The following is a 57,671-nucleotide window of genomic DNA, read 5'->3' as shown; positions in this document are numbered from 1 at the left end:
TTGGTTGTCGGTAACCTGGTTTGCATCCGCAATATTATCTGTCTGATCAATTAAAGGATAAAGTTTCAATTCACCATTGCCCGTATTCATTTGGATGGTGCCATAAAATCTGTAAGTTCCGTTTTGCTGTTGTACATACCAGGAAAGGATGCGGAATGCCTGATCGGGCGATTTAATTACAGAAACATTTTTAAGTGAATCGAAAGGGTAGTTAAAAGAATTTGGCGTTTTTAGGGCTTCAACCAATCTCTTAACAAAAAGACTGTTTAACGTCGATTTCTGCTCATCACTTTCAGTGTTGTTTACAGCGTTTGAAAGTTTGATCAAACTGTCCTGGTAAACGTTAAGCTGGTTTAATTGGCTTTGCGCGCTGGCGCGAAATGCAAATAGCAACACTGGAAATAATAAATAGAACCTATATATTTTCATCAATATAAATTTGTTTTCACTGGGGTAAAGTGGTCATGGTTTATTTTTCAATATACAACCGCTTTTTTATGCCCTTTGATAAAAACGGGTCGCCAAGACGACCCGTATATATTAAATAATCGGGAATTTGGATGTTCCCAATCTGTATCTTATAATTTCTCGATCACCAATGCACTTGCACCGCCACCGCCGTTACAAATTCCGGCAACACCGATTTTACCATTGTTTTGGTTTAAAACCGATAATAAGGTAACCACAATCCTGGCACCCGATGCGCCCAGCGGATGACCCAATGCAACGGCACCGCCATTAACATTAACCTGGTTTTCTTTTAAATCTAATTTTTGATTATTTGCAATTGATACTACAGAGAAAGCTTCGTTAATTTCGAAGAAATCTACATTCTTAATATCTACTTTAGCCTTGTGCAAAGCTAAAGGTATTGCTTTAGATGGGGCAGTGGTAAACCATTCTGGTGCCAGTTGCGCATCTGCAAAGCCCAAGATTTTAGCCAGTGGTTTAATTCCTAATGCCGCTGCCTGGTCTGCGCTCATTAAAACCAAAGCTGCAGCACCGTCATTTAAGGTTGATGCATTTGCAGCAGTAACGGTTCCATCTTTTTTAAATACAGGTTTTAAAGTTGGTATTTTCTCAAATTTTACGGCTGTTGGCTCATCATCCGTATTTAAAAGAGTGATATCACCTTTACGGTCTTTAATTTCAATAGCAATAATCTCTTCCGAAAATTTACCGGCGGTTTGTGCCGCCTGTGCTCTTTTGTAGGATTCTATTGCAAAATTATCCTGGTCTTCACGGGAAATATTGCATTTTGAAGCACATAATTCTGCTGCAGAGCCCATGTGGTAATCGTTATATACGTCCCAAAGACCATCCTTTACTAAACCATCTGTTATTTGTCCATGTCCGAGGCGATACCCGTTTCTGGCTTTATCTAAATAGTAAGGAACATTACTCATGCTCTCCATTCCACCAGCAACAACAATATCCTGGTCGCCATTGGCAATGCTTTGTGCAGCAAGCATAATGGCTTTGATGCCCGAAGCACATACTTTATTAATCGTTGTAGCGGGTAAATCCGGTAATCCTGCAAATTTAGCCGCCTGTGTTGCTGGTGCCTGACCTAAATTGGCCGAAAGCACATTACCCATATAAACTTCCTGAATTTGTTCTGGTTTTAAACCGGCTTTTTCTACAGCAGCTTTAATGGCAAAACCACCCAATTGAGTGGCAGAAAATGAAGATAATGAACCTCCAAAGCTACCAATTGGCGTTCTCACAGCCGATACAATTACAACTTCTTTCATGTACTATTCTATTTTTATGAATTTTTGGTTAGACCGCTAAGTTATGCATTTTTTAATATTGCATTAACGACTGAAAGTGAATTTTAGCATTAGCAGGGATATGAATTAAAAAATAGCCCTTTAAATACAAAACACAGAAGATTTAAGCTTCTGTGTTTATATTCTGTAGTATTGTAAATTAATCTTCTTTGGACTTTAATTTTTTACGCGATTTAAGTGCCTGGTGAAGCAGGAATTCAATTTGTCCGTTGGTACTCCTAAATTCATCGGTAGCCCATATTTCTACTTCTTTTAATAAAGCAGGACTAATTCTTAATACAAAAGCTTTTTTATCTTTCTCAGCCATCCTTAATGTATTGCTTGTATATTACATTTTGTTTTTAATTAATCAGGAATAATTCCAGATCATTACCTCAAATGGAAATGACAATATTTTTGACATTATTAAATTGATTTTGCAGGCTACTTGTTCTTAATAATTGTAGCCTGCCAATAAAATTAAGGCACTATTTGAGGTAACTTTAAATGCTGTTTCTTCGAATTCAATTAATTTTAATTATAAAGTGTTCCGGTATTTACAACAGGTTGAACGTGCCTATCACCACAAAGTACTACCAACAAATTACTCACCATAGCTGCCTTGCGTTCTTCATCCAGCTCTACAATTCCTTTTTGAGATAATTTTTCAAGGGCCATTTCTACCATTCCAACTGCGCCTTCAACAATTAGTTTACGGGCCGCAATAACAGCAGTAGCCTGCTGGCGTTGCAACATGGCGCTTGCAATTTCGGGCGCATAAGCCAAATGTGAAATTCTGGCTTCTAAAACTTCAATGCCTGCTCTTGATAAACGTTCGTTTAGTTCGCTTTCTAAAAGTTCGCTTACTTTCTCAGCACCATCTTTAAGCGTAATACTCGTTTCCTCACCTTCGCCATGGTCATAAGGGAAAATGTTTGCCAAATGTCTAACGGCAGCTTCGCTTTGAATGTTTACATACTGCATGTAATTTTCAACAGAAAAAATAGCTTTAGCCGTTTCGTTTACTTTCCACACCACTACAGCGGCAATTTCGATCGGGTTTCCAAGTTTGTCGTTTACCTTTAGTTGTTGTCCATTAAGGTTGTTGGCTCTTAAAGAAACCTTTCTTTTAGAGGTTAATGGGTTAACCCAGAAAAATCCGTCGGTTTTTACTGTTCCTACATACTTGCCAAAAAGCGTTAAAACTTTAGATTCGTTGGGGTTGTTGATAATTAATCCCGGTAAAACCAGAAAAAAGTTAAAGGCTAAAATACAGCCACCCCAAATAAAGCTTTCAGTAACAAAACAAAAGATAGCCGTTCCCAGTAACGCCAGGAATAAAGCGAATGTTAAATACCCGGATGGCGGGCTAATGATTTTTTCTTGATACATAGTGATATTAATTTGATATCATAAAGTAAAATATAAAAATCGGTAATTGCAAACAAAACGAGTAAAATGTATATTAGATAAAAATGTTATTTTTGACATTATCATAAATGTATCGTTTTGGCTAAAATCAAGAAAAATTCCCATAAGATCCTGTACCGTAAGTATTCATCCAATTTAAAATATGTGATGATGATTTTTACGGTTTTTATAATTACGCTGTTTTTACCAAAACAACCCCGTTTCAGATATGAATTTGAAAAAGGGAAGGTGTGGATGAATAAAGATTTGATTTCGCCTTTCAGTTTTGCCATTTTAAAAACCAATCCGCAGGTAAGCACCGATAAAAAGAATGCGCTGAAGGATATTCTACCAGTCTATCAGTTTGATAAAGACCTTACAAATAATGCTTTGGAAGGTTTCCTGAATGAGTTTGATATTAAATGGCGCTCGAAACAGCTCGATGAAAAGGAAAAGATTCTGTATAAAGGCGAAGCTTATAAAATTTTGCAAACCATTTACACTAAAGGTATTATTGGTTTAAATGTAAAACACCAAACAGCGGGGAAGAATTATGATTTTTCCTTATTGGAAAATAATGTTTCAAGGCAGCGCAATACACAGGATGTTTTTACGGCAGAAACTGCACTCAAGTTCTTCAGAGATAATTTTAAAGCAACCAACCAGGTAATGAACGATTTGATCAGCAACCTGGCCGAAGACCACATTACGCCAAACATTGTATTTAACGAACGGTTAACACAGGTTATACAGGAAAATACAGTAAGCAACGTATCTACAACGAAAGGTATGGTGCAAAAAGGGGAACTTATTGTAGCTAAAAACGATGTGATTGACGATGAGATTTACCAGAAACTCGATTCTTATAAAGCAACTTATGACGCCCAAACTAAAACCATTGGCAGCTTATCATTGGTTTATTTAGGACAGGTTGTACTTGTTGGTTTTGTTTTAACCATTTTAATGTCCTTTCTCTTTTTATTTAGGAAAGATATTTTTGCCGATAACCGTCAGCTCTCGTTAATTCTGATTGTAACTACAGGTATGTTGCTTGCGCTTACCTGGGCGCTCAAAATGAATATTGTTAGTTTATACTATATCCCATTCTGTGTAGTGCCCATTATTATCCGGATTCTTTTTGATACCCGACTGGCACTTTACCTGCATATGCTGGTTATTTTAATCGCCGGATTTTTCGTTGCCAACAGCTTTGAATTTGTTTTTTACCAGGTTACCGCTGGGATGGTGGCCATATTTAGCATTAAAAACTTTGTAAAACGAGAAAGATTCCTTGTATCTGCCCTATATATATTGTTGGCTTACTTTGTTTCCTTTGTAGGGATTGCGTTGTTAAGAGAAGGATCGTTCAGGGAAATTGAATGGATAAACTTTTTACCCTTTGTTTTTAGTGTTTTATTATCTCTTTTGGCTTATCCGTTAATATATGTATTTGAAAGGGTGTTTGGCATCACATCAGATGTTGCACTGATTGAATTAACCAATACCAACAATAGGCTGCTCAGAGAGCTTGCTTTTAAAGCACCAGGAACATTTCAACACTCTTTACAGGTTGCTAACCTGGCAGAGGCCGCTATTTTTAAAATTGGCGGCAATTCGGTATTGGTTAGGGCAGGGGCTTTATACCATGATATTGGTAAGGTAGATAACCCGCAGTATTTTATTGAGAACCAGAATACAGCTGTTAGCCCGCATGATAAACTGCCGTATGAGCAAAGTGCGCAGATTATTATTCAGCACGTTCATAAAGGAATTGAGATCTTAAGAAAGAATCAAATTCCTGAAGCCATTATAGATTTTATAAGAACACACCATGGAAATACCAGGGTAGATTATTTTTATCAGTCATTTTTAAAAAATTCTCCGGAAAAATTTGTCGACGAAAATATTTTCCGTTACCCCGGACCAATACCATTTAGTAAGGAAACAGGAGTGTTAATGCTCGCCGATTCTGTAGAAGCAGCCTCAAGAAGTCTTAAAAATCCCGATGCCCAAAACATAAATGACCTGGTCGAAAGGATAATTAATTACAAATTGGAGCAAAATCAATTAGATAATTGCGATTTAACGTTAAAAGATATTGAAACTATCAAATTGATTTTCAAGACGATGCTGATGAGCATCTATCATGTGCGGATAGATTATCAACATTTATCATAATTTTTTTTTGAAAAATAGGTTGTTTTACTATATTTGCACACCCAAAAGCAAGTCGGTAGGACAAGTTTGAAGGAAACGGAGAGGTGCCTGAGAGGCCGAAAGGAACAGTTTGCTAAACTGTCGTACTGGCAACGGTACCGCGGGTTCGAATCCCGCCCTCTCCGCAAATTAAATTGTAAAATAAATTGGTTTTAGTCATTTTAAAATCGTTACTTTGCAATCCCTTCGAAAAAGGGAAAAGAAGATACCAGTTCGGGGTGTAGCGTAGCCCGGTATCGCGCCTGCTTTGGGAGCAGGAGGTCGTAGGTTCGAATCCTGCCACCCCGACAAAAGTTAAATCCACTTTTAAAAAGGATTAAAAGGTGATACCAAAGTTCGGGATGTAGCGTAGCCCGGTATCGCGCCTGCTTTGGGAGCAGGAGGTCGTAGGTTCGAATCCTGCCATCCCGACTAAAAAGCCAAATGGCGCCACTTAAAGACAAGTGGTGCCATTTTTTGTTTAAGTGCCTTTTTATTACTATAGGAAGGGTTCCTGTTGAGATTTTCTTTAGTTGCAAAAGTGTGTTTTAACTGTTTTTGAATTAAAAGTTGAGAATATTGAAATATGTTGACAGGATTCGAACCGCGTCAACTCTTTTACATATTTTCTTTTTTCAACCGACCTTCATTTTGATGGAAATACAAATTTCTGCAAGTTTTAACAAGAAGGATAAAACCTTGAAGGCGTCTTGAGTTGATATTTTATTCCCTTTGTTCAATTCAATTCTTATAATATTCGAGATTAACTCTTGTTGTTCTTTGCTAACATTTTTAATGATTTCTGCTTCTTCAAAATTCTCTTTCGTATTTGAATACTGAGATCCATAAACGATCCGAACTTCATCTTTCAAGTGACTTGTAATGTCGGTATCGCTATATACAAAATCTTTATTTAAGAACAGCGAAGCTACTTTTAATTCTATGAAATTGTCAGTGCCCCGAAAAATAAGAGTGGGCTTTAAGAAACATTTCGTAAGCTTTTTTAAACTCTGCTTCTGCTGTACATCAAGTTTATAGGCATCATTGAGTTGTGTGCCTAAGATGCCAATTCTATTTTCGCAGTCTGATTTTATTGAATGGTAATCTTCTTCGTCAATTGTACCTTTTACTAAAAGCTCCCTTGCATTAGCAACTCGTTCTATCATTTTATGTAATGATCTGTTGATATTGGTTTTGTCAATAGATTTTTGTTCGTACAATTTGCCGTAAATCTTTCTGATAAGATCTTCAAAAATTGGAGTATATTCCAAATTTGGTTTTAGCAAACAAATCCCTGATAATAAGTTTTCATTTACTTGATCTGCCCTTACTCGATAACCACAAGAAGAAGAACAATGATAATAAAAGTACTTTTTAGACCTTCCTTTTGAACCACTTCCAGACATTTTTTTTGAACAAAGAGGACAACTGAGTATACCTCTAAACATAAGCTCACTATTCGCACTTTGTTTAATGTATTTTTTGTCGCGTCGTTTAATTCTTGATTGTACTTCATCAAAAAGTTCTATCGAAATTAAAGGATTATGGATACCATGAACTTCTACTATAGTTTTTCCATCTAAAGAAGGAACTCTTATTTTACCGCAGTAAACAGGATTTTTAAGTATATTGAAGAAAGCATTTAAACTACATTTTAACCCTGTATTGAGAACTGTTTTATAGTAAGAGCGAACGGACACATTTTCATCGAATCCTTCAAATACTTTTTTGATTAATGTTGCCTCTGGCTCACGGGGAATGATTGTTTTTGTTCCGTCTGGTAACGATATATTGAGATAACCTATAGGTGCTCGCCCCATATATCGTCCTTCCTTTTTGGCTTTGTGTATACCTTGCTTAATATTTAAAGATCTTCGGTCATTCTCTACTTCTGCTGTGACGATGTACATCGCCAGTAATACTTTGTTTTCAGGTATCGACATGTCCAAAGGTTGGTCTGTAGCCTGAGGTTCAATACCGAGTTTTTGGAGCTGAGAAATCATATAATAAGCATTCGCCGTATTCCTACTGAATCGATCCCAACGAGTAAATAGAATAAGTTGCGGTCTACTAGATTTATTGATATTTAATTGTTTCATCATGGTAGTCCATGCCGGCCGTTCGAAGTTTTTTGCTGAATGGTCTTCAAATACGGTCTGGACAATTTCAATATGATTGTCTTTACAATATTTATTTAATTTTTCTTCCTGGCTACGCTGAGAATATCCTTTCTGTGCCTGTTCATCTGTACTTACTCTGATGTAGATGATTGCTGATGTCATGTCTTTCTCATGATAACGTTAAAGTCCTCAAAGAGAATCAGCCCAGCGTTAAATAAGACACTCTTATTTACAACTCGAATACGGTTTTCCGTAATTGAGAGAGCTTTTATTTGGTTATATTTGTATGAATTGTAATTTGTTACTTAATAAATTGCAATTCAATCACCTTTAATAATCACCTTGATAATGAATTTGATGTAACATATGAAAATAACTCTACTCTCTCTTGAATCAATACTGTATCAAGTAGAATATGAAATTTTGATTATCTAACAAGATCCCTCAAAGGCAAACGTTTAATGATGTTTTAACATTATTAGGTACATAACGAGTGCATAGCCAATTTAGAGTAATACATAAAGCCAATATATTATTAATCAAAGAATATTAAATGAAACCACATTGGGCTAAACAAGAAGTGTACGATTACTTTGACTCATTTTTAGAGCAAAGTATTTTAAATAATGATAGCTTTATAACGGAGAATAAAGATATTTTTTCAATTGAAGGTTTAAATAATTGCGTATCTGCCTTTGTTGACAATCCCGATACAGGTAACAGAAATTTTGACGAAAAATCAAAAGACCAGTTTGCAAAAACTTCTAAAGAAACAAAAGAAGTTTTTGCTCATTTTATTTGGTTATGGGGCTTACCTACTTCAGACATGAGAGTTTGGGGTAAAAAAAATGCTGTTATACGCTTTTTAGGAGATGAATATAATGATTTATTATCCGATATATTTGTCGATGAAGGAATTGGTTCAGCAGGACAACGGCATAAACTGAATAAGCCTTTTGAGATTTCTTATCTACTTTTATTATTTAGAGATGTAAAAATAAATTTAGTATCTAAAGGGATAAATGATATTCAATCTTTAAAGAAATATATTGAATTTCTTTGTAAAGAACTATATTATAACAATGATGAAACAGGATTAACAACAGATGAAAAACTAAAAAAGGTAAGTAAAGAATTTCTTGCTTTGCATCATATAATATTGCATTTGTGTAATCCAGATAAATACGAAGCCATTGCAGCTCAAAAACATAAAGATGCTATCATTAATACTTTTTTCAGTTTACTTGACAAAGAAAATACAGATGGTTTATGGGACGATATTGATGAAAGTATCTTGGCAATTAGAAAAAAGCTAGATGATGTTTTTGGGTATGAGATTAGTTTTTATGATGATGAAATACAAGATGCGTGGAACTTTGGAGAAAGTAAAAATGATATTTCCGAAGTTACCCTATTCGAATATAAAAAAGCAATGATTTTTTATGGACCTCCGGGGACGTCAAAAACTCATTCAGCTACTCGCTTAGCAGAATTACTAATTACAAAACAGTACTTCAGAAACAAACAAAATATCAAGGAATATTTTGAAAATTCAGATGAGATTTTTGAAAAACACATACATCGCTTACAGTTACACAGTAATTACAATTACGAAGATTTTATTGTAGGGTTGCATATTGAAGATAGCAAGAGTATAGCAAAACCTGGTTATTTGCTGAATCTGATTGATAAAGTCCGAGAAGATAAATTACCCCATATTTTGATATTAGATGAAATAAACAGAATGGATATATCCAGACTCTTTGGAGAATTATTCTCTGCGTTAGAGTATCGAGATAAAAAAATTAAACTATCAGTAGGAGACTTTGAAATCGCTCTACCCGAAAATCTATATTTCATTGGAACAATGAATGAAATTGATTTTTCATTAGAAAGAGTAGATTTTGCTTTACGAAGAAGGTTCTTATGGCAGTTTAAGGGATTTGACAGAAATATATTATGGCAGATAATCAATGAGAAAAGACACTCATTAAAAATCAGTATTAACGACATAGAAATAGAAACATTCATAAATAAATGTGAGCAGTTAAACAATGAAATCTCTCAAATTCCTGAATTGGGAGAAAATTATCAGATAGGGCACACGTTTTTTGCGGAGATAGTCGATATATTCAATTCATTTAGAAATATTCATTCAGGAAGACGTTATTTCCTAAATCAACCTGTAAATATTTTATGGGAAGTGAGTATTAAGCCAATATTACAAGCATTTTTAGGAAATATGGATAGTGATTCAAAGAGCCAAAAAATAAACCAATTGCAAAGAATATTCATCAATGCTGAATGATTACATCTATATTGAAGCTTTTGATTGCTTACCTTTTCCAAAGGAAAGGGTATCTGCTGATGTTTTACAAGCATTTATTAGTTCCCAAAGTGAAAGTGTATTTTGGTTTTCAAAGGAGTATCGTATTGATGAAGATTCAAAATTAGCTGAATACGACTATAAAAATCATTGCTGGATAGCTGGAAGATTCGTGGGGGAAGCTATTTTCTCTTTTCAAAATCAGGACTATAAAATCACGATCAAACCCCGATTTGGAGAAAAAATGCTTTTTAGGATGTTAGAGGAAATCTTCAATATTCGTATCACCTCTTCCATAAGTCAGGCAAATAAAAACAATGATTGGCAGCACTATATCAAACGTATCATTGCTTTTATTTGGCTACAAAAATTAGCGAATGCCAATTTACACGGATTGCCTAAGGTTCACATAAAAAAGGAACATAGCGGACAAATAATAAGAGGCAGATTAGATGTAAGAAAGTCTATCAAGCCATATTATCAAAGTAATGAAATTGTTTCAGCATATAGAGAACGGGAAATTGATAAAACAATTGCACAAATTATTTTTCAAGCGTACAATATCCTTAAAACAGAATTTGCAATTGGTCAAATAAATATTCCTGATTCTGCTCAAGAGGCACTTAACCAAGTGCATAGTACGATACAAAGCAAAAAACATATAAGCTATGATGATTATAGAAAAATAAGTTATAAAGAGATTTATCTAGGTTGGAAACCTATTGTGGATTTATCTTGGGACATTATCCGACGGAAACAAATCAGCCTGAAGCAAGACAAAGAAAAAAAAGGATTTGGCTTCTTTATAGATATGGCAGAAGTCTGGGAACAATATTTAAGAGCTATTTTAAAAAGAAATCTATCCAAAATTGGTTGGCAATGTATAAATGAAAAACAGATAGCTTATCCGAATCATTTTTATAAGCGAGAATTAGTACCTGATCTTGTATTTCAAAAAGGAGATGAAATTGCTATTTGGGATGCAAAATATAAAAAGATGTTGGGTAGATATTTTGATGTAGATCGTTCTGATTTTTTTCAAATACACACCTATATTCAGAACTTTCTGAATCATAAACTCGTTAAAGTTGGAGGGTTATTATATCCAATTTCTAACCGACCAGACTTTAATAATTATAAAAGCCCATATTTAATTAATGAACAAGGTGCTAAAGTCAATTTTGTTATTGATGGTATTGAATTAACTGAAGAAAGTGAAATTCAAAGTCCGATTGGTAAAGAACAAGAATTTATCAATCGTATCATAAATATAATTACACGATAGAGAATGATTGATAAAACTATAAACCAAAAATAAATGAAAATAAATTCTATTCATATACAAAACTTCAGAAAACTGAAATCGTGTAAGATCGATTTTTCAGAAAAGGAAACCATTTTCGTAGGAGCAAATAATAGTGGTAAAACGACCGCTATGGATGCGCTGATGATTTTCCTTAAAACAAAAAGTTTTAAAACCCAAGATTTTACACTCTGCCATTGGAAAAGTTTAAATGAAGTTGGAGAAAATTGGATTAAAGCAAATGAGCTAAAAGAAGAAGATAAATCTGTAAAACTATTGGAACAATATCTGCCAATATTGGACTTATGGATTGAAGTTGAGAATTCAGAGCTTCACTATGTAAGCCATATAATACCCACTTTGGATTGGAAAGGAGGCTTATTAGGTATAAGGCTACGATTTGAACCTAAAGATATGGATGAATTAATAAAAGAATTCATAACCCTTTATAATAAATCGAACAAGCTATCACAAGAAAAAGGAAAAGACTTTAAACTGTGGCCAAAAACATTTTGGGATTTCTGTGAACGTAAACTTAATGCTCATTTTACAATCAAAACCTATTTACTCGATCCTGATAAATATGATGAACAGCAAGAATTGTTAGACAATAATATAGCGTTAGAAGGAGATGTTTTAAAAGGACTAATAAAAATAGATATTATTAATGCTCAACGCGGATTCAGTGATGCAAATTCAGAAACTGTCGAAAGTAATAGTAGCAGGAACCTATCTTCACAACTAAGAGCTTATTATGATAAACATCTTAATCCAACATTAGAACCAACTGAAAAAGATATAGATGCATTAGAGTCTATAAATAATGCTCAAAATGACTTCGATAAAAATCTAAAAGAAAGCTTTAAGACATCTCTTTCAGAACTTGAAGAATTAAACTATCCAGGGTTTGGGAATCCTCAAATTCAACTATCAACCAAAGTTTCTACAGCCGATGGCCTTCAGCACGACTCAGCTGTAAAGTATTATCTGGATAAAGATTTATCATTACCCGAAAAGTATAATGGATTAGGTTATCAAAATCTTATATCAATTATCTTCAAATTAATACGATTTAGAGATGAATGGATGAGAGTAGGAAAAAATGCAGTCACTGACGATGAAGTTATTGAACCATTGCATCTAGTTTTAATTGAAGAACCTGAGGCTCATCTGCATGCGCAAGTTCAACAGGTTTTCATTAAGAAAGCTTATGATGTATTGCGTAACAATATAAATTTAAAAGACAAGAAAGATTTCACAACACAATTGGTCATTAGTACACATTCCAGTTATATCGCTCACCAAAAATTTGAAAGTTTACGGTATTTTAAAAGAAATAATTCTTTAGCCCTTCCTACATCAGAGGTGATTAGTCTGAAATCAGTTTTTGGCATAAAAGAAAAAGAGACCGAAAAATTTGTGATTCGATACCTGAATACAACGCATAATGATTTGTTTTTTGCCGATGCCGTTATTTTAGTAGAAGGCCCTGCCGAAAGAATTCTCCTACCACATTTTATAAAGAATGAAAATTGCTTGTTAGATAGCTGTTATGTAACAATTTTAGAAATTGGGGGGAGTCATGCCCACAGATTAAAGCCCCTCATTGAAAAATTAGGTTTGATCTGTTTGGTTATTACTGATGTTGATTCTATCAACCCAAATGACAATGGGAAGAAATGTCAGCCAGAATTAGGCAATAATTATAAAACAAATAATGACACCCTCAAAACCTGGCATCCGCAAAAAGAACTCTTAGATGAATTGTTGAATTTAAACTCGGATGATAAAATAAAAAAAGATTTGCCAATTAGGGTAGCTTATCAAAAAGCAATCGAATTTGACAATGGCGGTGACAAAATCATTGTTTATCCCTACACATTTGAAGACGCATTGGTCATTGAAAACAAGGATAACTTTAAAGCTATTGCTGATGCTACAGGTCTTTTGAAAAAGATGATAGAAGCTTCTAAAAAAGATGATTTAAAAGAGTTAGTGCAAGAAACATATACAATCATTAACGACAAACAAGCCAAAAAAGCAGAATTTGCCTTAGATGTTTTATATTTTGAAGACCCCAAAAAGATAAAAACTCCTTCTTATATAAAAGAAGGTTTAAACTGGATTGAAGAACAATTAAAAAGTAATAAACAAGGATTAATCAACTAAACATAAATCTAATGGCTGAATATACTAATGAAATAGATGCTCCAGTTGATGATGTGATTTATGAAAGTATTAAACCCTCATCACCCCAAAGCTTTTTCCTTTTTGCAGGTGCAGGTTCAGGAAAAACAAGAACACTTGTAAATGTGTTGGCCCGCTTTAAAGAGGAATTTGGACAGGAATATAAATTAAGAAATAAAAGAATTGCAATCATTACCTATACTAACGCGGCTGCCAATGAAATCACTCATAGGCTAGAATATAGTTCAATATTTAATGTTAGCACAATTCATAGTTTCTGTTGGGAATTAATAAAGAGCTTTACGCCCGACATCAAAGCCTGGATAAAGAGTAATTTAATTGTTGAAATAGCAGAATTAGAAGAAGAACAATCTAAAAGTAGAAATCTAAATAATAAGACTTCTATTGGTAGGGCAAAAAAAATAGAGTCAAAAAATAAAAGACTTGCATCGCTTGAAACGATTCAAAAGTTTATTTACAACCCCAATGGGGATAACCTAACAAAAGACTCCTTAAATCATACCGAGGTAATTTCCATTACTGCTGATTTTATTAAATCAAAAGACCTGTTCAAACAAATCCTGATAAACAAATACCCTGTTATCCTTATAGATGAAAGTCAGGATACTAAAAAGGAGTTAATTGATGCATTATTTGAACTTCAAAGTCAATATGAAGAAAGACTTTCGCTGGGGTTGTTTGGAGATACAATGCAAAGAATTTATTCAGATGGAAAAGAAAATCTGGGAATCGGATTACCAGAGAAATGGGTTAAGCCTGTGAAAAAAATGAATCATCGTTCAAAATCAAGAATAATTGACTTTATAAATAAAATTAGAGAAGATATAGATGGTCAGGAACAATTTCCACGTATTGAAAATAAAGGTGGAATTGTCAGGTTCTTTGCTGTTTCCCGCACAAAAAGTAAATCTGAGACAGAAGAACAGATTCGCCAGAAAATGCAGGAAGCAACAAAAGATGATAAATGGACTGGAGATACTGCTGAAATCATGACTTTAACATTAGAGCATCATATGGCTGCAACAAGAATGGGATTTTCCACTTTCTTTAATCCTCTTTATACTATTGACAAGCTAAAAACGGGTTTATTAGACGGCACTTCATCTTCAATTAATTTATTTTCGAAAATAGTTTTACCCTTATATAAAGCTCATATTAAGAAGAATAAATTTGAGATTGCTAATATCATAAAGCAGCACTCACATTTAATAGATAAACAGACATTAGAAAATGATGCCAATAAATTAGAATTATTGCATACTACAAATGATAAGGTCATTGAATTACTGTCTTTGTGGAATGAAGATAACAATCCTACACTAAATGAGATATTAAAGAAAATACAAGAAACTAATTTGTTTAAAATTCCGCCCGTGCTAAAAGTTGTTTTACAGAGAGGAGGCATTGATACCGAAAATAGTGTTGACAATGATGAAATAGATGAAGAAGATGAAGTTTTCATAGCCTGGGAAGAAGCATTAAAAGCCAATTTTACCGAGATCGTAAAGTATAATGAATATATAAATGAAGAGTCGAAATTTGGAACGCATCAAGGCGTTAAAGGACTCGAATTTGAGCGTGTAATGGTTATTATTGACGATGAAGAGTCAAAAGGATTTATGTTTAGCTACGATAAATTATTTGGATTAAAGCCACTTACTCCCACTGATAAGAAAAATATAGGTGAAGGTAAAGAAACAGGAATAGATAGAACGATGCGGCTATTTTATGTAGCTTGTAGTAGAGCTAAAGAAAGTTTGGCTATAGTTGCCTACACGGATCTACCAGAAGAACTAAAGAAAAATGTCATTAGTAATGGGTGGTTTAACAATGATGAAGTAGTAGTTATTATTTAAAAGAGTTGGTTTACAATATGAGTTCTGAAGCATTATATAACCAATATAACCTCCTTCTACCATCACAATTTGATGGCGGTTACCTGATTATAGCTCTAGACGAAAAAATAGAAGCGGGCGACCTAGATGAGCAATTTACGCTAAAAGAAATTGAAGAGACATTGACGGAAATTAGTCATCGTTTTGAACAGCCATCAGTACGTCAATGGCACCATATAAAAGACAATCTATTTCATTACATTATCAAAAACCATTTAGATGAGCCAGGAAAATACTTTCTAACTGACTACGCAAAAAGTCTGTTGGACATGATGCGTAACAAACTTAACAGCCCCTATAAAAATCAGCCCTTAAAGAAAAGCTTCGAAGAATTTTTCACCCTTCGTATTGAAGAAATTAAAGAGATAGAAGATTTAGAAAGAAAGTTTGGAAGAATGGTCATGTCTTTTCCAAAGAAAATAATTACAGACCATTTGGAAGGATTGGATGATGAGCTAAGAGAAGCATATATTAAGTTGAATAAGCTACTAGGCAATGATATACAAGAGGCTGTAGCTTTAGTAAAAGCATTTGCATTAACATTTAGAAAATTTGGGGAAAGAGCTGAAGATATCACAGAGGTAGTAAGAAGTAAAGATAAATTTCTAAGAGAGCTTCAGATGGTAGTAGATCAATTTTTTGCAGCAATTGATCATACAAAACTTTCAACCGATGAGGTTTTAAAAAACAAAAAAGTTGAAGATTGGAAACGGTCAAGTGAGATATACAAGGACATAGAAAAATTCTTCACTATAGTTGATCATAAAATTAACGCTTCAAGACGACAAATATACAATGCAAGCGAAAAACTGAGTGAGCTGCAAGAATATTTTTCTACCCGTGCAAATTACAGGTTACAAATACAAAAACTTTTGGGCTATGTGTTGCAAACTGCAAAATACAGTGCAAATGGTATAGTCCTAGAAAAAAACTTCCCACTAAAGTCTTTGGTTTACGAGCAGTCAAAAATGTTCTACCTAAGACATCATGAGTTTACAAAACAGCAACCTAATGCGCTTATTATTATACCATCCGACGAAGCATATGAGAGAGAAGAACAGGATAAAATAGAGCATGAGATCAACCGACAACAAACAATTAATGAATGGGTAAATAAAGTCAAACAGCAACTTTCGGAACGTAAAAATATAGTACTTGACGAATTAATGAATACTATTTTTACAGAAGAGAAAGACTTTTCGATTGCCTACGGTGTAGCCTCAGAAGTTGTTGCTTTAGCTTCTGAAAATCCCGACATTAATATTGAAATTAAGCAACAATTAACTGCTACCCAACAAAATGAATTGGCATTATGGAAGATAAAAATAACGACATAACGTCTTATGGGTTTCTATTTGAAGAACGAGTGGAGAAGCATTTTGCTGACGTTAACTTTATGCTTTTGTCTGGAAAGCATATTGACGAAAAATATTACACAGCTTTCTCCTTATTGGAAGATAATGCAGAACAGTTCACTCGATTTTATAAAAACCTATACAATCTTAATCTTGTAGCCGATAGATTTGATGGTCGCTCCTATTTCTATCTTGATTTTTTCGATACTGCAAAAGGCAAGTTTACGGATAGTTCTCGCCACAAAGAACTTACAGAAACACAAACATTGGTTGGCCTGATGTTATTAGATATTTATTATAAACGTTTTTTCGATGAACATAAAATTGTTCGTTGGGCTGAACTAAGAAATATTATTTTAGAAAGTGAGCAGCAAGATGCTTATAAAAGAATTCTGTTTAGCGAAGTACGTGCATCAAATACCTACGATGCCCGTGAATGGGGTAATGTACATAAAAAAATAAATTCTGTAATTGATCTATTTGATAAGATTGGATGGGTAGAAAAACAAACGCCATCCGAGGATGTACCAGATTTTGAAATAAAGCCAGCAATCAACCGCCTAGCAAAAATTTACGAACGCGAGCTTACGGACTTCGAAGCATTTGTTTTAGAGCTAAAAAAAGAGGACAACGATGATATATCCTAAAATTTACTCGCTTTCAACAGTGGGCATGATTAAACACTACAATCATGACTATCTATTTCACCACAAACGCACTGATTTCATTGGGTCAAATGGAGTGGGCAAATCTATTTTGGCCGATCTCTTACAACTCTTATTTATATACGACAAGGACCTCATTAAATTTGGTACAGAAGATGTTAAGGAGACTCGTTTTATCCATACACTTCCCTATCAAACTACTTTTGCTTATTGCTTCTTGAACATCATTGTTGAAGAAAATAAATTTATTACCATAGGTGTTCAAATCCATAGTCAAGATAGAAAAAGACTTGTTCCATTCATTATTACCAAAAGTGCTGAACTCAATAAGGATTTATCACAACTCGCACTGAATAAAGATGATGTGTTGTTTTCTAAAAATTTTATTAAAAACAAAACGATACCTGACATACAAGACCTAGCTGAATGGTTAAATGATGAAAGAAAATTAAAATTAGTCTTTTTTAAAAACCGAGAAGAGGTTCAAGACTATTACAATTTTTTAAGTAACAAGGAAATACTACCTATCAACCTATCAAGAGAAAACAACCTAAAGGCTTTTGCGAAAATAATTCAGTCTTTTTCAAAAGCTAAAACGCTTAAGTTATCAGGTAAAGACGCCTCTAAGAACTTAAAAGAATTTTTATTAGAAGAAGCTGAAGGAGACATCCAGTTAGATTTTGAAAAGAAGAAAACAGAACTTGAAAAAGTATTGAAAGAGTTTAATCGTTTACATGAATATACAGTACAGTTGGAAAACATGCAAAAGTGTTTGGGAACTCTAGACCTACAAGATCAAACTTACAGCGAGTTGCTAAAAGAATACAAAGTAGCTGAAATAAGTAATTGTAAGCTTGACCTAGATTTACAAAAAAACTTAGAAGCGGAGGGATTAAAAACATTAAACCAACAAAATGAGAATTTAAAGAAGCTTGAAAAGCTGAGTGAGAAAATTCCTTATCTAGAAGATGAAATACAAAAGCGGTATAAGACAGCCGAAAAAAATCACGAACAAGCGTATCGCTACAAGCAGTTAAAAGCAAATATAGAAACGCTGGATACTCAAATTATTGAATGGACAGAACTTGTATTGCCAGAAATAGATGGGAGTTGGGGGAATCTTGTTGAGAAAGTAGACATTTCTATAAGGACTGTAGTCGAAATGAGGAAAGAAATTAGTTTTGCCCAGCCTTATTTAAAAAAGTATTCTAAACTTGAAATTATCGAACAGAAAAGAGACGAGCAGTTAGTTGAACTGGATAAAATAAAAGTTCAACTCCTTTCAGATAAAGAACATAAAGAAAAACTATTAAAATTACTTAATGACAATCAAGATGGTAATGTTTTGCATTGGTATATTAATACCTTGCCTACTTTGAGTTTAGATGCTATACAAGCTGTTTTATATTTCGCAACGCTATCAACCGCTGAAATTCAATCACCTATTAACAAGGATCGTTATATTAATACAGATGAATTAGGTAACATTCAGATAAATAAAACAGACAAAGGTATTTGGATAAGCCTAGGGACGTTATCAGAGTTTATAGCTCACAACCCCGATGCTACTTTGCTGACTAACCATTCTGAATTGAATACAGGGATGCAGCAGCTTATTATCAAGCTAGAAAATGAAGTAGCTGAAATAGAAAAAAAGCTACAAGCGCTGAAAGATATAAGAGATGGCTTAGATTATGATCAAACATTATTCGAGTATGAATTTTCCCCTGAAATATGTGATGCTTCGAAAATTAATCAGCTAAAGATTGCCGTGTCTTGTATTCTTCTGAGAGATGAAAATATAGAAACATTTGAGTTAGCAAAAAGAAAAGACGAAAGAGCATTACATATCTTAAAAGAAGAATTTAATATTCTACACGATGACTCAGATGTAGAGCTAAATTTAAAAAATTTAAAAAATCATTGGTTTAGACGGATTACTAGAATATCGAAGTATTCAGGACAAAAAGAAGAAGAACTAAAAGCTTTAAAGAACGATATAAAAACAACAAAAAAAGATCTGGAAATTATTGCTGGAAATATTATAAAAAATCAAAAAGATTTTGATCGATTAAACACCGATTTTTATAGGTATTTCGATGAAAACGAAATACCATTTAATGTTGAAACAATCCAATTACCTGAGCTAAAAGATAAAACTGAAAAAGCATATGACAACTACAAAAGAACATATATTGAAACTGTTTCCAAATTCGAAGAAACTAAAGGAGGAAAGCACATTGAGGTAAATTACGAGCTTCAAAAGCATACATATTCGTTCGGTGTACTAGAACGGGCTTTATTGGGTAAAAACTTAAAAACAAGGGACGACATTATTCCAGCTTTAAAGGATGCAAATAACGAACGAACGCGAATTGCCGATGGCATAAGAGACAGGATGTTAGAAATTTTCTCTAAAACAACTAAGGGTTACAATAATTACAAAAATCAGATTCAATCTATTGGTACTTTTTTCTTAAATAGAAAGAGAATAAGTAATAAATACCTATTTAATGTAAAATTTGATCCCAACCCTATTGTTAAGATTGAAGATATTCAGAAAATGGCTTATGATATACGGAACGCTGCAATAGATGGACAACTAACTTTTTTCTCTAACCAATCTGTCACTGATTTTTTAGAGGATTTTTTTAAAAAATTAGCAGGTTTAAATGAGAAAGTGCCAATTACCCAGCTTTTAGACCCAAAAACGTATTTTCACATTTCCGCAACCCTAGAAGATGAGTTTGGAGGAGATGTTTCAGGTAGTACAGGAGAAAGTTATTCGGCAATTGCCTTGCTCGCTGTAGCAAGGTTATCAAACCAAAAAGAAAAAACAAAAGGGCTCCGCTTCATGATTTTAGAAGAGTTAGGAAGTCTTGACGATATTAACTTTAACATTTTTCCAGAAATAGCAGAAGAGTTTCACTATCAGATTATCACCATGGCACCACGTTCTTTCAACATTGGTATATCGGATGAATGGTTTGCACATCATTTGATTAAAGGAAAGGTAAACGATAAGATTAACTATTACCCATCTTCATCCTATTTTAAAACAAAAGATTTTAAAGAACAGCTAAGTACCTATTTGAATAAGACAGCAGAATGAACTGGATAGAATTAAGAGCACTAAATAAACTTTATAAAGATGAGGAGGTAAAGTTAAACGATACTTTAATCAATAGTAACGAGATTAACTATTTGATTAACTCTCTTAGGAAACTTGAAAAAACGCATAAGAAACTATCACCTTTACCTGGCTTCTCTGAAATTTACAAACGTGATTATTTAGCAAAATTCAATCGGTATGAAACTTTTTTAGCCAATACTGGGCTTTTAAAATCTCAACTCCGTTTTGACGAGAAAGATATTGAAATACTTACAGGTATAAAAGAAGACATGGACAATGGCAATATAGAACCATTGCGAAAGCAAATCATAAAAAATGAGGCAACTGTTAGAGTAGTATCTTTAATGTTTTTCAAAAATGAGAAGTATCTATTGGGAAAAGAGGCTCTAATCAATGCTGTAAAATTACTTTTGGATATTGATGAATTGGCTGATGATAAAGACTTGCAATACAAATACGTGCTTGAATGCAACAGTCCAAAATGTATTGTACTCTGTGAAAATATAGATTTCTTAAAGCGTCCAACATTGGCCAGAGCTAATCATATAGAATTATGGTATGCTGGAGGCAAGAATGTAAATAAACTCGATTTTTCTGATACTAGAGGATTACCTATTTATTATTCATGTGATTGGGACTATGATGGACTGTATATCATTTATCCTTTAGTAAAAGAAAAAATACCAAATATTGAACTACTTACGCCAAATGGTACTCCAAAAGGTATTGTAGAAACTGAGCATAATAGTAAATGGGAGAACATCAAGGATAGAAATATAGAATATCTATTAACAGCTAACCAATCGGATATTATGAATGATTTAATAAAGAGCAACCAATGGATAATAGAAGAGTCTAATGATTTCCTTAATATGCTTAAGGAATTTTCTTTAGATCAAGTAGATTAGTTTTTATGGCTTATATAGAGTTTGTTAATGTATGAAATATAATGCATTAACCCTATTTTAAGCTTTAATGCGTTATATTTCATACAAAAATGAAGTTTTAAAAAACTAAATAATTTTCATTTTTGGAGACTAATTTTTTTAAATCTTCAAGAAAATGGTTCGAAAATTGTCCCGACAGGACGACTACAGAGGACAAAACGGATTTATTTCTGTTTTGTCCTTTTTTATTAACAGCTAAGTCGCTTGGTAAATTATCTACAAAACTATTTAATTCTCAGATTTTTTATACGCTAATCGGCTTCAGTTTCTGCGTCAGATTCACACAAAGCAATAGAATAAACTTTTATTTATAACTTTAGCTTCAGTTACAGGTTGACGATTTCAAATGCCGCCTACATTGCCAGGCTTTGAGACACTGTTGGCTTGAAGCTTTCGGGCTTTAATAAATAGACAAACCAGAAATCCTAACCAGAATGTTAGATTTAAGCTTTACTCCTTTCCCGAGCCTGACAACAGACCGTCTTATTTTACGGCAATTAAACAGTGACGATGCAAATGAAATTTATTTGCTTCGTTCAGATGAAAGTGTAAACAAATATCTTGGCAGAGATAAAGCAACCGTAATTGACGATGCGACTAACTTCATAAATAAAATCGCAACCTCAGTTACGAATAATGAATCGCTTTATTGGGCAATTACTATTAAAGGAAACAACTCGCTAATTGGAACAATCTGTTTATTTAGCATAGATATTGAAAAAGACAGCGCAGAAATTGGTTACGAATTGATCCCGAAATTTCAAGGCAAAGGATTTATGCAAGAATCTATTTCAACTGTTATTAAATTTGCATTGGATAATTTAAGGATCAAAACAATAACAGCCGTGCTAACTGCTGACAATTCTAAATCTGTCGCCATTTTAGAACGAAATAACTTTAAGTTAGACAGAAATTTTACCTACGCATCAAAAGAAGAATTAGAAAATTTGATATGCTTTTATTTAGAAGAATCAAATCAATAAATTCAAGGAACACTTTTTTATACAATATAGTAGGTTGTGTCCCAATACCTTCATCTGCTTTCTAAAAGGACACTTTCTTTAAGATCTGCCGGATATCTTCGTTCAGGCTTTTCACGTTGGTCGTGCCGTGGCAATAATCTATCCATTTGCTTAGGGAAAAGAACATAGGTTAATACCATGATGTTTATAATAAAACTTCTTGATTTTAAATATTATGTAACTTCTCTATTTAATATATGTCTATTGAATATATAACCTAATTAAATGCGCAAAATTTTAATCATCATACTTCTATCTATTTTTAGTCATTATACTTTTGGGCAAACAAAAAAAGTAAAAGAATTGATTGAATCTTATGCCGCTGAACATCAGTTTAATGGAACGGTATTAATCCAAAAAGATTCAAAGGTAATTTATCATAAAAGCTTTGGAGTGGCCGAAAGGGCTTTCAATTCACCAATTGCAAATAATACCAAATACCAGGTTTGCTCTTTCACCAAAACATTTACAGCGGTTTTAATTCTTCAGCTTGTTGAACAAGGAAAGATTGATTTAAATAAAAAGATAATTGATTACTTGCCTGATTACAAGGGGGAGGGTGGTTCTAAAGTATCTGTTCATCAGCTGTTGAACCACACATCCGGAATGAAAAATACGGATACAGCTAAAGATGAAAATTTTTTAAAGTATGGAATCGGTTTTTACCATAAGCCTTACCAATTAAAAGAGATTGTAGCTAATTTTTGCTCAAACCCTATGGTGAATGAACCTGGAACTAAATTCGATTATAATAATGGAGAATACATGATTTTAGGTCGTATTTTGGAAGTAATTTATCAAAAGACTTATGAACAAATACTGAATGAACAGATTCTTATTCCATTGAAAATGTATGATTCGGGGCTTATTTCTCATTATAAACTGATAAAAAATTTGGCAACTCCTTATTATAAGGCTAAAGCACTGGATCATTTAATCCCAAATATTCCAATTTATGTGGAAGATTTTTCTGCCGCAGGAGCCATGTATTCCTGTACATCCGATATGATCAAATTTAATAATGCTCTTTTTACTTTTAAGCTGATTAAAAAAGAAACTTTAGATCGGCTTTTAACACCTGGGCTTGATGGATATGGATATAGTGTTTGGATTCGCGGTGTTGAAAAGTACAAACGAATGGAACGTTACGGAAGAATAGCAGGTGCTAACGGCGTGTGGTTTCATTATTTGAATGCAGATTTAAGCATAATCATCTTATCAAATACCAACCTGACTGACCTTGGCGACTATGCAAGCAAAATAGGGACGGCGATTCTTTAAAACCATGTTAAGGAAACAGCAGGAAAGAGAAGCGAAAGGATTCAATTAAGAGAAGTTAGCAATTTCAATAGGTTTTTTTTGAAAAAATCTATTGAATTAAGCCATTAACCAAGGCAAAGCGAATTAAAGCAGCCGTATTTTTCATGCCGGTTTTGTCGATTAAAGCCTGCCTATGTCCTTCAATAGTGCGTTTGCTTAAAAAAAGTTTATCTGCCATTTCGTTATTCGTATAACCTTCGGCAACCAAGTGCAGAACTTCTATTTCGCGGGAAGAAAAATCAAGGGGTTGTTGTGCATTTGTATTGAAATAGTTTGTTTGTCGCAGTATTTTATCCAATAGCTTTAAACCAATTTCGTTACTCAAATAGCGCTCGCCTCTATATACCTGTCTGACTCCAAAAATGAGTTCTTCTTTCACAATGTTTTTCAGTAAATACCCCGTTGCACCTTCGTTAAACGATTGTATAATTTGCTGTTCGTTATCCAGCATAGAGAGCATAATAATTTTAATATCCCCGTTAAGCTTTTTAATTTTCCCAATTAATGTAATACCATCCATTTCAGCCATGTTAATATCCGTTAGGACAAGATCAACCTGCTTGTTTTTTTGAATCAGTTCCATCGCTTCATGTCCGTTGGCCGCTTCTCCAATAATGGTAATTTCCGGGTCAGATTCAAGCACCATTTTAATGCCATTTCTGACGATATGGTGGTCTTCAACTAAAATAATTTGTATCATTTATTTAAGAGTGGGAGTGAATTTGTACAAAAGCTAAAAAATCCCGAAGTTGCCCCCGGGATTTCTTTTTCAGGTGCTTTAAACCTATTTAATGCTGTCGTGAATTTTGTTGATCATATCTAAATGTGCCTGAACAACAGGAGCGGTTTTGTTGGCAAAAGCTTTTAATTCGGCATCTTTACCATCTTTACCTTCGTCCTGCATTAATTTTAACGTTTTTTTATGTCCGTCAACCATGGTTTCAACATATTTTTTGTCGAAATCATTTCCGGTTAATTTACCAAGTTCTTCTGCTTTTTTCATGTGCTCGTCATCAACATTCGTTGGTAAAGTAATGTTTTTGGTGGCGGCTAAGGTCATTAATTCTTCATTTGCTTTGCCATGATCGGTTACCATCATAGTAGCAAACTCTTTTATTTTGGCATTTGCACTTTTTTGAAGGGCAAGTTTACCTAAGGCAACTTCTGCCATGCCGCCATTAGCAGCAGTGGTTGCAAATTTAGCATCCGCTTCATCTACGGCAATGCCACCTGTAGCAGCAACATTTGTAGTTGTATCTTTGGCTTTATTTAAGCTGTCTGCGCTTTCTTTAGCGTCTTTTGTGTTGTTGCATGCCTGGAAAGCCAGTGCGGCTAAACCTATTGTGCATACGTAAATTAATTTTTTCATGGTTTTGTTGTTTTATAATACAACACGTTAACCGCGATATGGTTTCATTAAAAATATTTATCAAGGTTAAGTCCGTAAGTAAAGTTCAAGTTTTCGCTATTTATGAGGTTGAATTTATTGCGGTTGTTAGGCTCCAACCGTTCATTTCCTGATTATCATTTATTGGTGTTGACCGGTGATAACACCAGCCATAAAAAAAAGCGTACGTCATGCGAGTAGGAACGAGGAAGCAATCTTTAAAGTTTGATTTAATATTACGGATAACTTTTTGTTTTGGAAAGCAAAGCCAGTGGTTCTTAGGAACTTTGTTCCTGCTTTACGCTGTATCCCGATAAAAAAAATCGGGGATGCCGCTACAATCAGGTTTATGAATGCAAATCAGTGTTTTAAAGAACTCGCTTTGTACTTAAACCCGATCTGAGTGAATGCCCCGATCTTTTATCGGGCAGCAACGGGAGCGGGGCTATAAATGCGACATGCTCCAACCGCTCATTTCCTGATTATCTTTTATTGGTGTTGACCGGTGATAACACCAGTCACATGAAAAACTTCGTTCGTACGTCCCCCTGAATTTATTTCAGGGTCTCCGTTGCAAAAAGATGCTGAACTAAATTCAGCATGACAAAAACATACGTCATTGCGAGGAGGAAGGACGAAGCAATCTTTCCGTTAATGTGTGGTATTAATAGTTAACTAATTTCAAGTAAATAACAAAGATTGCTTCACCCCATTATGCTGGCAGACGCTTCAGCTCGCAATGACGAATAGGGTAAATTAAACTTTTAACTTAACTTTTGGTTGGTATTATCACCAATCAATGGAAATTCCCTAATTTTCTTTATTTGGAAAGCAAAGCCTGTTGTTCTTCGTAAACTTCGTTCCTGCTTTACGCTGTATCCCGATAGAAAAAATCGGGGATGCCGCTACAATCAGGTTTATGAATGCAAATCAATATTTTAAAGAACTCGCTTTGTACCTAAACCCGATCTAAGTGAATGCCCCGATCTTTCATCGGGCAGCAACGGGAGCGTGGATACAAATGCCATATATTCCAACTGTTCATTTCCTGATTATCTTTTATTGGTGTTGGCCGGTGATAACACCAGCCACAGGAGAAATTTCGTTCGTACGTCCCCATGAATTTATTTCAGGGTCTTCGTTGCAAAAAGATGCTGAACTAAATTCAGCATGACAAAAACATACGTCATTGCGAGGAGGAAGGACGAAGCAATCTTTCCGTTAATGTGCAGTATTAATAGTTAACTAATTTCAAGTAAATAACAAAGATTGCTTCACCCCATATGCTGGCAGACGCTTCAGACCGCAATGACGAATAGGGTAAATTAAACTTTTAACTTAACTTTTGGTTGGTGTTATCACCAATCAATGGAAATTCACTAATTTTCTTTATTAGGAAAGCAAAGCCTGTTGTTCTTCGTAAACTTTGTTCCTGCTTTACGCTGTATCCCGATAGAAAAAATCGGGGATGCCGCTACAATCAGGTTTATGAATGCAAATCAGTGTTTTAAAGAACTCGCTTTGTACCTAAACCCGATCTGAGTGAATGCCCCGATATTTTATCGGGCAGCAACAGGAGCGGGGCTGCAGCTCCCTAAATGCGAACAACTGTTCATTTCCTGATTATCTTTTATTGGTGTTGGCCGGTGATAACACCAGTCACATGAAAAACTTCGTTCGTACGTCCCCCTAAATTTATTTCAGGGTCTTCGTTGCAAAAAGATGCTGAACTAAATTCAGCATGACAAAAACATACGTCATTGCGAGGAGGAAGGACGAAGCAATCTTTCCGTTAATGTGCAGTATTAATAGTTAACTAATTTCAAGTAAATAACAAAGATTGCTTCACCCCATTATGCTGGCAGACGCTTCAGCTCGCAATGACGAATAGGGTAAATTAAACTTTTAACTTAACTTTTAGTTGGTTATCAGCAATCAATGGAAATTCCCTAATTTTCTTATTAGGAAAGCAAAGCCTGTTGTTCTTCGTAAACTTTGTTCCTGCTTTACGCTGTATCCCGATAGAAAAAATCGGGGATGTCGCTACAATCAGGTTTATGAATGCAAATCAGTGTTTTAAAGAACTCGCTTTGTACCTAAACCCGATCTGAGTGAATGCCCCGGTCTTTCATCGGGCAGCAACAGGAGCGGGGCTGCAGCTCCCTAAATGCGAACAACTGTTCATTTCCTGATTATCTTTTATTGGTGTTGGCCGGTGATAACACCAGCCAAAGAAAAAAGCGTACGTCATTGCGAATAGGAACGAGGAAGCAATCTTTAAAGTTTGATTTAATATTACGGATAACTTTATTGTTTTGGAAAGCAAAATCTGCGATCAAAGTGAAATTTACCTATAAATGTGTTTTTAAAGACGATTTTTTTTGCTAATTAACCGCCTGATTTACTTCCGCCGCTTTTTACGTCATCGTTATTAATACTTCTTTCATTCTTTTTAATGGATCCTTTAAGTTTTCCAAATTTCCAGTTTAAACTGGTATTAAACGATCTTGCAATATTCTGACTGCTATTTGCCTGGCTAAAGTTTTCGCCTTCAGTATTGGTTCTGAAGTACCTGAATTTCATAAAAGGGTTATTAATGCCGGCCGTTATGGTAAGCTTATCCTTAATAATTTCTTTACTGCCGCTTAAAGACATGTAATAATAACGACCGGATTTACCTTGCAACATTACATCCGGACTATTGTAACTAAAACTTGCATTAACACGCCATCTACTATCAAATTTATATCCGGTATTTGCATAAGCATAACCCGTAATGCCTTTATTGCTGGTTAATACGCCATTAATTAAGCCTTCTATCCAAATGTAACCCAGGTTGCCACTCACACTTAAATTCCATTTTGGAGTGATCGGATAATTGATGTTTAAATTGGTTTGCAGTTTTTTGTCTTTTCCGATGTTTTCAAAAGTCATACTGGTTATTTTGGTTAAATCGTCATATACATAAACGCTTTGTACGGTATTATTTGCATAGTTATAGCTCAATCCAAGATTAATCGATCCCTTTTTAAATTTGCTGTAAGACAGTTCGAAGTTGTTGCTTAATACGGCCTTTAAATCAGGGTTACCTGTAGAGGTGAAATTTGGTGTAGAGCGGTCAATAAATGGATTTAGGTTATCAATGCCTGGTCTTTCAATTCTTTGGGTAAAGCCAAAGTTTAAATTGCTATTGTCTTTAAATTTACGGTTAATGGAGAATGAAGGAATTACGTTAGTATAATCTGTATTTACATTAGAAGCATTGCTGATGAAATCGGCCTTTACAAAAGTAGTTTCAATACGAACGCCAGCTTTAAAACCCCAGTTGGTTAAGTTTAAGGTGTAAGAGTTATAGGCACCAATAATATCCTGGTTATTGTTAAAGATGTTGGTTCTGGTTGGATCGATAATGTAATCACCCGATGTATTCTGGCTCTGGTATTCAAAATCACTATCGTTATCCCTTAAAATACCTTTCAAACCCCCTTCAATATTTAACTTTTTAACCGGGTGTATATAATCCAACTGGATGGTTTGCTCTCTGGATTTGCTATCGTTATGCTGAATGTAATTCGGGTCGGTGAAGTTTATTCTGTTGTTAAAGGTCAGGTTATTATCCTGTGGGTTGCTGGAGTTGCTGTATTTGTAAGAAAAGGTTAATAGCCTGTCTTTATTGCTTTTAAAGCCAAGCTGGTAGTTTAAAGTTGCATCAAAACCACCCCAGCCATAACGGGTTTTGTTAAATAAATTATAGGTCGTGTTTTGATTAAGGGCAGCCAAATTGTAATCCTGTATATTGGTTGATTTGTTGTAGCCCCCGTAAGGATTTAGTTCTGCAGTAACCAAGTTCAGACTGTCTATTTCATAGCTTAATTCTGCTCCACCATAGCGGAAATTGTTTTTAAACTCTCTTGTGCCTAAAATGGATAAATTAGTTGGGTTATCGCCGGTTGTTACCCTTGAATTAATTGTCTGGGTTTCTGGCGAATTGTAAAAACCTGTGCCACCATAAGCCGTTGCACCAAACTTTCCTTGTTTAACTGTAATCATTCCGCCAATACCGGGGCCACCAACCGGAAATTGATGACGAAGATTAATGTTTCCATTATATCCATTATCAATTTTTTTATTGGTGATGATGTTAATGATGCCCGAAAGCCCTTCGCTATCGTATTTAGCCGGTGGCGTCGTAATTACTTCAATTTTCAGAATAGAAGAAGCCGGCATACTTCGCAATACGTCTTTAGGGCTTCTTGCTACCATGCTTGATGGTTTGCCATTAATTAATATTTTATAATTGCCACTGCCTTTAAGCTTAATGTTATCATCAGCATCTAAAGAAAGTAAAGGTACTTTACGCATCATGTCCAGTGCTGTTAATACCTTGCTTTCCGGGTCAGCCTGGATGTCATAAGATATCCGGTCAACTTCTTGTTTAATCAGGGGTTTTGAAGCGCTTACCGAAATTTCAGACAAGTTATTGGTTTGCGAAGCAACGGTAATGTTTTGGAGATTTACAACGGGCTTTTCAGCAGTAATTTCAACACTGGTGTTTTTTGCATTATAACCAACAGCAATAGCCAAAACGGTATATTTTCCGATAGCAACTTTTTCGAAACTAAAACTTCCATTAGCCGCCGTGACAATGGTTTTAGTAACAGTATTATCTTTTTTCAAGGCAATAGTCATAAATTCTACAGGTTTTTTGCTTGCTGAATCTATTGCTATTCCCTTAATTACACCAGGAAGATCCTGGGCTTTGGTTAATTGGGTAGAAAAAAATAAAAGAGAAAATGTGCAGAAGAGGACGTAGAGGTTTCGTGTCATGTTTTATACAGGCAATTGGTTTTGTCTTGATTAGTTTAGTTAAAGATGCATAAAACATTCTTTTCCATAAGACGAAAAACTAAAGAAATAGTTGCATGGATTTTATATTTTTTTTCTGAAAGGATAAAATATTTTTTTTTGATGATTTTATTTATATCCGCTGTAAGCTTAAAAGTTAAATATGATATTTTTAAAGCGCAGATAAGCAGGGTTTTACTGGTGTAAGAAAGGGGCTTAAATCCATAAGCCCCAAATAAACCAAACAAACTATTTATGAAGTTTATATAAAACCAGCACGTCTAAAAAATGTTTTATTTTTTGTTATTTTTTTTATGAAGAGAAAATAAAAGGTCTTGTATTAAAATAAATTCAACTGTTCAGGTTGATATAAGGACGGGTCAAAATGATATTTTTCAGCTTGTTTGGCATCGCCAATAAAATAAACTTCACTTTCCTCATACCTGGAAGCTACTTTAACAAAAATTTTGCCGGCGGCAGTCTTAAATAATTGTTCAACCAATTGAGGATCGTTATTGTCTTTAGATAAATGACTCAGCAATAAATGACTCATGTAATCGGGCTTGTGGTTTAAAAATAAATCCAGCGCCTCTGTATTACTTAAATGGCCCCTTCCGCTGGTTATCCTTCTTTTTAAATAGTATGGGTAGCGGCCATTTTCAAGCATTTCTTTATCGTAATTGGCTTCAAGAAAAGCGGCATGACAGTTTTTGAAGTGATGAATCAGGCGATCGCAAACCGAGCCTATATCTGTAAATACACCCACCCTGAAATTTTTGCATTCAACAGTGAAGCTGTAAGGATCTGCTGCATCATGAAATTTAGAAAAGGCCGAAATCTTTAAGTTTCCAATGGTTATGGATTGTAAATGTGTTAGCGGAAATACATTGTTTTCATTAAGCAATAAACGACTACTTTTTAAAGTAGCCTCACTGATATACACCGGCAGGTTGTATTTTTTGGCAAAAACGGCAAGCCCCTTGATGTGATCGCTGTGCTCGTGTGAAATAAAAATAGCTTTAATTTTGGTAATGGCTAAACCAAGCCTGTGCATCCTTTTCTCTACTTCCTTGCAGGATAAGCCTACATCAACTAAAATTGCTTCCTGATCGTTGCCCACATAGTAACAGTTGCCGTTACTCCCCGAATTTATTGATGTAAAATAAAGTGCCATTTGACTTGCAAGATAAGGCTAATTTATGAAGCTGGCAAAATCATAAATGAATTATGACATGCCCAAAAACTTGAATCCGGATTGGTTTTAATTTTTCCCTGAAGTACTTTGTACGCAGAAATTAAACCCTTATCCCATTGTATTCAACTAAGCGGGAGAGTAGAGGCAAAAAAGCCTGGATTAAATTAATTTCTTCGGCAGAAAAAATCTCTTCCATAGTTTTAGCCAACCATTCTTCTTTAATTTTTCTGGTTGCGCTAATGTGTTTTTCACCATATTTGGTTAAGCCAATGTAGGTTTTTCTTTTATCCTCTTCGCTCGGAAAACGCTCTACGCACTGGGCGTCGAAAAGGCGGTTAATAATCTGAGATATAGCCTGTTTGCTTACCCGCTCCATTTCTGCCAACTCAGTAGATAGTAATTTCCCATGTTGTTCTAATAACGACATGGTAAGCAATTCTGCATTGCTGAATTCAGAACTTACATTTTGCTTACGCAACTGGCGCGTTAGCCGGGTTACGGTGCTTCTTAATCGTGCAGCAATTTCCTGTGTTTTTGAAGGCATGGTATTGGTAAATAAACTTTACAAATATAACGCTATTTTTCTTAATAATTGAGATGGTTATGAGTGCGCTGGATTTTAGTTTTGACGAGAACGGCTGTAGGATTGATTGTTGTTTGAGGTGCTGGGGATTGAAGTTTATGGTTTTACGATGTAGATTGTGCGTGAAATTGGAATTAGTAAACATGTTTTGTGATTTAAATATGATAAAACCTTGCTTTTTGCGTTTGCTATAGTCTGCCGAAAACTCTATTTTTGTAAAGTTACTTTACTATTTTAAACATGACAATTTTTCGTTCACTAAGGCATTATAATTACAGGTTATTTTTTACAGGTCAATCCATTTCATTAGTGGGTACATGGATGCAGCGTGTAGCCATAAGCTGGTTGGTTTACCGTTTAACGGGCTCGGCTTTTTTACTGGGTTTAATTACTTTTCTAAGTTTAATTCCTTCACTGGTACTTGCGCCTTATGCAGGTAGTTATGTGGATAGACACAATAAATTTAAGATTCTCATCATTACACAAGTTGTTTTAATGCTGCAGGCTGGAGCTTTAGCGATAATGATCTGGTTTAAATATTATGATATGTTCTGGATTGCAGGTTTGTCGCTGGTGCAAGGCTTAGTTAATGCGTTTGATGTAACCGCCAGGCAATCTTTAATGGTAAACCTGGTAGAAGATAAAGAAGATTTACCAAATGCCATTGCCTTAAACTCTTCAGTATTTAATGCGGCGAGGTTAATAGGGCCTGCATTGGCGGGTGTTATATTAAGCACATTGGGCGAAGACATGTGTTTTTTAATCAACTTTGTTAGTTTTATTGCTGTACTGGTTTGTTTACTGATGATGAAACTGGATTTAAAGGTGGTTCAAAAATCAACTGAAAATATATGGGTAGATTTAAGGAAGGGTTACGAATACCTGAAATCTTCGCCTGATTTGGCATCGATGGTGATATTGATGGCTGCATCCAGTTTACTGGTTATTCCTTTTACAACGTTATTACCTGTATTTGCAAAAGATATTTTTAATGGCACGGCCACCACTTTTGGCTGGTTTGAAAGTGCTGCTGGTTTAGGTGCATTTTTTGGTGCAATTTATATGGCTACCTTAAAAAAGGGAAATAACATGCAAAAAATAATCATTTACTCTGCCTTATTACTTGCTGTGGCCATAATTGCGCTGGCTGTTTCACCATCATTAATTTTAGCCTTGTTTTGTACAGGTTTGGCTGCACTGGGTTTAATGGCACAAACATCATCTATTAATACGTACCTGCAAACCCATGCCGATGACGCCATGAGGGGAAGAACTTTAAGCTACTACATTATGGCTTATCAGGGTGTGTTGCCAATAGGCAGCCTGCTAATGGGGTATTTTGCCCACCAGTTTGGCACGCAAACCGTTGTTGCTTTTGAAGGGATTGCAGGTTTGTTAATTGTTGTTGCTTACATCTACAATGAGAAAAACCGCCACGCTATAAAAAGAAACAGAATACGTTTTGCAAATTAATGAATCACGAGCTTGCAATCAACCATAACTTTTTGGTAATCCTGTATTTGTATTTCGCGGTTAATTAATTGCAGGAGTAGTTTTATGGCATTTTCTCCTACAGATTCTGGATTTTCTTCAATGGATGCAACTGGAGGTGAGTCCAGGTAACTGATAAATGGCGTATTCCCAAAACCAATGCATTCAATCTCATTAAATTTTGGGTGATTAATAGAGCGAAGGTATTTAATCGCGTCAAATAAAATAGGTTCTTTAAATGCCACCAGTGCGGTAGGAATTACGTCCGGATTGGTAAACAGGTTTTGTATGGCTGAAATGGTGTTTTCCTGGTCAAAATCTGTATAGGCCACTAAGTCTGCCTCAAAGGGTACATTATTATCTTTTAATGCATTGATGTAACCATTAAAACGATCGTGGGTAAAATTGATCATTTTTGGCCCCCCAAGGTAAGCGATCTTCTTGTGCCCTCTGTTAATTAAAAACTGAGTAGCCTGGTAACAACCCTGAAAAGTATTGCCTAAAACTTTATGGCAATTGAGGTTAAAGCTTGGATTTCGGGTATAATATACAACCGGTACGCCCATATTTTCGAACTGATCCAGGTGTTTAAAATCCTGTGTATTTTTAGAAATTGCAATGATTAAACCGTCCACACGACTTTTCATCAGCATGTCGGCCAACTGTATTTCTTTTTCCAATTCATCATGAGACTGGCTGATGATTACATTATAACCATGTTTCATGGCAAACTGCTCTACACCATAAATACTTCGGGTAAAAAAATGATCTAATAAATTAGGTAAAATGATGCCGATAATACGGGATTTTCTTTCCTTTAAATTTATGGCCGACTTATTAGGCGTAAAATTCAGGTCCCTGGCCATTTCCTGCACGCGTTTCTTCGTGTACTCGTTAATGGTGGGGTAATTATTAAGGGCTTTGGATACTGTTGATACTGACATCTTTAGCCTTTCAGCCAAGAATTTAAGTGTAACAGGGGTGTTATTCATCATCTTTATCAATCTCTATGCATAGATAAGAAAAAAAAACGGAAAATTATTTCAAACGTTTGAAATACCACCGCAGTGGATTTTAGCTGTTTTTGTGGTTTTTGGAAACATTATATCGTTTTAGCTTTTCTAAATTCGTTAATCATTATTCCACACTAACCAGATAAATATGACCAAACAGCTACTCGCTACATCAATTAATGAAATTATAAACGCTACTAAGCTGCTATACTTCAACCAAACAAACAACAATCTTATAGAAGCCGGTTTTAAAAAATCCTGATCCTTTTAGAAAAAAAGCAGAATATAAGCTTCGGTTTATATCAAAATAGCCTATTGTATTATTAAGATAGATATTGATTTTCAGTATCCTATAGAATTTTAGTGCATTAAATTTTTAACCAAATAGATTTAATATTTAAACAATTATGGATAGACTTTACATTTTGAAAAGGGTTTTGCCGTCTTTTAAATTTGAGCTTTCTCAAAAGACCAGGATCTTTTATTCATTAACTTTCCTTTTTCTTTTTACCTGTACGTTTGCATTTGCGCAAATAACCATCAGTGGTACAGTAAAAGACAATAAAGGCGTAACCCTGCCTGGGGTAAGCGTAAGGGTTAAGGGCACACAAACCGGTGCTGTGACAGATGAAAACGGACGATTTTCGATTAAAGCGGCTGAAAATGCAGCTTTGGTTTTTACCTATATAGGTTTTACAACAAAAGAAATTCAGGTCAATAACAAATCCACTTTTACGGTTGTTCTGGAAGACGATTCGCAGGGTTTAGATGAGGTTGTGGTTGTGGGTTATGGAGCGCAAAAGAAATCGACTTTAACCGGAGCTGTTGCACAAATTAGTGCAGAGGAGATTATGAAATCGCCGACACCAAATCCGACAAACAGCTTAATTGGAAGGTTGCCAGGATTATTGGCCGTACAAACCAGCGGACAGCCGGGCGCCGATGGTGCTGCATTGAAAGTAAGGGGGGTGGCAACCTATGGGGTCAACAATTCGGCCATTGTGGTGGTTGATGGAATTGAGCGCCCCAGTTTTTCTGATGTGGATGCCAGTGAAATTGAAACCGTAACTGTATTAAAAGATGCGGCATCTACTGCTATTTATGGTATTAGAGGCGCAAATGGTATTATTGTAATTACCACCAAACAAGGTAAAATAGGAAAGCCAAAAGTTACGTATACAGGCAACTATGCTTTACAAACTTATACCGGTCTGGCCATAGGGCTTCCGGCATTTGAAAATGCATCATTGTTAAACCAGTCGTATGTTAACGATGGAAAGGCACCTTTTTTCTCTGCTGCTGAATTGCAGAAGTTTCAAGACGGATCAGACCCAATTGGTTATCCGAATGTACAATGGTTTGATTTTTTAACTAAAAAGTTTTACTCCCAAACACAGCATAATATAAATATTAGCGGCGGAACTAAAATTGCCAAGTATTTTGTTTCTGCAGGTTATGCTTTTCAGGATGGTATTTTTAAGAAATTTGATTCTCCATATGGGATTAATACCGTACCTAATTATAACCGTTACAATTTTCGTTCAAACGTTGATTTAACATTTAATAAAGATTTTACAGTTGGCATTAAATTAGGCGGTCGTTTTTCTGACCGTTATCAGCCTGCTGGATTAAAATCTTCTTCAGCTTTCTCTTATGATACAATAGAAGGAATGATCTCCCGTATTTTGCAGGTGCCTTCTTATGCTTACCCGGTTACCCTTCCCGATGGCAGGATTACCGCCAACCCCAACATAGGTACCAATATCTGGAATCCATATGCGGTATTAACCCGTTTTGGAACCCGTAATGATAATACCAACACCATTGAAAGTACTTTTAACCTGAATTATAAATTAGGGTTTATTACCAAAGGCCTGGCTTTTAAAACCACTTTTGGTTACGATTCTTACTATAACAATATTGAAAGAAGGAATGCAAACTGGGCTGCATACGTTTATAATCCTTCTACTGGTGCTGCAACTTTATCAACCGATACGCGTAACCGTGATGAGCCTTTGGGTTCGGTGCAGGATGGTGGGGTAACTGAGGGCAGTACCAATATGAACCTGCAAACGGGTTTTGATTATAACCGCAGTTTTGGTAAACATAATATTGGGGCTTTGGTTTTAGGTACCCGCCAGTTGGTTAGATCGACAGGAACTACAACATTTACAGCTCCGCCAAGAGCAACGCAAGGTTTGGCAAGTCGTGTAACCTATAATTACGGCGAGCGTTATTTTGCAGAGTTTAATGCTTCATACAATGGATCAGAAAACTTTGCGCCTGGTCTTCGTTACGGTTTTTTTCCGGCAGTATCAGCAGGCTGGACATTAACCAACGAATCTTTCTGGAAAAAGAATGATGTTTTAACTTATTTCAAAATAAGAGGTAGTTATGGTTTGGTGGGTAACGATAAGATTTCTGATAACCGCTTTTTATTCTTAACCAGTTATGGGTCTGTGCCAACAACGGTATTTCCGGCTTTACTGTTCGGTAACCCCAATTCGCCAACAACTTATCCAACCATTTACATTGGCGATACCGCCCTGGGTAATGACAACGTAACCTGGGAAACCGGTACTAAAAGAAATATAGGTTTTGAAGCCCGTATGCTAAAAGATAACCTCCGTTTAACGGTTGATCTTTTTGACGAAACCCGTAGAGATATTTTAACCACACCTTTAAGCGGCTCGGCCCTTTTTGGCCACGTATATCCTAATTTAAATAAAGGGGTAGTGTATAATAAGGGTTACGAGATTGAGGTCGATTACCAAAAACAAGTTGGCGCAGTTACCTTAGGGATTAATGCACAATTGAGTTATGCTAAAAATAAAATTCTGGAAAATGATGAACCCGACGGGCTGCCTTTTTCTTTAGCAAGAAAAGGTACAAGCGTAGGACAGTTTTTTGGCTACAAAACCGATGGGTTCTTTCAATCGGCGGCTGATATTGCTGCTTCGCCAAAACTGGCAGGTTATAACCCAATTCCCGGCGATTTAAAGTTTAAAGATTTAGATGGTGATGGGGTAATTACCAACCTTGATCAGGATAAAATTGGTTACACCAACACACCGGAATATGTGTATAGTTTCAGTCCGCGTGTTATTTACAAAGGATTTACGCTATCGGTATTATTTCAGGGGGTTGCACACGTAAGTTCAAATGTTATTTTAAATGAGCAAAATAACGGGCAACAAATGTATCCGTTTATGATGGATGCCTGGACACCTGCAAATGCAGCAACAGCAACCTGGCCAGCTTTGCATGCCAGGGGAACCGCATCTTTAAATTATGCTTTGAATGATTTTACCCTGCAAAACTCTGCTTATCTGAAAATCAGAAATGTCGAATTATCATGGAACCTTCCAAAACAATGGCTAAGCGCCTTAAAAGTAAGTAACATAAGGCTTTTCCTTCAAGGGCAGAATATTTATACCTGGACAAAATATAAGTTTTATGTCGATCCTGAGAATGTGAATACGGTAAATACGGCTTTCCCACTGCAAGCGCTTTATCCAACTTCAAAGGTTTACAATTTTGGTTTAAACGTTCAATTTTAAGAAAATGAAACACTTTAAAATATACACAGCAATTGCATTATTAACCTTGTTTTCGGTTTCCTGCAAAAAGGATTATCTGGAAAGAACACCAGGTGTTGCTTTAAGTGAAGATGATATTTTTGCAGATCCGACACAAGCTGCGAGATTTGCTGATAATGCCTATAATTATCAGATTACCAAGTATGTAAGGTTTAACGATCACCGTGGTTGTACTGCGCAGGCGTCAGATGAGGCGGTTTCAGGAAACTCTGAAGGAACGGTAACTACATTAAACCGTGGTTTATATCACGATCATTCTAACGGAGCCTCACTAAATGATATTTACGACATCTGGAAAAGAATGTATGCAGGTATTGCCATTGAAACTAAAATGCTGGCCCGTATTGGCGAAGTACCACCTGCACCACCTGCAACTGTTCCTATTTTTCAACCGGCAAGAGTAGAAGGAGAAATGCGCTATTTAAGAGCCATGTCTTACTTTGAGCTAACCAAAAGATTTGGTGGTGTGCCAATTGTTGATAAGGTTTATAAAGTAAATGATGAATTAAATTTACCCCGCAATACTTTTGATGAGGTAACTAAATACATTTTAAATGATTTAACCATTGCCGAAGCAAAGCTGGGTAATGATGCCGATTATCTTGCTTCTGATTATGGCCGTGCCACAAAAGGTGCTGCACAGGCGTTAAGAGCAAGGGTTTTGTTGTATGCAGCCAGTCCGTTAAACAATCCCTCGGGCGATAAAACCAAATGGCAGGCCGCTGTTGATGCTGCAAAAGTATTAATGGATGGAAGGTATGCTTTACAAGCTACTTATGGTGATATTTTAAACGTTCCGAATTCGCCAGAATACATTATGATTAAAATTAAGGGCAATACGCCTTTATCCGGAGAGATGATGCAGGATTTTTCAATGTCGCCAGGTTCTGGTGGTGCACAGGGGCAAATGAATCCAACACAAAACCATGTAGATATGTACGAAATGGCTAATGGAAAATCAATTACAGATCCTACATCAGGTTACAATCCTCAAAAACCTTATGAAGGCCGTGAGCCTCGTTTTTACAACAATATTATTTATAACGATTTACCTTGGCAGGGTGGTAAAATAGAAATGTGGACGACCACCGCTGCTGATGGAAAAACGCTTTTTGGTAAAGATTACAACACAACAATTACCTACACGGCTACCCGCTATTACTGCAAAAAATACTGGCCTGAGGTTTATAGAACCGTTGGCGGAAGTACCACTTTATTAAATTATATCTATTTCCGTTATGCAGAAATTTTACTGAATTATGCAGAGGCCCAAAATGAGGCAGTTGGCCCTGATGATAGCGTTTACGATCAATTAATTGCCATTCGCCGTAGAGCGGGAATAACCCAGGGAACAGGCAGATATGGTTTTGGATTGAAAGAAAACATGACGCAAAGCGAAATGCGTGAAGTGATTAGACATGAGCGTGCTATTGAACTTGCTTACGAGGATCACCGCTGGTATGACATCATGCGCTGGAAAATTGGTGCAACTACAATTGGCGTACCTATGAAAGGGATGGATGTAGTTAAAAAATCGGACGGCAGTTTTGTGTATACGCCTTTTGTGTTAACCTCTACTTTCCAGAAAAGCTGGAGAGAAGCACAGAATTTATACCCTATTCCAAGAGCTGAAATTTATAAAAGCAAGGGTGTACTTACACAAAATCCAGGTTGGGAATAGTCGGTTAATCAATATAACGCTAAAGATTTATTTGATATGAAATTATTAAAATCAAAATATATAGTTTGTTTGCTTTTTTTATGGGCAGGCATGCTAAACGTTTACGGGCAAACCCCCGATGAAGAAATAACGGTTACCGGGAAGGTTGTAGATCAGGATAAGAAAGCGATGCCTGGTGTTGCCATTTCCATTCAGGAAGATAAAACCAATAAAACAATTACCACCGGGGCCGATGGAAGTTTTAGCATGGAAGCCAGTACCAGTGATGTACTTGTATTTAAATATGTAGGTTACCGGATGGTGTTAAAACCAGCCGGAGAGGTAAGCAGAGGAGATATTGTATTAATTAAAGCTTTAATTGATGCAGGCGATGATGATGATGTATATATTCCCTTTGGTGTAAGAAAAAGAAGAGAGGTTACCGCAACCATCAGTACCATTCGTGCCGAAAATTTGCCTCAGATTCCTTCATCATCTTTAACCAATGTATTTACAGGAAGGCTACCGGGACTGGCTATTTACCCAAGTGGTTCTCAGCAACCAGGTTATGATGCCTCGAGCTTTTTAGTACGCGGGCGTTCTTCTTACAACAGCAATCAGGAACCCTTGGTTTTGGTTGATGGAATTGAGCGTAGTTTTAGCGCCATGGATTTAGGCGAGATTGAAAGCGTAAGTGTACTTAAAGATGCAGCAACTTTGGCCTGGTATGGTATGTATGCCGCAAATGGAGTAATTTATGTAAAAACACGCCGCGGAAGTGCTACATCAACAAAAGTAACTTTTGATGCCCAGGCAGGTTTGCAGGCACCATTACAAGTTACCCAACCCTTAGATGCATATTCTTATGCAACCTTATATAATGAAGCATCTATAAATAGTGGCGGAACGGCGTTTTATACACCAGAAGCATTACAAGCCTATCAAACAGGTTCTGATCCGATAAAATACCCTAACAATAATTTTGTTAAAGATTTTACCAAAAGCGTGGCGCCAACGCAGCGTTATGTTGCAACAGTAACTGGTGGAAATGCTTTTATTAAATATTATACCTTATTAAGTGCTTATCAGCAAGGTGGTTTTTATAAAGGTGGCACAAACGATGCTTACAATGCCAATACCGATTTTAACCGGTATAATTTAAGAACCAATTTAGATTTACATGTGAGTAAAAACCTGGATGTAGCTTTAGATGTTGGTGGAAGGATAACAAATCTTACTTTCCCTAATGCAGGTACGGGTAATTTCTTAAGCACTGTTTACTCTACTCCGGCAAATGCTTTTCCGGTTGTAAATCCTGACGGATCTTATGGCGGGACTTCAATTTTCACAAGTGCCAACCCTAAGGCTATGCTGGCATCGGGCGGAGCGAGTACCGATTTGGTTCGTAACATGATTGCCACCATAAGTGCCAAACAAAAAATGGATGGTATTTTAAAAGGATTATCTGGCGAGGTTTATTATGCTTACGATATTGCAGGTTTATACCGTTCGGGCTTTGCACAAACTTATTCCACTTCTGAGTTAAAACCCGATGGAACTTACACCAATTATGGTACGGCTACCAAAGCCAATTACCAGGCAAATGCTTTTTCGGGTAACATCAGAAAGAGTGAATTTTGGGCAGGTTTTGATTATAACAGAACATTTGGTAAGCATGATATTAAATTTACGACCAGAGTTTCGAGAGCAAACTATTCTTCTTTCGGTAGTTTAGATGTGCGCAGAGAAGGTTGGTCTAACCGTTTATCATACAATTTTATTCAGCGTTACTTTGTAGATTTAACCGCCTCGTATTCAGGATCAGAAAACTTTGCACCAGGCTCGAGATACGGATTTTTTCCGGCTGCATCTGCGGGATGGATTATTTCTGACGAAGATTTTATGAAAGGTTCAACAGGCTTTCTTGATTTCTTAAAAATCAGAGGCTCTTACGGTCTTGTAGGTAATGATGCCATTGGAAATGCCCGCAGGTTTGCGTACAACGATTTCTTTAGCAGGAGTACAACCGGATATACTTTCGGCACCTCTTATGCAGGCGTGGGCGGAACGGGTCAGCTTGCTTTGGCTAATCCATTTTTAACCTGGGAAAAAGCGTATAAAACCAGTGTAGGTTTTGATGCTAAATTATTCAGGCAATCACTTTCTATCAGTGCCGACTATTTTTACGAGGATAGAAAAGATTTAACTACACCTTCTTTATTACCCAGCATACTTGGCCAGAGTTTAATTTATGTAAATGAGGGCGAGGCTTCTTATAAAGGATTTGAAACCGGTATTAATTACAATAAGAAAATTGGTGGTGTAGATTTAAATATTTTTGGAAACTTTACGTATACCACCAGTAAAATATTAGCCGTAAATGAGGCTGCAAACCTTCCGGCGTACCAAAAAACGCTTGGTCACCCAATTTCGAGTATTATTGCCCCTTCTGCTACAGCTTCTACCAATCCGGGCTACATTAGTATGATGTTGATCTCTGATGGTGTTTTCCAAAATCAGGCACAGATTGATGCTTCACCAAAGCAACTTTTATCTAAAGATGTTAAGCCCGGCGATATTAAATATGTAGATATGAACGGGGATGGAGTAATTAATGATCTTGACCGTGTAAGAACCGATTTCAACTTTATACCTAAAGCTTTCTTTGGTTTTGGCGCTTCGGCAGCTTATCAAAATTTCGATATTAATTTCTTATTTCAAGGCACAGGCGGCCGTTCAATTTATATTCAGCAACTGGTTAATGCAGGTACAGCCAACAATGGTTACTTAAACCAGTTTAGCGTTGATAGATGGACACCATCCAATACCGGAGCACCTTATCCAAGATTATTATTAACCGATCGTGGAAATAATACTGCGCCATCAGATTTCTGGGTGCGCTCTGGTGATTATTTACGCTTGAAAAATATTGAACTTGGTTATACTTTGCCCTCATCGTTTACTAAAAAGTTAAGAATAGCACAGCTTAGATTTTATGCTGGCGGTTTAAACTTATTAACCTTCGATAAGCTAAAAGGACTTCCTGTTGATCCGGAATTACCTGAATCAGGTTACGGTTCCACAATCAATGGTACATCAAGCGCATCGTATCCATATATGAAAATCTATTCGTTTGGTATGAACTTGAAATTTTAAAAGATAAGAAAATGAAAAAAAATATATTTTATCTGGTTCTTACTGTTGTGGCAATTGGCTTGGCAGCATGTAAAAAAGATGGTTTTCTTCAAGATGGATCATTTAGTGGTGGTAATGATGTTACCGAAGCACAGTTATGGGCCAATCCTGATTATGCCCGTAATTTTTTAAATAATGTGTACTCCGTACTTTCCGATCGTTATAATTTGGATAATGGCGGTGCTTTGCTGGCGTCAGGCACTGATGAAGCGGTAAACTCCAACCAAAACTCATCCATAAGCATTTTAAATAATGGCAGCTGGAGCCCTTCAAAAACATTTGATGATGTTTATTCTGATATGTATGTAGGCATTCGTAAAGCCAACACGTTTTTAGAGAAAGCAAACGGAAGTGCAATTATTCCTTTAGATGAATTGCTGCCGGCAAATGTGCCTGCAAATCAAACTTACGAAGCACAAATAGAGCGTTTACGTGGACAGGCTTTCTTTTTGAGAGCGTTTTTTGAGTTTGAACTGGTAAAGCGTTATGGAAGTATGATTTTAGTTACGCATACTCTGAGTGTAACTGATAAACTGGATTTACCAAGAAACAGCTTTGATGAATGTGTAAAGCAAATTGCTGCTGATTGTGACGAAGCCATTGCAAGGTTACCATTATCGCCAACAGAATGGAATACCACAAACAGGGGTAGAGCTACACAAACTGCCGCCATGGCATTAAAAGCAAGGTTATTGTTGTACGCAGCAAGTCCGCAATACAACCCATCGGGCGATGTTACAAAATGGCAGGCTGCAGCAGATGCTGCAAAACGCCTTATGGATACAGGTAAACATAGCATTTATACTTCATATCCTAATATTTGGTTGTGGAATAATGGTGCATTTAATAACGAAACCATTTTTGCAACTGTAGCAACAAGTCGTAATGATATTGAGGTAAATAATGCACCTGTAAGTTACGATGCTGCCAATGGCCGTACCAACCCAACACAGGAATTGGTTGATGCATTTGAAATGAAAACAACTGGCAGGGCAATTACTGATGGAGCTTCGGGCTACGCGGCAAATAATCCATACAACAATCGTGATCCACGTTTAAATTTTGCTGTTATGTACAATGGTTCAACTTTTAAAAGTAAAACTGTAGATACATATGTTGGTGGTAAAGATGGTTTAAATTTAAACGTAAATGCAACCAAAACAGGTTATTATATGCGTAAATATCTAAGCGAAAACGCATCGTGGGCAGGTACGGCAGCAAGCGTTCGCCGCCCGTGGATATTTTTTAGATATGCGGAGGTATTATTAAACTATGCTGAGGCTTTAAATGAAGCACAGGGCGCTGGCCAGGTGACTGAAATTTTAAGGGTTTTAAATCAGATCAGAGATAGAACGGGTGTTAAAATGCCCCTTTTACAAAATACTAATCCGGCAGGTAATGCGTATGTGGCTGCCACAAAAGAAGAATTGCGTAAACGTATTCATAACGAACGCAGGGTAGAATTATGTTTTGAAGAGCATCGTTTCTATGATGTGCGTAGATGGAAAGAAGGAGAAACAACTTTTAATAAGCCTGTTAGCGGAATGAAGATTGTTCAACTTACACCTACAACCTATAGTTACACGCCATTTACAGTAGAAAACAGAACTTTTACACCTAAAAATTATTTATATCCGATTTCACAAAATGAATTAAACAAAGCTCCGGCCTTAGGCCAAAATACGGGCTATTAATGTAACAAACTAAATTTTGCTCGAATTTAGGCGGCCGGTGGAAACACTGGCCGTAAATTAATTGTTAGTTTTAGAACTTCAATTATTTAAAGCTAAAAAACACGTTATGTCAAAATTGATCTTTAGAGTATTTATAATTTGCCTCTCGCTTTTTTCGTCAGTTAGTTTCGCCCAGATAAGCGCTGTTCAAAACATCCAGGCACGCAAAATTTTAAGCCTGAATGGTAAGTGGAATTATATTATAGACCCTTACGAAAACGGTTATTACGATTACAGGCACGATCCATTCGACCAATCTAAAACCGGAACCGGAGGTTTTTTTGATGATAAAGTACAAAAAGATAAATCTGAGTTAATTGAATATAATTTCGATTTATCACCACAGATGAGTGTTCCCGGCGACTGGAATTCACAATCAGAAAAGCTCGAGCTTTATGAAGGTACCATTTGGCTGCGAAGAAAGTTTAATGCAACACCAGAAAATGGTAAACGATATGTAATTTATTTCGCTGCAGTAAATTATGAATCGCACATTTACCTGAACGGTAAGAAATTAGGTGTTCATAAAGGTGGTTTTACACCTTTTCAGTTTGAAGTAACCGGAAAACTGAACAAAGGAGAAAATTCTTTGGTTGTTAAAGCCGATAACACCCGTAAACAAGATGAAATCCCTACGGTTAACACCGATTGGTGGAATTATGGTGGGATTACCCGGGATGTATTTTTAGCCGAATTACCTGATCATTACATTAACGATTATAAATTACAACTTTCAAAAGGACGCAACAATACCATTAATTTTTCGGTTAAACTGATTGATGCTTTTGCCGGCCAGGAAATTACCCTAAGTATTCCTGAATTAAAACTGGAGAAAAAATATAAAACGGATTCGGAAGGGAAAATTTCCGACGAATTTATCTGGAATAACCTGAGCCTTTGGTCGCCCGAAAATCCAAAGCTTTATGCGGTTAATATTAAATCAGCTAACGAAAATATCCAGGATCAGATTGGTTTCAGAACCATTGAAGTGAAAGGCAACGATATTTTATTAAACGGAAAATCTGTTTTTTTAAGGGGAATATCCATTCATGATGAAAACCCTTTACTTGCAGGCAGACTCCGTTCTGAAGGCGATATGCGCATGATGCTGCAATGGGCAAAAGATATGAACTGCAATTATGTTCGCCTTGCGCATTACCCGCACAACGAAGAAATGGTGCGCTTAGCCGATGAAATGGGCTTATTGGTTTGGGCAGAAGTTCCGGTTTACTGGACCATCAGCTGGGAAAACCCGGCAACTTATGCCAATGCAAAACAACAGTTAACAGATCTTATCTTAAGAGATAAAAACCGCGCAAGCGTTATGGTATGGTCTATTGGTAACGAAACACCGTTAAGTACACCGCGTTTAAATTTTATGAGCAATTTAGCCGAAACCGCACGATCACTTGATGATACGCGTTTGGTTGCAGCCGCACTCGAAGTTCACCGCGATGGCAATACCATTGTTTTGAATGATCCTTTGGGCGAAAAAATTGATTTGGTAAGTTTTAATGAATATGCGGGCTGGTATTGGGGTGGTACACCTTCAGAAATTACAAAATACAGTTTCAATATTAAATACAATAAACCCGTGGTAATTACAGAGTTTGGTGGCGATGCTTTGGGTGGTTTTCATGCCGATGAAAATACCCGATGGAGTGAAGAATACCAGGAATCACTTTACAAAAACCAAATTACCATGCTTACTAAAATTGAAGCATTACGTGGGATGACCCCCTGGATTTTAACCGATTTCAGATCGCCAAGAAGACAGCACCCTGTTTACCAGAATTTTTGGAACCGTAAAGGTTTAATCAGCGAAACCGGTAAAAAGAAAAAAGCATTTTTTGTACTCAAAGATTTTTATAACCAAATGCAAATAAAATATAAATAACATGGGCCCTTTAACAATCATCTCACTTGTAACTAATTCTTTTTTAGCACTTGTCGCTTCAGTGTATAGCATCATTAGGTTTAAAAGTCCTTTTGTGTTTCTATTTGTTGTTTTACTGATTACAACAGCCTGTTCTAAAAGAGGATTTACCAGTATCGAACCTGTTGCAGTAAAAGCAACTGTGGTAGAAAATACATTGCAAAAAGATATGCCTTTTGCAATGGGTGCTGCAATTAATGTGAGTTTGTTAAAGGGAAATGCCAATTACCGTAATTTAGTGCTTAAAGAGTTTAATAGTGTAACAGCAGAAAATGCAATGAAATTTGCATCCCTGCACCCCTCAAAAGATACCTACACCTGGTCTGATGCAGATTACCTAGTTGATTTTGCCAAAGCCAATGGAAAGCGAATTCACGGACATACTTTAAACTGGTATAAATCACTGCCCGATTGGGTAAATAACTTTCAGGGCACAACTGCCGAATGGGAAAATTTGTTGAAAACGCATATTCAAACCGTGGTTGGTCATTTTAAAGGCAAGGTTGTTTCATGGGATGTGGTAAACGAAGCCATCAATGATGATGGTACCATAAGAAATAGCATTTGGGTTCAAAAACTTGGTGTTGACTATATTGGCCGTGCATTTCAGTATGCGCACGAAGCCGACCCGGATGCTTTACTTTTTTACAATGATTATGGACATGAATATGGGCCAACCAAAAGAACCGCTATTTTAAATCTGGTAACTGGTTTGAAAAATAAAGGTATCCCAATTGATGGGATAGGTTTGCAAATGCATACCCGCGTTACACAATCGGATGCTAATTTGGCAGCAGCCATTAATACAGCGGCCGCAACAGGGTTAAAAATCCATATTTCTGAATTGGATATCGCTCTAAATCCAGATAATATACAAACCATGACTTATACAACTGCATTAGGTGATTTGCAGGCAGAAAAATATAAAGCAATTGTTAAAGCTTATAATGCCATTCCTAAAAGCCAGCAGTTTGGTATAACCACCTGGAATGTAACCGATGGCGATAGCTGGATTCCTTCAAATTATAACCGCCCGGACTGGCCTTTGCCTTTTGATGCACAATATCAGCGCAAGGCAGCTTACCAGGGTATTTTAGATGGCGCAAAATAAATTAAACATGAAACAGTATTTACCCTTAGCCCTTATTTTATCCCTGTCTTTTTCTGTTGCTTCGGCACAGGATAAGAAGATTGAAAAAAAAATTGATTCTGTTTTAAAACTGATGACACTGGATGAAAAAATCGGCCAGCTTAATCAATATACCGGAGATCGTGATGCCACGGGCCCGATTACGAACAATCCAAATAAATTAAAGGATATAAAAGATGGTAAACTGGGCTCCATGCTCAATGTACGTGGAGCGAAAGAAACCCGCGAGGTACAGGAAGTAGCCCTGCAATCAAGAATGAAAATTCCATTGATTTTTGGCCTGGATGTAATTCATGGCTATCGGGTAACCTTTCCAATTCCTTTAGCAGAAGCGGCCAGCTGGGATATGGCTGCAATAGAAAACGGAGCAAGGGTAGCTGCCAGAGAAACCGCTGCATCAGGCGTACACTGGACTTTTGCGCCAATGGTTGATATTGCCCGCGATCCGCGCTGGGGGCGTGTAATGGAAGGGGCCGGAGAAGATACCTACCTGGGCTCGCAAATTGCAAGAGCAAGAGTTAAAGGTTTTCAGGGTAAAGGTTTAGGTAACCTGGATGCTGTTATGGCTTGTGCCAAGCATTTTGCAGCGTATGGTGCGGCCATTGCCGGAAGAGATTATAATGCAGTTGATATGAGCGAACATACGCTTTGGGAAGTATATTTGCCGCCATTTAAAGCTGCGTTAGATGCCGGAGCCGCAACTTTTATGAATTCTTTTAATACGCTAAATGGCGTTCCGGCAACGGGGAGTAGTTATTTGCAACGTGATATTTTAAAAGGCCAGTGGAAATACACCGGTTTTGTGGTGAGTGATTGGGGTTCGATTGGCGAGATGATTGCGCATGGTTACGCCAAAGATAAATCGCAGGCTGCCGAGCTGGCCATTAAAGCCGGAAGCGACATGGATATGGAAAGCAGAAGTTACCTGCCAAGTTTGGCTAAACTGGTAGCGGATAAAAAAGTACCGGTGGCTTTAATTGATGATGCCGTTAGAAGAATTTTACGCAAGAAATTTGAATTGGGCCTGTTTGATGATCCTTATCGTTTTAGCAGCGAAAGCCGCCAGGAAAAGGAATTAAATTCGCCTCAAAACCGGAAAGATGCTTTGCAAATGGCCGAAAAAAGTATAGTATTGCTCAAAAATGAAAACCAGGTTTTACCACTTTCTAAAAGCTTAAAAAAGATTGCTGTAATTGGTCCGCTTGGTAAATCTGAAAAAGACATGCAGGGTTTCTGGTCAATTCAATGGCAAAATGATAACCTGGTTTCCTTATACCAGGGATTGAAAAATAAAGTTGGCAATCACACCGAATTGTTATACGCTAAAGGTTGCGAAATAGAGGGGAACTCTACCGCAGGTTTTGCTGAAGCTGTTGAAACGGCTAAACAGGCTGATGTAGTGATTATGGCCGTAGGCGAAACGCTCGATATGAGTGGTGAGGCCAAAAGTAAAGCCAATATTCATATTCCAGGTGTACAAGAAGATTTAATTAAAGCCATTCAGGCTACAGGAAAACCAGTTGTGGTGTTGTTAATGGCTGGTCGCCCTTTAATTTTTAACTGGACAGCCGATCACGTTCCCACCATTATGTACACCTGGTGGTTAGGCAGTGAAGCTGGAACTGCAATGGCCAACGTGCTTTATGGTGATTATAATCCGGCAGGTAAATTACCAATGACTTTTCCGCGTGATGAGGGACAGATTCCACTTTATTACAATTATTTGAGCACAGGTCGTCCGGCCAAAAATGACCAGGATACACGCTATCGTTCTGCTTATTTAGATATGCCCAACAGCCCTAAATTTGCTTTTGGTTACGGTTTAAGTTACACCACTTTTGATTACAGTAATTTGGTTTTAAGTAAAACAGAAATGAGCATGAATGAGCAGATTTCGGTTTCCTTTACACTTAAAAACACCGGTAAATATGATGGCGAGGAAGTAGCTCAATTGTATTTGCAAGATAAATTTGCATCTGTAGTGCGCCCGGTTAAAGAGCTTAAAGATTTTCAGAAAGTGATGTTAAAAGCGGGAGAAAGTAAAACAATCACTTTTACCATTAACCAGGAAAAACTTTCTTTTTACAATCAGCAATTGAAATGGGGAGCAGAACCGGGAGATTTTAAACTCATGATTGGTACGGCTTCCAATAATATTAAACTGGAAAAAGATTTTATACTAAAATAAACAAGGCAACAGCAAGACAAGAACTGTAGCAGAAAAATAAAATTTACATGTCGGGAAAAGGCGAGAAACACTTAGCATTGATTAAAATATTTTTATTTACACTTTTAATTTCAATCTGGAGCTTAACCAGCTTTGCGCAGGATGGAGGTAGAAAATTGATCAGTTTAAACGATCAATGGGAATTTCATAAAGAAAATGGAGCAACCGAAAAGGTAAACCTGCCCCATACCTGGAACGACAAAGATGTGATGGACGACGAGCCCGGCTATTATCGTGGCTTGGGTATTTATAAACGAAAACTGGTGCTTGACGAATCTGCGAAGGGAAAAGATATTTATTTGATTTTTAATGGTGTTGCCCAGGAAGCAGAAGTTTTTGTTAATGGCAAATCAGCAGGGAAGCACATTGGTAGCTATACGCGTTTTAGTGTAGCCATTACACCCTTTTTAAATTATAAAGAAGATGTGATAGAAGTTAGGGCAAATAACAGGTTTAATGAAGACATTCCGCCTTTAACCGCTGATTTTACTTTTTTCGGTGGCATATACCGCAATGTAAACCTGCTCATCACCAACCCGGTTCATTTTTCGCAAAAGGAAAATGGAAGTTCAGGTATTTTCATTACTACTCCTCAGGTTTCTGTTGCTACAGCAAAGGTGCAGGTTAAAAGTACAATTGAAAACTCATCTGCAACAGCAAAAAAAATTCAGGTTCAAACAACCATATTTAATGCACAGGGAAAGGAAGTTGCATCCCAAATTTCCGCCCTGAATATGCTTTCCGGAGGAAATAATACCATAGTTCAGGATTTAAATAATCTTAAACAACCTGAATTATGGTCGCCGGAAAATCCTTATCTGTATCGGGTAGTTACTAAAATTACAGATGCTAAAACTAAAACAGTATTGGATCAGGTTTCCAATCCATTAGGCTTCCGCTGGTTTAAATTTGATGCCAGTCAGGGGTTTTTTCTAAATGGTAAACCTTTAAAATTAATAGGGGCAAGCCGTCATCAGGATTATGAACACCTAGGCAATGCAACGCCCGATGCACTACAAACTAAAGATGTAGAATTGCTTAAAAATATGGGTGGTAACTTTTTAAGGGTGGCACATTATCCGCAAGATCCATTGGTACTCGAGGCCTGCGACCGTTTAGGTATTCTGGCTTCTGTAGAAATTCCGGTGGTAAACACCATTACCGAATCTGAAGCGTTTACCACAAACTGCCTGAATATGCAGGTAGAAATGATCAAACAGAATTTTAACCATCCAAGCATCATTATTTGGGCCTATATGAACGAAGTTTTATTGCGCACCAAGTTTGCGAATGATAAACCTCGTCAACAAATTTATTTTGATCATGTACGCGAACTTGCTCAAAAATTAGATGATTTAACCCGTAAAGAAGACCCTTCCCGTTATACATTGCTGGTTAACCACGGCGCCTGGGATATTTATAATAAAGTTGGTTTAACTAAAATTCCGATGATTGTTGGCTGGAACCTGTATTCAGGCTGGTATTCGGGTACCCCGGCCGATTTTGGCAAATTCCTCGATCGCCATCATAAGGAGCTTGCAGATAAACCTATGCTGGTTACCGAGTACGGTGCTGATGCCGATCCGCGTATCCGATCGTTTTCACCTGTACGTTTTGACAAAAGTGTGGAGTACGGCATTTATTTTAACCAGATCTATTTAAATGAAATGCTGAAACGTCCCTTTGTTAGTGGAGGAATAGCCTGGAATTTAGCTGATTTTAATTCAGAAACCCGTGAAGAAACCATGCCGCACATTAACAATAAAGGGCTTTTAACCATCGGCAGAATACCAAAGGATACTTATTTTCTGTATCAGGCCTATCTTGCTGATCAACCTTACCTAAAAATTACTTCTGCACAATGGAAGGACAGGACCGGTCTGGCCGATTCGGCAACGCTGGTTAGTACGCAGCCTGTACAGGTAGCAACCAATTTAAAATCAACTGAGTTGTTTTTGAACGGCAAAAGTTTGGGTATAAAAGAAGCTGTTGATCACATTTGTACCTGGCAGGTTCCTTTTACTGACGGCTTGAATCAATTGCGTGTAGTTGCGGGGAATAATAACGATCAGGCTGATATTAACTTTCAATTGCAGCCTTATCGTTTTGCAGATCAATCTGTTGTTTTTAAAAATATGAATGTTTTACTGGGATCGAAACGTTTTTACATTGATGAAAAACAACACCAGTTATGGATGCCCGATCAGCCTTACAGAAAAGGCTCATGGGGTTGGATTGGAGGCGAGCCTTATAAAGGAACCAATAACCGCATTACTTACGGTAGCGATAAAAATATTTTAGGTACAGATGATGACCCCATCTATCAAACCCAGCAAGTAGGTATACAGCAGTTTAAAATAGATGTTCCGGATGGAGAATATGAACTTTCATTGTATTTCGCCGAACTGGTTGGAGGCATTTCTAAAGAAGCTTTAGCCTACAATTTAGACAATACCCATAAAAAAGAAGTAGAAGAAAACCGGATTTTTAGTGTAAGCATAAACGGCACAAGCTTTTTAAACCAGATAAACCTTGCTAAAGATTTTGGTTATACTACTGCTATTAATAAAAAAACAAGCGTAACGGTTCAAAATGGAAAAGGAATAACCATTGATTTTAATGTGATTGAAGGTAAGGCTGTTTTAAACGCATTACAATTAAGAAAGGTTTATTAGTGTAATTGATTTTACCCGATTTAGGAAAAAAATGTTTAAAAATTTAAAATATATAATAGCTTTAAGTTCTCTGTTTATCAGTTCGTTACTGTCGGCACAGCAAAGTGTACGTTTAAATCAGAACTGGGAATTTTTGAAGCAGGATTTAGGTGGGGTTTGGGAAGCCGTTCGTCCGGTTACGATGGGTAATCCCGAGTCGGTTCCACTTTGGCAAAAAGTAAATTTGCCCCATTGTGTAAATGCCAAGGATGCAGTAGATCCCGATGTTAATTATTACCAGGGACCAGCCTGGTACCGCACACAATTAAGTGTTAATAATCCTTACCAAGCCGGGAGAACATTGCTGCATTTTGAAGGTGCAGGGCAAAAAACTGAAGTGTATGTGTATACCACCAAGGTTGCAACGCATGTGGGCGGTTATGATGAATGGACCGCCGATATTACAGAAGCCGTTGAAGCCTTTAAAAAAACAGAGGCTTTTAAAAAGCAATTTAAAGGTAAAGTTCCGGTTTCTATCCGAACAGATAATTCGAGGGATTTGGAGATGATTCCTTCCGATCTTTCTGATTTTAATCTTTACGGAGGTATTTACCGTTATTTAAACCTGGTTTATACCCCGGCACTTTCTGTAGATAAAATGTTTGCCAAAGCCGAAGTGGATGCAGCAGGTAAATTAGGTAAGCTTGGGGTTACAGCCAGGTTTTATAATCCTGATCATATTGGGGGAGCAAGCATTAAATATCAATTGATTGACCCGAAAGGCAAAATTATAAATCAAACGTATAAAAAGATAGAAATTTCCAATGATTTAAAACTTTGGGATATTGAAGTTAAAAACCCAAAATTATGGTCAACAGATCAGCCCCAGCAGTATACGCTGCAATATGAGGTAATTTCAGCTGCTGGAAATTATAAAGGCGAAGAAAAAATTGGCTTCAGGAACATCAATTTTGTAGAGAAAGGCCCCTTTAAACTGAACGGAAAGCGTTTATTGTTGCGTGGTACCCACCGTCACGAAGATCATGCCGGCGTTGCTGCTGCTATGACAGAAGGTATGATTCGGGAGGAAATGCAAATGATGAAAGATATGGGGGTTAATTTTATCCGCCTTGGTCATTATCAGCAATCCCGTATTGTTTTAAACCTTTGCGATAGCTTAGGCATACTGGTTTGGGAGGAAATTCCATGGTGCCGTGGCGGCCTGGGCGGTGAAATTTATAAACAACAGGCCCGCAGAATGCTGACCAATTTGGTTGAACAGCATTATAATCATCCGGCCATCATTATCTGGGGCATGGGCAATGAAAACGACTGGCCCGGCGATTTCCCTGAATTTGATAAAGAGAAAATCAGAACATTTATGAAAGAACTTAACGATCTTTCTCATAAACTCGATGCTTCACGTTATACCGCCATCAGGCGCTGCGATTTTTGCAGTGATATCGTTGATGTGTATTCGCCCTCCATCTGGGCAGGCTGGTATCGTGGTGCCTATACAGATTACAAAAAGGCATCGGAAGATGAGTTTGCCAAAGTTAAACGCTTTTTGCATGTAGAATGGGGAGGCGATAGTCACGCTTTGCGCCACTCTGAAAATCCGGATAAGGCCTTAAGCAAAATTAAAACAGGCGGTAGTGCGGATGAAAGAGCGGGTGATGCTTCTTTATATGGCGGTGCAGCGCGAATTTCTAAAGATGGCGACTGGAGTGAATCGTACATTACCAATTTAATCGACTGGCATTTAAAAGAACAGGAAAATATGCCCTGGTTAAGCGGTTCGGCTTACTGGCCTTTCAAAGATTTCTCTACCCCGGTTAGACCTGATAATCCTGTGCCTTATATGAACCAGAAAGGGGTTGTGGAAAGAGATTTTACGAAGAAAGAGGCTTACTACGTTTTTCAATCTTATTGGACAGAAAAGCCCATGCTGCACATTTACGGGCACAGTTGGCCAGTGCGTTGGGGCGATGAGGGTGAAGAAAAAATGGTAAAAGTATACTCTAATTGTTCCGAAGCTGAAATATTCTTCAATGGTAAAAGTTTTGGTTCTAAGAAAAGAAATAGCCAGGATTACCCTGCCGCAGGCTTACGCTGGAATTTACCTTTTGTTAAGGGAAAAAATACCGTTAAGGTAATTGGAAAGAAAGGGAAAGAAATAGTGACCGACGAAATTGAGTTTAACTATCAAACCGAAAAATGGAGCAAACCTGCAAAAATGGAATTGACTAAAATTGATCAGATAGAGGATGTTGCCACGGTGGAAGTTAAATTGTACGACAGCAATGGCGTGCAGTGCCTTGACGCCATCAACTGGATCAATTTCGGTTTAACAGGTGATGGAAAGCTAATAGACAATCAGGGTACTTCATCAGGATCGAGAAAAGTGCAGGCATACAATGGCCGCGCAATTATTAAAGTTAAATTAAATAAGGGTAAAAGCGTCGTATCTGTCGTTTCTGAAGGATTACCTACTGTTTTTACCACACTATAGATTATGAAAAGGACCCTTTTTATTGTATGCTTTGCGCTGATTTATTTAGCCAGCACTGCATTTTCAGTTCAAAATTCAGGTAACAAGCTGGCCGCTGATTTTGAAAAGCAGGCCACAATGCTGCTGAAGAAACAAATTTTAGAGGAAGCTGCATGGGCAATGAAACAACAACCCATCACGGTTACAGCGGCTTCTTCGCCAAGAAGTGCCGGAGGGAAGCATGATTTCTTTTCTGAAGCAGATTATTTCTGGCCTGATCCGAAAAACCCCGACGGTCCTTATATCAACAGAGATGGCTTAACCAATCCGGATAACTTTTTAGAGCACCGTAAAGCCATGATCCGCTTTAGTAAAGTAATTGGAGTACTGGCGTCGGCTTATAAGCTTACGGGCGATGAAAAGTATGTTAAACAGGCTGTTGCCCATCTTAAAGCGTGGTTTGTAAATGCAGAAACCTTAATGAATCCGAATTTGCTTTTTTCACAGGCCGTAAAAGGTAAATTTACTGGTCGCAATTATGGTATTATAGATACCATTCACTTAATGGAAGTGGCGCAGGGTACCTTAGTTATGGAAAATGCTAAATCATTTGATAAAGAAACGCTGGCAGGTGTAAAAAAATGGTTTGCCGACTATACTTTATGGCTTAATACCAGTAAACCCGGCATTCAGGAAAAAACAGTAAAAAATAACCATGCCACCTGCTGGGCCATGCAAGTGGCTTCTTTTGCAAAACTCTGTGGAGATGAAAATATGTTGGATTCGATCCGGATTAATTTTAAAACCAATTTATTGCCTAACCAAATGGCCGCTGACGGAAGTTTTCCTTTAGAGCTGGCGCGTACAAAACCTTATGGCTATTCTATCTTTAACCTGGACGCCATGACCATGCTTTGCCAGATTATTTCCACGCCAAAAGATAACCTTTGGGATTTTGAAACGGCCGATGGCAGATCCATAAAGAAAGGCATTGCCTATTTATATCCTTTTATTGCTGATAAAAGTAAATGGACTTTACAGCCCGATGTGATGTATTGGGATAACTGGCCTGTTGCACAACCATTTTTATTGTTTGGTGCAGTAGAATATAAACAAAAAGACTGGTACAGCGTATGGGCTAAATTAGATCATCAACCTCAGGTAGAAGAAGTTATCCGTAATTTACCTGTGCGTAACCCTTTAATCTGGTTGTAAAATGATACCTGGAAAAAATCGCCTGTCACTTATTGTTTTATGCCTCCTGATGGTGCTTTTTACCCATCGTGGATTTGCGCAGCAATGGGAATCGAAATTTGTAAAGATAGAACCCAGCGGTCATCTAAAATACGTGGCTGATGAAAATGGAAATATTATACCAGACTTTAGTAGAGTTGGTTATCATCAAAATAGTAAAGCAATTCCAGAGGTTAAAATAATGACCACGCTCTCTGCTACGGGTAACAACGATCAGCAGAAAATTCAGCAGGCTATTGATGATTTATCAAAAAAACAAGTTGATGAAAATGGAATTCGCGGGGCGATCTTATTAAAAAAGGGCAGTTACAATATTCCAGGGAGCTTAAATATTTCTGCCGGAGGGATTGTATTGCGTGGTGAGGGAGAAGAAACAAAACTAATTGCAACCGGACGGGGTAAACGGAAAACAATCATCGCATCAGGAAACGGAAGTGCTAAGGAAATTTCGGGCACACGTGTTAAAATAACCGATCATTATGTTCCGGTTGGAACAAAAAGCTTTAAAATAGCCTCCGTGAAAGGATTAACAGTTGGAGATAAGATTATGATTTACCGGCCCGGCACTGACAAATGGATTCAGGATTTAAAAATGAATCAGATTGAGCCGGGTAACGGTACAGTGCAATGGACAGCTGCAGATTATAACCTGGAGTTTGAAAGGGAAATTATTGCCATAAAAGGAAATGAAATTTTTATTGATAATCCAGTGGTTATGGCTATGGAAGATCAATATGGTGGCGGCGAAATTTATAAATACACTTTTGCCGGTCGCATTGCTGAGGTTGGAATTGAAAATCTATATCTCGAATCTGAATATGAAAACGATACGGATGAAGAGCATGGCTGGGATGCAATAGCATTTAATAAAATAGAAAACAGCTGGATTAAAAATGTAACCAGTCACTATTTTGGTTATTCATGCGTAAATCTTGGTCATGATAGCAAGCAAATTACGGTTATGGACAGTAAGTGTTTAGCGCCAAAATCTCAGATTATTGGTGGAAGAAGGTATTCTTTTAATAACGATGGTCAGCTTAATCTTTTTATGGGTTGTTATGCTTCTGAAGGTCGACATGATTATGTAACAGGGGCAAAAGTTTGCGGCCCGAATGTGTTTTACAATTGCAGGTCAGAAAATGCCAAGGCCGATATTGGTCCTCACCACCGCTGGGCCATGGGAACATTGTACGACAACATTGTAACCGATGGCGAAATTAATATCCAGGACCGTGGAAATTGGGGTACGGGGCATGGCTGGTCTGGAGTGAATCAAATATTGTGGAATTGTACAGCTGCTAAAGCCGCTGTACAAAGCCCCTATGTAAGCGGTAAAAATTATGCAATTGGATTAAAGGTCCAAAAGTATGATGGGCGATTAAAGGGACGCCCGGATGGTATTTGGGAAGGGCAAAATAAAAAAGGCTTAAATCCTGAATCCCTATATTTAAAACAAGTAGAGGAAAGTAAAATTAATTAGATTATATGAATTTAAAGATTAAGGTATTTAGCTTAATGTTATTGTCTTTCAGTGTCGTAAACGCGCAGAAAGTTGATGTTGCGAAAGCATTTAAATCTGCAGAAAA

General features: G+C 36.7%; 35 protein-coding genes and 3 tRNA genes (2 of these 38 cut by a window edge). 27 read left to right on the top strand and 11 right to left on the bottom strand.

Annotated features, from left to right (window positions below):
• The 4 genes from R2Q77_RS19975 to R2Q77_RS19960 form a co-directional block, all read right to left on the bottom strand.
• Positions 1-429: the start of a hypothetical protein gene (locus tag R2Q77_RS19975; protein WP_316805471.1), read on the bottom strand. Its footprint begins 468 nt before the window's first position; only the first 429 of its 897 coding nucleotides appear in the window; the start codon lies at positions 427-429; its stop codon lies beyond the left edge, outside the window.
• A gap of 149 nt (positions 430-578) precedes the next feature.
• Entirely contained in the window at positions 579-1,754 is a 1,176-nt protein-coding gene (locus tag R2Q77_RS19970; protein WP_316805470.1) for an acetyl-CoA C-acyltransferase, read from the bottom strand.
• Between the two features lie 178 nt (positions 1,755-1,932).
• Entirely contained in the window at positions 1,933-2,100 is a 168-nt protein-coding gene (locus R2Q77_RS19965; RefSeq protein ID WP_316805469.1) for an Arc family DNA binding domain-containing protein, read from the bottom strand.
• Between the two features lie 206 nt (positions 2,101-2,306).
• Positions 2,307-3,164: an SPFH domain-containing protein gene (locus tag R2Q77_RS19960; RefSeq protein ID WP_316805468.1), complete on the bottom strand. Its 858-nt coding sequence runs from the start codon at positions 3,162-3,164 to the stop codon at positions 2,307-2,309.
• A 189-nt stretch (positions 3,165-3,353) separates the two neighbouring features.
• On the opposite strand from R2Q77_RS19960, the gene R2Q77_RS19955 reads away from it, so the two are divergent.
• The 4 genes from R2Q77_RS19955 to R2Q77_RS19940 all read left to right on the top strand — a co-directional run bounded on the left by R2Q77_RS19955 (position 3,354) and on the right by R2Q77_RS19940 (position 5,810).
• The gene (locus R2Q77_RS19955; RefSeq protein WP_316805482.1) at positions 3,354-5,360 is read left to right on the top strand and encodes an HDIG domain-containing metalloprotein; all 2,007 of its coding nucleotides are present in this window, start codon (positions 3,354-3,356) and stop codon (positions 5,358-5,360) included.
• Positions 5,361-5,437: 77 nt separating this feature from the next.
• A tRNA-Ser gene (locus R2Q77_RS19950) sits at positions 5,438-5,524 on the top strand.
• Between the two features lie 89 nt (positions 5,525-5,613).
• Positions 5,614-5,687 (top strand) — tRNA-Pro (locus tag R2Q77_RS19945).
• A 49-nt stretch (positions 5,688-5,736) separates the two neighbouring features.
• Positions 5,737-5,810 (top strand) — tRNA-Pro (locus R2Q77_RS19940).
• 203 nt (positions 5,811-6,013) lie between these two features.
• On the opposite strand, the gene R2Q77_RS19935 is transcribed toward R2Q77_RS19940, so the two are convergent.
• Positions 6,014-7,660 (bottom strand): recombinase family protein, encoded by a 1,647-nt coding sequence (locus R2Q77_RS19935; RefSeq protein ID WP_316805467.1) that lies wholly within the window; start codon positions 7,658-7,660, stop codon positions 6,014-6,016.
• A 391-nt stretch (positions 7,661-8,051) separates the two neighbouring features.
• On the opposite strand from R2Q77_RS19935, the gene R2Q77_RS19930 reads away from it, so the two are divergent.
• From R2Q77_RS19930 to R2Q77_RS19885, 10 genes are all read left to right on the top strand, one after another.
• The gene (locus tag R2Q77_RS19930) at positions 8,052-9,806 is read left to right on the top strand and encodes an AAA family ATPase (protein WP_316805466.1); all 1,755 of its coding nucleotides are present in this window, start codon (positions 8,052-8,054) and stop codon (positions 9,804-9,806) included.
• Entirely contained in the window at positions 9,796-11,109 is a 1,314-nt protein-coding gene (locus R2Q77_RS19925) for a 5-methylcytosine restriction system specificity protein McrC (RefSeq protein WP_316805465.1), read from the top strand. Before R2Q77_RS19930 ends, R2Q77_RS19925 begins: the two co-directional genes overlap by 11 nt.
• A gap of 33 nt (positions 11,110-11,142) precedes the next feature.
• Positions 11,143-13,296, top strand: a complete 2,154-nt coding sequence (locus tag R2Q77_RS19920) for an ATP-dependent endonuclease (RefSeq protein WP_316805464.1) — start codon at positions 11,143-11,145, stop codon at positions 13,294-13,296.
• Between the two features lie 11 nt (positions 13,297-13,307).
• Positions 13,308-15,191, top strand: a complete 1,884-nt coding sequence (locus R2Q77_RS19915) for a UvrD-helicase domain-containing protein (protein WP_316805463.1) — start codon at positions 13,308-13,310, stop codon at positions 15,189-15,191.
• A gap of 17 nt (positions 15,192-15,208) precedes the next feature.
• On the top strand, positions 15,209-16,567 hold the full coding sequence (locus R2Q77_RS19910) for a hypothetical protein (protein WP_316805462.1): 1,359 nt from the start codon (positions 15,209-15,211) through the stop codon (positions 16,565-16,567).
• The gene (locus R2Q77_RS19905; protein WP_316805461.1) at positions 16,543-17,232 is read left to right on the top strand and encodes a condensin complex protein MksE; all 690 of its coding nucleotides are present in this window, start codon (positions 16,543-16,545) and stop codon (positions 17,230-17,232) included. The genes R2Q77_RS19910 and R2Q77_RS19905 overlap by 25 nt, the downstream gene beginning before the upstream one ends.
• Positions 17,219-20,362, top strand: a complete 3,144-nt coding sequence (locus R2Q77_RS19900; RefSeq protein ID WP_316805460.1) for a hypothetical protein — start codon at positions 17,219-17,221, stop codon at positions 20,360-20,362. Before R2Q77_RS19905 ends, R2Q77_RS19900 begins: the two co-directional genes overlap by 14 nt.
• The gene (locus R2Q77_RS19895; RefSeq protein ID WP_316805459.1) at positions 20,359-21,291 is read left to right on the top strand and encodes a hypothetical protein; all 933 of its coding nucleotides are present in this window, start codon (positions 20,359-20,361) and stop codon (positions 21,289-21,291) included. The genes R2Q77_RS19900 and R2Q77_RS19895 overlap by 4 nt, the downstream gene beginning before the upstream one ends.
• A gap of 473 nt (positions 21,292-21,764) precedes the next feature.
• Positions 21,765-22,313 carry a GNAT family N-acetyltransferase gene (locus R2Q77_RS19890; RefSeq protein ID WP_316805458.1) on the top strand — a complete coding sequence of 183 codons (549 nt, stop codon included), beginning with the start codon at positions 21,765-21,767 and terminating at the stop codon, positions 22,311-22,313.
• A gap of 264 nt (positions 22,314-22,577) precedes the next feature.
• Positions 22,578-23,633: a serine hydrolase domain-containing protein gene (locus R2Q77_RS19885; protein WP_316805457.1), complete on the top strand. Its 1,056-nt coding sequence runs from the start codon at positions 22,578-22,580 to the stop codon at positions 23,631-23,633.
• A gap of 88 nt (positions 23,634-23,721) precedes the next feature.
• Here the strand turns inward: R2Q77_RS19885 and R2Q77_RS19880 are convergent, their stop codons facing one another.
• From R2Q77_RS19880 to R2Q77_RS19860, 5 genes are all read right to left on the bottom strand, one after another.
• Entirely contained in the window at positions 23,722-24,372 is a 651-nt protein-coding gene (locus R2Q77_RS19880; RefSeq protein WP_316805456.1) for a response regulator transcription factor, read from the bottom strand.
• 84 nt (positions 24,373-24,456) lie between these two features.
• Positions 24,457-25,041 (bottom strand): DUF4142 domain-containing protein, encoded by a 585-nt coding sequence (locus tag R2Q77_RS19875; protein WP_316805455.1) that lies wholly within the window; start codon positions 25,039-25,041, stop codon positions 24,457-24,459.
• Positions 25,042-27,447: 2,406 nt separating this feature from the next.
• Complete coding sequence (locus R2Q77_RS19870) at positions 27,448-29,886, bottom strand: outer membrane beta-barrel family protein (protein ID WP_316805454.1); 2,439 nt, start codon at positions 29,884-29,886, stop codon at positions 27,448-27,450.
• A gap of 358 nt (positions 29,887-30,244) precedes the next feature.
• Positions 30,245-31,078: an MBL fold metallo-hydrolase gene (locus tag R2Q77_RS19865; protein ID WP_316805453.1), complete on the bottom strand. Its 834-nt coding sequence runs from the start codon at positions 31,076-31,078 to the stop codon at positions 30,245-30,247.
• 121 nt (positions 31,079-31,199) lie between these two features.
• Positions 31,200-31,643: a MarR family winged helix-turn-helix transcriptional regulator gene (locus tag R2Q77_RS19860; protein WP_316805452.1), complete on the bottom strand. Its 444-nt coding sequence runs from the start codon at positions 31,641-31,643 to the stop codon at positions 31,200-31,202.
• 279 nt (positions 31,644-31,922) lie between these two features.
• Here R2Q77_RS19860 and R2Q77_RS19855 point away from each other — a divergent pair, with 279 nt between their 5' ends.
• Positions 31,923-33,155 (top strand): MFS transporter, encoded by a 1,233-nt coding sequence (locus R2Q77_RS19855; protein WP_316805451.1) that lies wholly within the window; start codon positions 31,923-31,925, stop codon positions 33,153-33,155.
• On the opposite strand, the gene R2Q77_RS19850 is transcribed toward R2Q77_RS19855, so the two are convergent.
• The gene (locus tag R2Q77_RS19850; protein WP_316805481.1) at positions 33,152-34,165 is read right to left on the bottom strand and encodes a LacI family DNA-binding transcriptional regulator; all 1,014 of its coding nucleotides are present in this window, start codon (positions 34,163-34,165) and stop codon (positions 33,152-33,154) included. The two genes, R2Q77_RS19855 and R2Q77_RS19850, sit on opposite strands and share 4 nt — an antisense overlap.
• Before the next feature lie 428 nt (positions 34,166-34,593).
• On the opposite strand from R2Q77_RS19850, the gene R2Q77_RS19845 reads away from it, so the two are divergent.
• From R2Q77_RS19845 to R2Q77_RS19790, 12 genes are all read left to right on the top strand, one after another.
• Positions 34,594-37,746, top strand: coding sequence for a TonB-dependent receptor (locus R2Q77_RS19845; protein ID WP_316805450.1), 3,153 nt, complete (start codon positions 34,594-34,596; stop codon positions 37,744-37,746).
• Positions 37,747-37,750: 4 nt separating this feature from the next.
• Positions 37,751-39,466: a RagB/SusD family nutrient uptake outer membrane protein gene (locus R2Q77_RS19840; protein ID WP_316805449.1), complete on the top strand. Its 1,716-nt coding sequence runs from the start codon at positions 37,751-37,753 to the stop codon at positions 39,464-39,466.
• 36 nt (positions 39,467-39,502) lie between these two features.
• Positions 39,503-42,601, top strand: coding sequence for a TonB-dependent receptor (locus R2Q77_RS19835; protein ID WP_316805448.1), 3,099 nt, complete (start codon positions 39,503-39,505; stop codon positions 42,599-42,601).
• An 11-nt stretch (positions 42,602-42,612) separates the two neighbouring features.
• Positions 42,613-44,334 carry a RagB/SusD family nutrient uptake outer membrane protein gene (locus R2Q77_RS19830; RefSeq protein WP_316805447.1) on the top strand — a complete coding sequence of 574 codons (1,722 nt, stop codon included), beginning with the start codon at positions 42,613-42,615 and terminating at the stop codon, positions 44,332-44,334.
• Positions 44,335-44,440: 106 nt separating this feature from the next.
• Positions 44,441-46,270: a glycoside hydrolase family 2 TIM barrel-domain containing protein gene (locus tag R2Q77_RS19825; RefSeq protein WP_316805446.1), complete on the top strand. Its 1,830-nt coding sequence runs from the start codon at positions 44,441-44,443 to the stop codon at positions 46,268-46,270.
• A 1-nt stretch (position 46,271) separates the two neighbouring features.
• Positions 46,272-47,420, top strand: coding sequence for an endo-1,4-beta-xylanase (locus R2Q77_RS19820; RefSeq protein WP_316805445.1), 1,149 nt, complete (start codon positions 46,272-46,274; stop codon positions 47,418-47,420).
• Positions 47,421-47,427: 7 nt separating this feature from the next.
• On the top strand, positions 47,428-49,647 hold the full coding sequence (gene bglX, locus R2Q77_RS19815) for a beta-glucosidase BglX (protein WP_316805444.1): 2,220 nt from the start codon (positions 47,428-47,430) through the stop codon (positions 49,645-49,647).
• A 47-nt stretch (positions 49,648-49,694) separates the two neighbouring features.
• Positions 49,695-52,361 (top strand): glycoside hydrolase family 2 TIM barrel-domain containing protein, encoded by a 2,667-nt coding sequence (locus R2Q77_RS19810; RefSeq protein ID WP_316805443.1) that lies wholly within the window; start codon positions 49,695-49,697, stop codon positions 52,359-52,361.
• 31 nt (positions 52,362-52,392) lie between these two features.
• Positions 52,393-54,852 (top strand): glycoside hydrolase family 2 TIM barrel-domain containing protein, encoded by a 2,460-nt coding sequence (locus R2Q77_RS19805; RefSeq protein WP_316805442.1) that lies wholly within the window; start codon positions 52,393-52,395, stop codon positions 54,850-54,852.
• A 3-nt stretch (positions 54,853-54,855) separates the two neighbouring features.
• The gene (locus R2Q77_RS19800; protein ID WP_316805441.1) at positions 54,856-56,046 is read left to right on the top strand and encodes an alginate lyase family protein; all 1,191 of its coding nucleotides are present in this window, start codon (positions 54,856-54,858) and stop codon (positions 56,044-56,046) included.
• Between the two features lies 1 nt (position 56,047).
• Positions 56,048-57,565, top strand: a complete 1,518-nt coding sequence (locus R2Q77_RS19795; protein WP_316805440.1) for a hypothetical protein — start codon at positions 56,048-56,050, stop codon at positions 57,563-57,565.
• 5 nt (positions 57,566-57,570) lie between these two features.
• A protein-coding gene (locus tag R2Q77_RS19790; protein WP_316805439.1) for a glycoside hydrolase family 88 protein crosses the window boundary here: on the top strand, positions 57,571-57,671 show its 5' end (the start). The gene runs 1,075 nt beyond the window's last position; the window shows 101 of its 1,176 coding nt (coding positions 1-101); it begins with the start codon at positions 57,571-57,573; the stop codon falls past the right edge of the window.

Source organism: Pedobacter nototheniae (assembly GCF_032678625.1).
GTDB lineage: Bacteria > Bacteroidota > Bacteroidia > Sphingobacteriales > Sphingobacteriaceae > Pedobacter > Pedobacter nototheniae_A.
This window is presented reverse-complemented; position numbering and strand designations above follow the sequence as displayed.

What these genes read in the sequence shown, in the direction of transcription:
- R2Q77_RS19905 (WP_316805461.1), top strand. Translation starts at nt 16,543, where the DNA reads ATGGAAGATAAAAATAACGACATAACGTCTTATGGGTTTCTATTTGAA.
- R2Q77_RS19885 (WP_316805457.1), top strand. Translation starts at nt 22,578, where the DNA reads ATGCGCAAAATTTTAATCATCATACTTCTATCTATTTTTAGTCATTAT.
- R2Q77_RS19840 (WP_316805449.1), top strand. Translation starts at nt 37,751, where the DNA reads ATGAAACACTTTAAAATATACACAGCAATTGCATTATTAACCTTGTTT.
- R2Q77_RS19915 (WP_316805463.1), top strand. Translation starts at nt 13,308, where the DNA reads ATGGCTGAATATACTAATGAAATAGATGCTCCAGTTGATGATGTGATT.
- R2Q77_RS19960 (WP_316805468.1), bottom strand. Translation starts at nt 3,164, where the DNA reads ATGTATCAAGAAAAAATCATTAGCCCGCCATCCGGGTATTTAACATTC.
- R2Q77_RS19870 (WP_316805454.1), bottom strand. Translation starts at nt 29,886, where the DNA reads ATGACACGAAACCTCTACGTCCTCTTCTGCACATTTTCTCTTTTATTT.
- R2Q77_RS19795 (WP_316805440.1), top strand. Translation starts at nt 56,048, where the DNA reads ATGATACCTGGAAAAAATCGCCTGTCACTTATTGTTTTATGCCTCCTG.
- R2Q77_RS19865 (WP_316805453.1), bottom strand. Translation starts at nt 31,078, where the DNA reads ATGGCACTTTATTTTACATCAATAAATTCGGGGAGTAACGGCAACTGT.
- R2Q77_RS19825 (WP_316805446.1), top strand. Translation starts at nt 44,441, where the DNA reads ATGTCAAAATTGATCTTTAGAGTATTTATAATTTGCCTCTCGCTTTTT.
- R2Q77_RS19920 (WP_316805464.1), top strand. Translation starts at nt 11,143, where the DNA reads ATGAAAATAAATTCTATTCATATACAAAACTTCAGAAAACTGAAATCG.
- R2Q77_RS19930 (WP_316805466.1), top strand. Translation starts at nt 8,052, where the DNA reads ATGAAACCACATTGGGCTAAACAAGAAGTGTACGATTACTTTGACTCA.
- R2Q77_RS19850 (WP_316805481.1), bottom strand. Translation starts at nt 34,165, where the DNA reads ATGAATAACACCCCTGTTACACTTAAATTCTTGGCTGAAAGGCTAAAG.
- R2Q77_RS19830 (WP_316805447.1), top strand. Translation starts at nt 42,613, where the DNA reads ATGAAAAAAAATATATTTTATCTGGTTCTTACTGTTGTGGCAATTGGC.
- R2Q77_RS19875 (WP_316805455.1), bottom strand. Translation starts at nt 25,041, where the DNA reads ATGAAAAAATTAATTTACGTATGCACAATAGGTTTAGCCGCACTGGCT.
- R2Q77_RS19805 (WP_316805442.1), top strand. Translation starts at nt 52,393, where the DNA reads ATGTTTAAAAATTTAAAATATATAATAGCTTTAAGTTCTCTGTTTATC.
- R2Q77_RS19855 (WP_316805451.1), top strand. Translation starts at nt 31,923, where the DNA reads ATGACAATTTTTCGTTCACTAAGGCATTATAATTACAGGTTATTTTTT.
- R2Q77_RS19965 (WP_316805469.1), bottom strand. Translation starts at nt 2,100, where the DNA reads ATGGCTGAGAAAGATAAAAAAGCTTTTGTATTAAGAATTAGTCCTGCT.
- R2Q77_RS19970 (WP_316805470.1), bottom strand. Translation starts at nt 1,754, where the DNA reads ATGAAAGAAGTTGTAATTGTATCGGCTGTGAGAACGCCAATTGGTAGC.
- R2Q77_RS19835 (WP_316805448.1), top strand. Translation starts at nt 39,503, where the DNA reads ATGAAATTATTAAAATCAAAATATATAGTTTGTTTGCTTTTTTTATGG.
- R2Q77_RS19820 (WP_316805445.1), top strand. Translation starts at nt 46,272, where the DNA reads ATGGGCCCTTTAACAATCATCTCACTTGTAACTAATTCTTTTTTAGCA.
- bglX (WP_316805444.1), top strand. Translation starts at nt 47,428, where the DNA reads ATGAAACAGTATTTACCCTTAGCCCTTATTTTATCCCTGTCTTTTTCT.
- R2Q77_RS19800 (WP_316805441.1), top strand. Translation starts at nt 54,856, where the DNA reads ATGAAAAGGACCCTTTTTATTGTATGCTTTGCGCTGATTTATTTAGCC.
- R2Q77_RS19900 (WP_316805460.1), top strand. Translation starts at nt 17,219, where the DNA reads ATGATATATCCTAAAATTTACTCGCTTTCAACAGTGGGCATGATTAAA.
- R2Q77_RS19935 (WP_316805467.1), bottom strand. Translation starts at nt 7,660, where the DNA reads ATGACATCAGCAATCATCTACATCAGAGTAAGTACAGATGAACAGGCA.
- R2Q77_RS19845 (WP_316805450.1), top strand. Translation starts at nt 34,594, where the DNA reads ATGGATAGACTTTACATTTTGAAAAGGGTTTTGCCGTCTTTTAAATTT.
- R2Q77_RS19910 (WP_316805462.1), top strand. Translation starts at nt 15,209, where the DNA reads ATGAGTTCTGAAGCATTATATAACCAATATAACCTCCTTCTACCATCA.
- R2Q77_RS19860 (WP_316805452.1), bottom strand. Translation starts at nt 31,643, where the DNA reads ATGCCTTCAAAAACACAGGAAATTGCTGCACGATTAAGAAGCACCGTA.
- R2Q77_RS19895 (WP_316805459.1), top strand. Translation starts at nt 20,359, where the DNA reads ATGAACTGGATAGAATTAAGAGCACTAAATAAACTTTATAAAGATGAG.
- R2Q77_RS19810 (WP_316805443.1), top strand. Translation starts at nt 49,695, where the DNA reads ATGTCGGGAAAAGGCGAGAAACACTTAGCATTGATTAAAATATTTTTA.
- R2Q77_RS19890 (WP_316805458.1), top strand. Translation starts at nt 21,765, where the DNA reads ATGTTAGATTTAAGCTTTACTCCTTTCCCGAGCCTGACAACAGACCGT.
- R2Q77_RS19955 (WP_316805482.1), top strand. Translation starts at nt 3,354, where the DNA reads ATGATTTTTACGGTTTTTATAATTACGCTGTTTTTACCAAAACAACCC.
- R2Q77_RS19925 (WP_316805465.1), top strand. Translation starts at nt 9,796, where the DNA reads ATGCTGAATGATTACATCTATATTGAAGCTTTTGATTGCTTACCTTTT.
- R2Q77_RS19880 (WP_316805456.1), bottom strand. Translation starts at nt 24,372, where the DNA reads ATGATACAAATTATTTTAGTTGAAGACCACCATATCGTCAGAAATGGC.